55 protein-coding genes (2 of these 55 running past the window's edge) are annotated in these 56104 nt (G+C 65.8%); 30 read left to right on the top strand and 25 right to left on the bottom strand.

Annotated elements, in window-relative coordinates; genetic code table 11:
* Together IEV64_RS15140 and IEV64_RS15135 are read left to right on the top strand one after the other, a co-directional pair.
* Positions 1-274: the 3' end of a DUF8034 domain-containing protein gene (locus tag IEV64_RS15140; RefSeq protein ID WP_188424290.1), read on the top strand. Its footprint begins 1676 nt before the window's first position; the window shows 274 of its 1950 coding nt (coding positions 1677-1950); the start codon falls outside the window, past its left edge; it ends in the stop codon at positions 272-274.
* A 496-nt stretch (positions 275-770) separates the two neighbouring features.
* Positions 771-1493 (top strand): ThuA domain-containing protein, encoded by a 723-nt coding sequence (locus tag IEV64_RS15135; RefSeq protein ID WP_188424289.1) that lies wholly within the window; start codon positions 771-773, stop codon positions 1491-1493.
* A gap of 202 nt (positions 1494-1695) precedes the next feature.
* On the opposite strand, the gene IEV64_RS15130 is transcribed toward IEV64_RS15135, so the two are convergent.
* Positions 1696-2121: a DUF5518 domain-containing protein gene (locus tag IEV64_RS15130; protein WP_188424288.1), complete on the bottom strand. Its 426-nt coding sequence runs from the start codon at positions 2119-2121 to the stop codon at positions 1696-1698.
* 250 nt (positions 2122-2371) lie between these two features.
* On the opposite strand from IEV64_RS15130, the gene IEV64_RS15125 reads away from it, so the two are divergent.
* Together IEV64_RS15125 and IEV64_RS15120 are read left to right on the top strand one after the other, a co-directional pair.
* Positions 2372-2731, top strand: a complete 360-nt coding sequence (locus IEV64_RS15125) for a cupin domain-containing protein (RefSeq protein WP_188424287.1) — start codon at positions 2372-2374, stop codon at positions 2729-2731.
* Between the two features lie 36 nt (positions 2732-2767).
* On the top strand, positions 2768-3598 hold the full coding sequence (locus IEV64_RS15120) for a carbon-nitrogen hydrolase family protein (RefSeq protein ID WP_188424286.1): 831 nt from the start codon (positions 2768-2770) through the stop codon (positions 3596-3598).
* A gap of 267 nt (positions 3599-3865) precedes the next feature.
* Here the strand turns inward: IEV64_RS15120 and IEV64_RS15115 are convergent, their stop codons facing one another.
* The 8 genes from IEV64_RS15115 to IEV64_RS15080 form a co-directional block, all read right to left on the bottom strand.
* Entirely contained in the window at positions 3866-4258 is a 393-nt protein-coding gene (locus IEV64_RS15115; protein WP_007274130.1) for a putative toxin-antitoxin system toxin component, PIN family, read from the bottom strand.
* A gap of 325 nt (positions 4259-4583) precedes the next feature.
* Positions 4584-6887 carry a pentapeptide repeat-containing protein gene (locus tag IEV64_RS15110; RefSeq protein ID WP_188424285.1) on the bottom strand — a complete coding sequence of 768 codons (2304 nt, stop codon included), beginning with the start codon at positions 6885-6887 and terminating at the stop codon, positions 4584-4586.
* A 216-nt stretch (positions 6888-7103) separates the two neighbouring features.
* On the bottom strand, positions 7104-8060 hold the full coding sequence (locus tag IEV64_RS15105; RefSeq protein ID WP_188424284.1) for a hypothetical protein: 957 nt from the start codon (positions 8058-8060) through the stop codon (positions 7104-7106).
* A 22-nt stretch (positions 8061-8082) separates the two neighbouring features.
* On the bottom strand, positions 8083-8631 hold the full coding sequence (locus IEV64_RS15100; RefSeq protein WP_188424283.1) for a hypothetical protein: 549 nt from the start codon (positions 8629-8631) through the stop codon (positions 8083-8085).
* Positions 8632-8637: 6 nt separating this feature from the next.
* Positions 8638-10455 carry a spermidine synthase gene (locus IEV64_RS15095; RefSeq protein WP_188424282.1) on the bottom strand — a complete coding sequence of 606 codons (1818 nt, stop codon included), beginning with the start codon at positions 10453-10455 and terminating at the stop codon, positions 8638-8640.
* A gap of 57 nt (positions 10456-10512) precedes the next feature.
* Positions 10513-11238, bottom strand: a complete 726-nt coding sequence (locus tag IEV64_RS15090) for a hypothetical protein (protein ID WP_188424281.1) — start codon at positions 11236-11238, stop codon at positions 10513-10515.
* Positions 11239-11405: 167 nt separating this feature from the next.
* Complete coding sequence (locus IEV64_RS15085; protein WP_188424280.1) at positions 11406-12569, bottom strand: aspartate-alanine antiporter-like transporter; 1164 nt, start codon at positions 12567-12569, stop codon at positions 11406-11408.
* 250 nt (positions 12570-12819) lie between these two features.
* Positions 12820-14082: a glycosyltransferase family 2 protein gene (locus IEV64_RS15080; protein WP_188424279.1), complete on the bottom strand. Its 1263-nt coding sequence runs from the start codon at positions 14080-14082 to the stop codon at positions 12820-12822.
* A 160-nt stretch (positions 14083-14242) separates the two neighbouring features.
* Here IEV64_RS15080 and dmsR point away from each other — a divergent pair, with 160 nt between their 5' ends.
* The 11 genes from dmsR to IEV64_RS15025 all read left to right on the top strand — a co-directional run bounded on the left by dmsR (position 14243) and on the right by IEV64_RS15025 (position 24108).
* Positions 14243-14884 carry a dimethyl sulfoxide reductase transcriptional activator DmsR gene (dmsR, locus tag IEV64_RS15075; protein ID WP_188424278.1) on the top strand — a complete coding sequence of 214 codons (642 nt, stop codon included), beginning with the start codon at positions 14243-14245 and terminating at the stop codon, positions 14882-14884.
* Between the two features lie 133 nt (positions 14885-15017).
* Entirely contained in the window at positions 15018-15257 is a 240-nt protein-coding gene (locus IEV64_RS15070; protein ID WP_007274140.1) for a 4Fe-4S ferredoxin N-terminal domain-containing protein, read from the top strand.
* Positions 15250-17769: a molybdopterin-containing oxidoreductase family protein gene (locus tag IEV64_RS15065; protein WP_188424277.1), complete on the top strand. Its 2520-nt coding sequence runs from the start codon at positions 15250-15252 to the stop codon at positions 17767-17769. The genes IEV64_RS15070 and IEV64_RS15065 overlap by 8 nt, the downstream gene beginning before the upstream one ends.
* 2 nt (positions 17770-17771) lie before the next feature.
* On the top strand, positions 17772-18593 hold the full coding sequence (gene dsrO, locus IEV64_RS15060) for a sulfate reduction electron transfer complex DsrMKJOP subunit DsrO (protein ID WP_007274142.1): 822 nt from the start codon (positions 17772-17774) through the stop codon (positions 18591-18593).
* Entirely contained in the window at positions 18593-19906 is a 1314-nt protein-coding gene (nrfD, locus tag IEV64_RS15055; protein ID WP_007274143.1) for an NrfD/PsrC family molybdoenzyme membrane anchor subunit, read from the top strand. The genes dsrO and nrfD overlap by 1 nt, the downstream gene beginning before the upstream one ends.
* The gene (locus tag IEV64_RS15050) at positions 19903-20478 is read left to right on the top strand and encodes a TorD/DmsD family molecular chaperone (protein ID WP_188424276.1); all 576 of its coding nucleotides are present in this window, start codon (positions 19903-19905) and stop codon (positions 20476-20478) included. The genes nrfD and IEV64_RS15050 overlap by 4 nt, the downstream gene beginning before the upstream one ends.
* A gap of 152 nt (positions 20479-20630) precedes the next feature.
* Positions 20631-21104, top strand: a complete 474-nt coding sequence (locus IEV64_RS15045) for a molybdopterin-dependent oxidoreductase (protein ID WP_007274145.1) — start codon at positions 20631-20633, stop codon at positions 21102-21104.
* 4 nt (positions 21105-21108) lie between these two features.
* Entirely contained in the window at positions 21109-21906 is a 798-nt protein-coding gene (mobA, locus tag IEV64_RS15040) for a molybdenum cofactor guanylyltransferase (protein ID WP_188424275.1), read from the top strand.
* Positions 21903-22817, top strand: coding sequence for an extracellular solute-binding protein (locus IEV64_RS15035; protein ID WP_188424274.1), 915 nt, complete (start codon positions 21903-21905; stop codon positions 22815-22817). The genes mobA and IEV64_RS15035 overlap by 4 nt, the downstream gene beginning before the upstream one ends.
* The gene (locus IEV64_RS15030) at positions 22798-23607 is read left to right on the top strand and encodes a molybdate ABC transporter permease subunit (RefSeq protein ID WP_188424273.1); all 810 of its coding nucleotides are present in this window, start codon (positions 22798-22800) and stop codon (positions 23605-23607) included. The genes IEV64_RS15035 and IEV64_RS15030 overlap by 20 nt, the downstream gene beginning before the upstream one ends.
* Before the next feature lie 75 nt (positions 23608-23682).
* The gene (locus IEV64_RS15025; protein ID WP_007274149.1) at positions 23683-24108 is read left to right on the top strand and encodes a MaoC family dehydratase; all 426 of its coding nucleotides are present in this window, start codon (positions 23683-23685) and stop codon (positions 24106-24108) included.
* On the opposite strand, the gene IEV64_RS15020 is transcribed toward IEV64_RS15025, so the two are convergent.
* From IEV64_RS15020 to IEV64_RS15010, 3 genes are all read right to left on the bottom strand, one after another.
* Positions 24109-24681, bottom strand: coding sequence for a hypothetical protein (locus IEV64_RS15020; RefSeq protein ID WP_007274150.1), 573 nt, complete (start codon positions 24679-24681; stop codon positions 24109-24111). It lies immediately after the preceding gene.
* Complete coding sequence (locus tag IEV64_RS15015; protein ID WP_007274151.1) at positions 24681-25046, bottom strand: hypothetical protein; 366 nt, start codon at positions 25044-25046, stop codon at positions 24681-24683. The genes IEV64_RS15020 and IEV64_RS15015 overlap by 1 nt, the downstream gene beginning before the upstream one ends.
* Positions 25047-25235: 189 nt before the next feature.
* The gene (locus IEV64_RS15010; RefSeq protein ID WP_188424272.1) at positions 25236-26726 is read right to left on the bottom strand and encodes an aldehyde dehydrogenase family protein; all 1491 of its coding nucleotides are present in this window, start codon (positions 26724-26726) and stop codon (positions 25236-25238) included.
* Between the two features lie 260 nt (positions 26727-26986).
* On the opposite strand from IEV64_RS15010, the gene IEV64_RS15005 reads away from it, so the two are divergent.
* Both IEV64_RS15005 and IEV64_RS15000 read left to right on the top strand, forming a co-directional pair.
* Entirely contained in the window at positions 26987-27202 is a 216-nt protein-coding gene (locus IEV64_RS15005) for a hypothetical protein (protein WP_049917787.1), read from the top strand.
* A gap of 368 nt (positions 27203-27570) precedes the next feature.
* Positions 27571-28581, top strand: coding sequence for an aldo/keto reductase (locus IEV64_RS15000; RefSeq protein ID WP_188424271.1), 1011 nt, complete (start codon positions 27571-27573; stop codon positions 28579-28581).
* 18 nt (positions 28582-28599) lie between these two features.
* On the opposite strand, the gene IEV64_RS14995 is transcribed toward IEV64_RS15000, so the two are convergent.
* Positions 28600-29619: a lipid II:glycine glycyltransferase FemX gene (locus IEV64_RS14995; RefSeq protein ID WP_007274156.1), complete on the bottom strand. Its 1020-nt coding sequence runs from the start codon at positions 29617-29619 to the stop codon at positions 28600-28602.
* Between the two features lie 260 nt (positions 29620-29879).
* On the opposite strand from IEV64_RS14995, the gene IEV64_RS14990 reads away from it, so the two are divergent.
* A complete protein-coding gene (locus IEV64_RS14990) occupies positions 29880-30272 on the top strand; it encodes a pyridoxamine 5'-phosphate oxidase family protein (RefSeq protein ID WP_188424270.1) in 393 nt (130 codons plus the stop codon).
* A 43-nt stretch (positions 30273-30315) separates the two neighbouring features.
* Here the strand turns inward: IEV64_RS14990 and IEV64_RS14985 are convergent, their stop codons facing one another.
* From IEV64_RS14985 to tenA, 3 genes are read right to left on the bottom strand one after another with little or no spacing between them, the layout of a single operon-like run.
* The gene (locus tag IEV64_RS14985; RefSeq protein ID WP_007274158.1) at positions 30316-31845 is read right to left on the bottom strand and encodes a sodium:solute symporter family transporter; all 1530 of its coding nucleotides are present in this window, start codon (positions 31843-31845) and stop codon (positions 30316-30318) included.
* On the bottom strand, positions 31839-32663 hold the full coding sequence (locus tag IEV64_RS14980) for a TenA family protein (RefSeq protein ID WP_007274159.1): 825 nt from the start codon (positions 32661-32663) through the stop codon (positions 31839-31841). Before IEV64_RS14980 ends, IEV64_RS14985 begins: the two co-directional genes overlap by 7 nt.
* Complete coding sequence (gene tenA, locus IEV64_RS14975) at positions 32660-33325, bottom strand: thiaminase II (RefSeq protein WP_188424269.1); 666 nt, start codon at positions 33323-33325, stop codon at positions 32660-32662. Before tenA ends, IEV64_RS14980 begins: the two co-directional genes overlap by 4 nt.
* Positions 33326-33537: 212 nt before the next feature.
* On the opposite strand from tenA, the gene IEV64_RS14970 reads away from it, so the two are divergent.
* The 3 genes from IEV64_RS14970 (at position 33538) to IEV64_RS14960 (ending at position 37473) form a co-directional block, all read left to right on the top strand.
* Positions 33538-34104, top strand: a complete 567-nt coding sequence (locus IEV64_RS14970) for a TATA-box-binding protein (protein WP_007274161.1) — start codon at positions 33538-33540, stop codon at positions 34102-34104.
* 856 nt (positions 34105-34960) lie between these two features.
* Positions 34961-36193: a Cdc6/Cdc18 family protein gene (locus tag IEV64_RS14965; RefSeq protein WP_007274162.1), complete on the top strand. Its 1233-nt coding sequence runs from the start codon at positions 34961-34963 to the stop codon at positions 36191-36193.
* Positions 36194-36315: 122 nt separating this feature from the next.
* Positions 36316-37473 carry a M20 family metallopeptidase gene (locus IEV64_RS14960; RefSeq protein ID WP_188424268.1) on the top strand — a complete coding sequence of 386 codons (1158 nt, stop codon included), beginning with the start codon at positions 36316-36318 and terminating at the stop codon, positions 37471-37473.
* A 60-nt stretch (positions 37474-37533) separates the two neighbouring features.
* Here IEV64_RS14960 and IEV64_RS14955 read toward each other — a convergent pair whose 3' ends face one another.
* Together IEV64_RS14955 and glyA are read right to left on the bottom strand one after the other, a co-directional pair.
* The gene (locus IEV64_RS14955; protein ID WP_007274164.1) at positions 37534-37953 is read right to left on the bottom strand and encodes a GlcG/HbpS family heme-binding protein; all 420 of its coding nucleotides are present in this window, start codon (positions 37951-37953) and stop codon (positions 37534-37536) included.
* Positions 37954-38174: 221 nt separating this feature from the next.
* Positions 38175-39422 carry a serine hydroxymethyltransferase gene (glyA, locus tag IEV64_RS14950; RefSeq protein ID WP_007274165.1) on the bottom strand — a complete coding sequence of 416 codons (1248 nt, stop codon included), beginning with the start codon at positions 39420-39422 and terminating at the stop codon, positions 38175-38177.
* Positions 39423-39791: 369 nt separating this feature from the next.
* Between glyA and ilvA the strand changes: the two genes are divergently transcribed.
* Positions 39792-41033: a threonine ammonia-lyase gene (gene ilvA, locus IEV64_RS14945; protein ID WP_188424267.1), complete on the top strand. Its 1242-nt coding sequence runs from the start codon at positions 39792-39794 to the stop codon at positions 41031-41033.
* Between the two features lie 166 nt (positions 41034-41199).
* Here ilvA and IEV64_RS14940 read toward each other — a convergent pair whose 3' ends face one another.
* Positions 41200-42069 carry a DUF8073 domain-containing protein gene (locus tag IEV64_RS14940; protein WP_188424266.1) on the bottom strand — a complete coding sequence of 290 codons (870 nt, stop codon included), beginning with the start codon at positions 42067-42069 and terminating at the stop codon, positions 41200-41202.
* Between the two features lie 242 nt (positions 42070-42311).
* Here IEV64_RS14940 and IEV64_RS14935 point away from each other — a divergent pair, with 242 nt between their 5' ends.
* Positions 42312-42962: a helix-turn-helix domain-containing protein gene (locus tag IEV64_RS14935; RefSeq protein ID WP_007274168.1), complete on the top strand. Its 651-nt coding sequence runs from the start codon at positions 42312-42314 to the stop codon at positions 42960-42962.
* Between the two features lie 22 nt (positions 42963-42984).
* Here the strand turns inward: IEV64_RS14935 and IEV64_RS14930 are convergent, their stop codons facing one another.
* The gene (locus IEV64_RS14930; RefSeq protein ID WP_188424265.1) at positions 42985-43359 is read right to left on the bottom strand and encodes a hypothetical protein; all 375 of its coding nucleotides are present in this window, start codon (positions 43357-43359) and stop codon (positions 42985-42987) included.
* On the bottom strand, positions 43352-44494 hold the full coding sequence (locus IEV64_RS14925) for an aromatic ring-hydroxylating oxygenase subunit alpha (RefSeq protein ID WP_188424264.1): 1143 nt from the start codon (positions 44492-44494) through the stop codon (positions 43352-43354). Before IEV64_RS14925 ends, IEV64_RS14930 begins: the two co-directional genes overlap by 8 nt.
* Before the next feature lie 199 nt (positions 44495-44693).
* Between IEV64_RS14925 and solA the strand changes: the two genes are divergently transcribed.
* The 4 genes from solA to IEV64_RS14905 all read left to right on the top strand — a co-directional run bounded on the left by solA (position 44694) and on the right by IEV64_RS14905 (position 50796).
* Positions 44694-45836, top strand: a complete 1143-nt coding sequence (gene solA / locus IEV64_RS14920; protein WP_007274171.1) for an N-methyl-L-tryptophan oxidase — start codon at positions 44694-44696, stop codon at positions 45834-45836.
* Between the two features lie 289 nt (positions 45837-46125).
* Positions 46126-47880: a BCCT family transporter gene (locus IEV64_RS14915; protein ID WP_188424263.1), complete on the top strand. Its 1755-nt coding sequence runs from the start codon at positions 46126-46128 to the stop codon at positions 47878-47880.
* Between the two features lie 35 nt (positions 47881-47915).
* Positions 47916-48074, top strand: coding sequence for a hypothetical protein (locus IEV64_RS14910; protein WP_004968455.1), 159 nt, complete (start codon positions 47916-47918; stop codon positions 48072-48074).
* Positions 48075-48282: 208 nt separating this feature from the next.
* The gene (locus tag IEV64_RS14905) at positions 48283-50796 is read left to right on the top strand and encodes a GcvT family protein (protein ID WP_188424262.1); all 2514 of its coding nucleotides are present in this window, start codon (positions 48283-48285) and stop codon (positions 50794-50796) included.
* Positions 50797-50961: 165 nt separating this feature from the next.
* Here the strand turns inward: IEV64_RS14905 and IEV64_RS14900 are convergent, their stop codons facing one another.
* The 4 genes from IEV64_RS14900 to IEV64_RS14885 form a co-directional block, all read right to left on the bottom strand.
* Positions 50962-51336, bottom strand: a complete 375-nt coding sequence (locus IEV64_RS14900) for a type II toxin-antitoxin system VapC family toxin (RefSeq protein ID WP_188424261.1) — start codon at positions 51334-51336, stop codon at positions 50962-50964.
* On the bottom strand, positions 51337-51567 hold the full coding sequence (locus IEV64_RS14895; RefSeq protein ID WP_004968458.1) for an AbrB/MazE/SpoVT family DNA-binding domain-containing protein: 231 nt from the start codon (positions 51565-51567) through the stop codon (positions 51337-51339).
* 145 nt (positions 51568-51712) lie between these two features.
* Complete coding sequence (locus IEV64_RS14890; protein WP_004968459.1) at positions 51713-52135, bottom strand: DUF7970 domain-containing protein; 423 nt, start codon at positions 52133-52135, stop codon at positions 51713-51715.
* A complete protein-coding gene (locus IEV64_RS14885; protein WP_004968460.1) occupies positions 52132-52995 on the bottom strand; it encodes a ParA family protein in 864 nt (287 codons plus the stop codon). Before IEV64_RS14885 ends, IEV64_RS14890 begins: the two co-directional genes overlap by 4 nt.
* Before the next feature lie 262 nt (positions 52996-53257).
* Here IEV64_RS14885 and IEV64_RS14880 point away from each other — a divergent pair, with 262 nt between their 5' ends.
* From IEV64_RS14880 to IEV64_RS14870, 3 genes are all read left to right on the top strand, one after another.
* Positions 53258-54628 (top strand): SLC13 family permease, encoded by a 1371-nt coding sequence (locus IEV64_RS14880; RefSeq protein ID WP_188424336.1) that lies wholly within the window; start codon positions 53258-53260, stop codon positions 54626-54628.
* Positions 54629-54773: 145 nt separating this feature from the next.
* The gene (locus IEV64_RS14875; protein ID WP_004972231.1) at positions 54774-55427 is read left to right on the top strand and encodes a helix-turn-helix domain-containing protein; all 654 of its coding nucleotides are present in this window, start codon (positions 54774-54776) and stop codon (positions 55425-55427) included.
* 183 nt (positions 55428-55610) lie between these two features.
* A protein-coding gene (locus IEV64_RS14870; protein ID WP_188424260.1) for an ABC transporter substrate-binding protein crosses the window boundary here: on the top strand, positions 55611-56104 show its 5' portion. 1375 nt of this gene lie beyond the right edge of the window; 494 of the gene's 1869 nt are visible here — the first part of the coding sequence; its start codon is at positions 55611-55613; its stop codon lies beyond the right edge, outside the window.

The raw sequence follows: 56104 nt of genomic DNA, 5'->3' as shown, positions 1-56104 counted from the left end.
GCTCGTCAACGCCGGCGCGAGACGGGAGGAGGCCGTCGTCCAAGCCGGCGCGTACGGCGAACACCGATTCACCGCGGTCGAGACCGACGGGGCGGAGCGGGGCGTCGACGACGGCGAGGGTGACGCGGACGAGACAAGCGACGGGAGAGACAACGGCGCGGACGCGCTCCGGGTGCGACTCCCCGCCGGAAGCCGAATGTCGATTCGCGCCGGCCTCGACCGCTTCGTCGATGACCCGAGTTACGACCACCCGTGGTCGGAGACGGGGTCGTAAGCGGGGCTCCGGCCGCGTCGCGCGGAGTTCGGAAGACGCGTACGAGGATTCGAAAACCGCAGATTCGTTCCCATCAGGGGAACGTCAGTATTCGACGTGTGGAATCTCACTATTCGGGAGAGCGACTGAGAAGTCTCGAAACCGGCGATTAGCTATCAAGCCGTCTCGGACCGGAAACTCCGAGCCGAACGCTGTTCCCGTATCGGGAATTATTAATCAGGGAGTATCATGTGAATGCGGGACAAGGGCCGTGAGAGAAGCCCACCAGACCGACATTACATGCATACGTCTGTAACGCAAACGGGTCGAAATATCGGGGGCGACAGCTCGTAGTTCGTCAGCTATGATAGCTGAAATCCAATATTCGTCGCCGATAGCCGTTCTTCTCTCTTATTACACGTTGTTCCCGATTGGGGAACGTATTTTGCGAGTGAACGAGGACCGCCGTCACGCTCGGGGTGAGAGAATTTATCAACGGGGGCGAACAGTATGGCGCATGCCGACACGAGTCACCGTCTGGAACGAGAACGTCCACGAGCGAGAGGAACCGGAAGTCGCGGAGCGGTATCCGAAGGGAATCCACGGGACCATCGCGGAGCATCTGGAGGGACCGGACCGCGAGGTGCGAACGGCGACGCTACAGGAGCCCGAACACGGGTTAGACGAGGAGACGCTGGACGCGACGGACGTGTTGGTCTGGTGGTCTCACTGCGCCAACGACGAGGTGACAGACGCCGCCGCGGAGCGCGTCGTCGACCGCGTCCACGAGGGGATGGGCTTCGTCCCGCTCCACTCGGGGAAGAACTCGAAGCCGTTCACGCGGCTGATGGGCACGACCTGCAACATCAAGTACCGCCACGGTGGCGAGCGCGAACGCGTGTGGGTCGCGGACCCCGGCCATCCCATCGCCGACGGCCTCGACGAGCAGTTCGTCATCCCGGCGACGGAGACCTACGGCGAGCCCTACGACATCCCGGAACCCGACAGGACCGTCTTCATCTCGTGGTTCGAAGGCGGCGACGTGTTCCGCTCCGGCGTCTGCTATCGCCGCGGCCGCGGGCGAATCTTCGCGTTCCGACCGGGCCACGAGGAGTACCCCATCTTCCACCAAGACGAGGTCAAACGGGTCATCGACAACGCCGTCGAGTGGGCGGCACCGACCGAGGGCGCGTCGGCGCGGTGGGGGAAGACCGACCCGCTCGAACCCGTCGACGAGTGAGCGGAGCGTCGCGCGTCGCCGCGGAGACTGTTCCCCGCTGAGGAACGAATATCACCATCGTTGCTGAACGAATTCGTATTCTCGTCGCTGGGAGAACCGAGGTGATGTCCGAGCTCGGAATCGAGCATCAACACCGACCAATATATCAGTTTCAAATATATATCTAGATTTTGGTAATTCGGTATGAGCTATCGCGAGGAGGCTACGACGTACTCACGGGAGAGTTCCACCGTGAGGCAACGGCTCGGACCACCCACCCGCCGATTCGACCGCATCCCAGACCGAACACGGAGGCGAGACACAGGACTGCTCCGCCGGCGAACGCGAAGAACGCGACTCTGGACAGCGGCCACGCGGCCGTCGTTCCCTTCGTCACCGCGAATATGACCAGTTCTAGAACACCACCAAGAAAACCGGCGTAGAGTCCGGAAGCGTCCGAATCCGCCGAACGGGCCGCGGCGACGACTCCCGCGATGACCGACCCGAATATCATCATACCGGCACCGACGGTCGTCTCCGAGTTCGGGAGCCAGTTCACCACGGCACTGACGGGAAGCGAGGCTATCACCCCGACGAGCGCGGCGTTCCATTCCGGAGAGAGGGCCCTGAAGCGGGGAATCGAGACCATACGCACGTATGTAAGACTGGTAAGATTTTATACTCTTGGTGGGGTTCGACGGCGGGGTGCGAACTGTACTCCGCGTCTGAGCAGTTCGTGGTATGTTCGCAGACTGTGGAGCTGTCAGGTCGGCGGACTTCCGGTAGTCGATAGCTATCTGAATTAATATATTAACTCGGTTCACAAAATTCTCTTACATTTTATGAGCAGATTTCGATACCGACGAAAGTGATACTACCACGGCCGGGGTACGTGTTCTATGACAGACAGTACCGAAGTCGACGAGCTAGTCGTCACGGAGCTTTCCGACGCGGAATCCACAGCGCTCGAAGCCGGCCGCACGGAGTCGGTCGACCTAAGCGACGTGGCGGTCACGCGGGCGACGTTGGAACCGGGATGGGGAACAGAGGACGGCCACGGTGAGACAGAGCTCGACTACTGTCAGAACGCACACGACATCTACGTCGTCTCCGGGACGCTCGGTCTCGAACTGGACGACGGGACGCGGACGGAGATTGCCGCCGGCTGTGCCGCGACCATCCCGCCGGGGCACCACGGCTGGACGGTCGGAGACGAGCGACTCGTCTATCTGGAGTTCGACCCGAGCGAGCAACCGTGAGTACCATACCGTCGGTCCGCGTAGCGTTCCGACGAGATGTCCCGATTCGTCGCGGCCGCGTGCCAGTTAGACTCGCGAGACGACAAGGCGGCGAACGTCGAGCGGGCGCTCGAACTCCTCGACGAGGCCGCGGCCGACGGCGCTGACTTCGTGGTGTTCCCGGAGATGACGACCTTTATCGGCCCGGAAGAGCGGTTCGCCGAGGTCGCGGAGTCGCCCGACGGACCCACCGTACAGCGATTCTCCGAAAAGGCCCGCGAGCACGGCGTCTTCGTCCACACGGGCAGTTTCTTCGAGCGGATTCCCGACGACGACCGGGTGTACAACACGTCGGCGCTCATCGGCCCGAGCGGCGAGGTGCTCGACACCTACCGGAAGGTCCACCTGTTCGACATCGAACTCGAGGGGAGCGTCGAACACCGCGAGTCCGACCACGTCGCGCCCGGCGACCGGGCGGTGACGGTCGACACCGACCTCGCGACGTTCGGCCTCTCTATCTGTTACGACCTCCGGTTTCCGGGACTCTACCGGACGATGGCGCAGTCCGGCGCGAACGTGCTTCTCGTCCCCGCGGCGTTCACGATGCACACCGGCAAAGACCACTGGGAACCGCTCCTTCGCGCCCGCGCCATCGAGAATCAGGCGTACGTCATCGCGCCCGGCCAAATCGGCGACAAGCCGTCGTGGGTCGAGACCTACGGCCGCACGCTCGTCGTCGACCCCTGGGGGAACGTGATTTCGAAGGCGCAGGACCGCGAGGGGGTCGTCACGGCGACTATCGACCTGTCGCATCTGAACGAGGTTCGCCGCGACATGCAGACGCTCCAGCACGCGCGTCCGGACGTGTACGAGCGGTCGGACGAATGAGTAGGGTGAGCGAATGAGCGACGGTGACGAGAGTCTGAAACGTCTTGTTCAGCGAGTTCTTCCGAGTCCACAACAGCCAAGATGACGAACCAGTAAGCGCGACCCCGGCGAGTCTGGTGGACGGAGGGACCATGTGATAATGAGTGATCGAATTATTATCGATTTTTTGGGAAATTTTAACAGCGGTTGAGGTGGCACCTCTACGCTCAGATCGTGTTTTGTGACACCAGTCGAGATAGCTCCATCGAGAACACCGTTCCTGTGAGGTCAGTCAATCAAATCTTCCGGTGCAACAGCGCCGTGATCGAGCAATTCCCCGTCGAAGGTGACCATGGTCGCATCAACGTCGTTCGCTAATGCGAGAAGCACACAATCTATTGTATAGAGCAGATTGTCTCGCTGTAATTCATACGCCGCAATCTGGTCGCTGATTTCGGGCGCGTAGATGTCCACGCGACCGTAGATATCCGACAACACCGACTCGACGCGGGATTGCTCAACGCGCTTCTTCTTCGTCATTACTGACCGAATTTCCATGAGATTCAGAATGGAGGTACAGAACTCGTGGCTTTCGTTGAGCAACTGTGTCGCAATCTCACCACGACCCGGTTCATCAGTCAAACTAGCAATAAAGACATTTGTATCGACGAAGACCTTCATTCTCGGCTTCGTTCGTCACGTACCGCTTCAACGGAATCAACTTCAACATCTGCAAGTCGACCTGAAAGTAGATCACCGAGTCGAGCCTGAGGCTCGTCATCTTCGGACGATTCGTCGGTCCAATTCGGCGGTGTTGCGTAGCTACCCATTGACGGTGATTGCAGACGTGCCTGTAAATCGCTTTCTCTATTCAGAATTTCACTCCGCTAAATGCACTAAGACGGGTGTCGGTTTGCTGAACACCCTCTGCCCGGGTCGCACAATTCTATCAGGTCCTAATGAGTTCAACAGCGCCGCCGGTCCGAATACGGGCCGCCCGGCGCGATTAGCTCCCGCCGAGCACGCGCTTGAACAGCGTGAACGTGAGCAGGGTAAAGAACAGGCCATTCAACATCCCCTGACTCGCCGCGAGCACGCGCGCCGCCGGGCCGAGCGGGTTGACGTCGCCGTAGCCGACCGTGCTGAAGCTGATGTAGCTGTAGTAGACGTTGTCGAAGAGCACTTCCATCGTCGTCTTGTCGACCGCGGCGGGGTCGAAGACGCTCCCCGCCTGCGTCAGAAACGGACCGCCGAGAGCATAACACAGTCCGAACAGCGCCGGGAGGAGGAACGTGAACGCCGCGATTCGCGGGAGTCGGTTGCCGTAGCCGCAGGTGACCTGCATGAGCGTGTTCAGCCCCACGCTGGCGACCTTCTTGCCGCGGGACCACGTGTTCAGCGAGTACTCGTTGAGGATGATGTCGAAGTTCTTCTGGCGGTTGTAGTAGTAGCGCTTGAACTCGAACTCGCGGCTCGCGGGGGTGTCGCCGACGGCGTTGGCGCTGTCCTGCGCCTTCCGGTAGGTCTCCTCGGCGATTTCGGGCGTCAGTTCGACGGCGAACTGGCCGGTCGCGCCGTTGCCGACGAAGTCGTGGATAGTCCAGTCGTTGCGTTCGAGGTAGCCGTGGTGGTCGCTGAAGTCGAAGCGGTCGAACTCGGTGAGACAGAAGCGGAAGTGGTCCAGAAGCTCGTGTTCGTTGCCGTCGCCCTCGAGCGTCAGGTCGCCGATGGTCGCGCGGGTGAGGTCGTACGGCGTCGGCTCGCCGGAGCCCTGCGAAATCGTGCCGCCGTCGAGCGTCGCGTCGGTGAAGTCGAGGTAGGTGTCGCGGTCGCCGACGAGCACGCGGAAGCGCGCCGTCTCGAAGTCCGACTGCCGGAAGTCCGCCCGGTCGCGGAACGTCGTCTCCCAGAACGACGCGCTCGTGAAGTTCGCCGCCTCGAACTCCGCGCCGGCCTCGAAGGTCGCCTCGTTGAACGAGGCGTTGGCGTCGAGGTGCTGTAGTTCGCCCTCGAAGAACGTTCCGCGGAAGGAGGCGAGGCCGTGGAACGTGGCGGTCTTGAACGTCACGTCCTCTTCGAACCGCGCCTCGCCGAACCGGGCGTTAGATTGGAACTCGACCGCCTCGAAGGAGGCGTCACAGCCGAACGTCGCTTCCTCGGCGACGACGGCGTCGCGGAACTCGCTCTCGTCGAAGTTCGCTTGCCCGCCGAACGACGCCAGAGAGAGGTCGAACGCCCCGTCGACGCGGAGACGGTAGCAGTCGGTGCGGGCGGTGAACGTCGCGCGGTCGAAGTTGAGTTCGCCCTTGAACACGGCGTCCTTGAAGTCCGAATAGCGGAACCGCGCGAGTTTGTAGTCGGCTTCGCCCTCGAACGTCGCGCCCTCGAACGTCACGTCGTCGTGAGTCGTCCGGCTCCCGCCGTTGAACTCGACGCCGCGAAACTCGGCCAACTGCATGAAGCGGGCGTCCGCGAAGCTCGCGTCGTCGCCGAACCGCGCCTCGTCGAAGTCGGCCATCTCGTCGAAGCGGACGCCGTCGAACCGCGCGTCGCCCTCGAATTCGACGTGTTCGAAGTCCGAGCCGGCGGTGAACCGCGCGCCCTCGAACGTCACGTAGTTAAAGATGGCCTGTCTGAAGCTCGCGTCGTCGCGGAACGTCGCGTCCGCGAACGTGATGTTGTCGTCGAGGACGTGACTGCTCCCGCTGGTCTCGGCGTCGCGGAAGCGCGCCGTGCCGTGGAACGTCGCGTCCGCGAAACTCGTGTCGCCCTGGAACGCCGTCTCGTCGCATCGGACCTCGCCGCGGAACGTCGCCGCCGAAAAGCGAACGTCCTGTTCGAACGTCGCCTCGTCGGCCGTCACCGCGCCGGTGACCGTCACGTCGCGGGCGTCCACGTCGCCGGTGACGACCGCCTCGTCGAGTTTGAGGCGACCGACCGTCGCCTCGCGGAGAATCAGCCCCTGGTCGAGGTGGCCGTGAGTGAGGTCCAGCCCCTCGATGTCGGCGTGCTGGAAGTTGAGGACGTGGTTCGTCGCGCCGTTGACGTCCTGGTAGGTGAGCGAGAGGTGCGGGAGGTCCGCGCCGACGTACTCGTTGACGCGGGTGTCGGGCGACTGGAGGTTCGCCCGGAGTTCGTCGACGATGTCTTCGCCCGTCACGTCGAGCGAGGCGCGCTCGTCGCGGCTCATGTGGAACACACAGAACTCGCTTTCGGGGTGGGACTCGTGCGGACACTCCCACGTCGTCTGGAGGTGGGCGTCGGTCTGCACCGACGGGTCGAACGTGTACCGGCACGACGAAGAGGACATCAGCGCCGGCGTGGACTCATTTCTCGACATGGCTGGGGAGGGGCGGTCGGGTACGCTGTGGACAGCGGGTGTGGCGGGAACTGCGATCGAGGCGGGCGGGTCGGGGTCGGAGTCGGCGAGCGCGCTCGGGCGCCGGGGCGACGCTCGACCGCGCGGACAGTCGTGTATGCAACAGTGTCTGGTGAGTTGATATATATCTTCGGACGACCGCCGGCGTCAGTCGAATATCTCGCGGCGCTCGGACGCCGAGAGCTCGGCGTGAATCGCGTTGGGCGAGCAGTGTTCGCACTCGCGGGCGGGATTAGTGCTCCGCTCGAAGGCCCAAAGCGGCCGCCCGAAGAGGAAAAACGCCTCCATCTGGTGGCGCTCGATGATGGCCTCGGCGGGCTTGCCGCAGTTCGGGCACCACTCGTCGCCGTCGGCCGGCTCTTGGAACGTCACCTTCCGACGACCGAACCCGGCGTTCGAGTAGGCCTCGCTTCGGGACATCTCGACGAGGTCTTCGGCCGGGTAGGGGTCGGCGTCGACGGCGTTGTCGAAGCCGGTGTCGGTCTCGACGCTCGACGCGAGGTACGGCCCGACGCTGACGGTGTTGTCGTAGCCGACGAAGTGAACCGAGACCGCCGCGCCCCGGCCCTCGACCCGCACCTCGTGGCCGTGGCCGACGAGGTAGAGCTCCACGTCGGAGGTGACCTTCGTGAGGTCGATGTCGTGAGCCATACCGACCGCGTAGACGCCCGTGTCGGGGTCGGTCGCGCTCCCCGACTGCTTCCAGCCGAAGGTGGACACGTCGTAGTCGTCGGGGGCGGTAACGGGCGTCCCCTCGCCCGCGTAGACGTTCTCCGCGCCCGGCGCAGAGACCGCGCCGTCGGCGGCGTCGGCCGCGATGAACACGTCTTCGGCGTCGTCGAGGCGCACGTCGCCGTCGACAGACTGGACGTAGCCGTCTTCGAGACTGCCGCGAATCTCGGTCTCGACGGCCGCGTCGCCGACGGCCGCGTCGTCGCTCACCGGGGCGTGGGTGAAGACGTACTCGGCGTTCTGCACGGTGAGGTCGCCGGCGACGCTCGCGCCGCCGACGAACACGTCCGCGGGGTCGCGGAGTTCGACCGGGGGTCGTTCGGAGCCGTTGAGCGTCACGTCGCCGTCGTAGGTGGAAGCGTTTCGGGTCATCGGTGGGTCTGTCGTTCGGGAGTTATCGCTGAGTCGCTCGTCTGGGCGTCATCGTCGTCTCGGTGTACAGCGCGAGGTCGTGCTCCGGATAGGTGTGGTACGTCTCGTAGCCGCCGTCTGCGACGCGGATAGTGGTCCACGCCTCCGGGTCGAACCGATAGGCGACCGTCGCCGCCTCCGGACCGGGGAAGGCGTCGAGCGGTCGACCCTCCACGACCGTTCGGGCGTCGAGCCGGTCGCTCTCGAAGCTGAACTCGCGTTCCGCGCCGGCGGACAGCGGCGTCCGGTGCGTCCGCTCGTGCGGCAACGGCTTGCACGAACACAGCTCGTGGAAGCCGAGCGCCGGCAGGCCGACGTAGTGGGACTCGCCGATAACGGTGAGGACCGCGGGTTCGCCCGCGAGCGTCGCCGGGGCGACCGTCTTCACGTCCACGGCCGTCAGGTCCGGCGCGTCGGCGCTGTAGCCGAAGTACAGTTCCGTCGGTGTCTCGGCCGGCTGAGACGAGTCGGTGCCGGCGGGCGGTTCGGTTCCGGCGGGCGGTTCAGTGGGAGAGGTCGGGTGGGAGGGCATGGGTGGTCAGGTATCGACGAGGATGTCGTAGTTCGGGTGGAAGATGGAGTTCTCGCGGACGCCGCGGTAGTGCGGGACCGCGTGCCACTCGACTGCGCCGTAGTGCTCCTCACGGGCGCGGACGTACCGGGTCGCGCCGTCGCCGGTGAGTCGGGGGCGGTCGCCGGCGGCGAGCACGTAGAACTGCTCGACGCGCTCGGTCTCGCCGTCGTCGTCGAGGTCCTCGCGCACCCAGTACGAAAGCTCTCGGGTGAAGCCCGCGGCCCCGACGGTGTTGACGAACGCCTTGTGGTGTTCGGGGTAGGAGTCGGGCGAGTAGCCCCACGTCACCGCAACGCCGTCCTCGGAGAGGTGCGTCCGGACGGAGCGGTAGAACTCCGTCGAGTAGAGCGTGAGCAGGTCGTCGTCGGTCGCGCCGGGGATGTCGAGCAACACGAGGTCGTACGTCTCGTTCGTCTCTTGGAGGTAACGGTAGCCGTCGGCGACCGTCGTGTTCAGTCGGTCGTACTCGTAGGCGTCGTCGTGCCAGCGGCGGAAGAACGGGTCCGTCTTCGCGTCGCGCATGAACTCGCCGTCGAGGTCGACGTGGTCGACGGTGACGCCGTACTCCCGCAGGTGGTCGATGGCGATCCAGTCGCCGCCGCCGACGACGAGCACCTTCGTCTCGGGACCGGGGTCGACGAGCGACATCGGCACGTCGACCAGCCCCCGATGGTAGCTGTCGGCCCAACTCTCGCAGAGTTGGACAGCCGCGCCGAGGCGGAGACACTGCTCGGTTCGCCCGTCGAAGTACGGGTTCGGCCCGGTGCCGGTCCACGTGCGGTCGTACCGGATGACGTGCTGGTAGGCGGTCGTCTCCTGCGAGGTGACCGTCGCGCGCATCGCGCCCGGCGAGTACTCGTTTTCTATCTGCTGTTCGAGGTAGAGTTGCGACAGGCGCTCGTCGGCGACGTCGTGTTTGGCGACGACGCCCGCGTAGGTCGCCGTCAGGAGCAGACAGACGACGAGGAGCGACTTCGAGACGCGAGCGGCCGAGAGCGAGCGGTCGCCTCGCGCGCTGGCGGCCGCGTTCCCGGCGGTGGCAACGCTGTCACTCGCTCCGGCGTCGCTGAAGGGCCACCACGACCACTCGCCGAAGTGGGCGACGAAGACGAGCGCGGCGACTCCGTTGAGGAGCGCCAACACGAATATCGTCGGGATGAGGCCGAGGCCGGGATAGAGGACGCGGGCGTAGACGACGGCACCGGCGAGGCCGCCGACGTAGTCCATCGCGAGGATGACCGAAAGCCCGCTTCTTCGGCCCTCGGTCCGCTCGACGGTCCAGAGAGTGCCGACGGCGGCCACGACGGAGTCGTGAACCCGCGCGCCGGCGTCCCGGAGCCACGAGGGCGTCGTCGACCCGTCGTCGTCGAGGTCGTCGAACATGCGGGTCAAAAGCGGGAGTTCGAACCCGGAGAGGAACCCGACGGCGACGACCGGCAGGCGGGCGACGGTCCAGACGAGTTCCGCGGGCACCGCCTGCGGGATGCGGACGCTGTTGAGGCCGACGATGAGCAGGAAGCCCGCGGGTGCGGCGGCCGCGAGCAACACCTCGGTGCGGAAGAAGTTCCCGCCGAGGGTCGCGCCGTCGAGGTCGTCGGAGAGCGCCGCGCCGATGCCGAGGCTGAAGAAGTACAGGCCGACCGTGATGACGTACTGGGTGACCGTCCCGCCGTACATCACCGTCAGAAGCTCCGAGTAGACGAACTCGTAGGCGAAGCTACAAAAGGACACCACGAAGGTGAGCGTCAGGAGCGTCGCCGTGTCAGTTCGTTCGTGAGACATCGATTGCGGGCGAGTGGGTGCGTGATGGAGGGCGAAGGGGACGCGCGTCAGCCGCGCTCAGATGCGCGGGGAGACTTTCCACTCTTCTTCGATGGAGTACCCCGCGTCGCCGATGCCGTCGGTGACTTCGAGGTCGTAACACTCCCAGCGGAAGTCGTGGTTCACGTCGTCGCCGACGACGTGCGCGCCGACGCGGTACCAGCCGTCCTGTCCGAGCTGGCTGTCGTCGTCGATGTCGTACTCGACGGTGTCGTTCGGATCCTGAATCTCGCGGTCCCACGGCACCGGGCCGGCGTCGGGCGCGTCGTCCCGCATCGCCGCGGTCGACCCGAGGTAGGCGACGCCGAGCGCGGCGACGCCGACGGGGAACCGACTCACCTGGTTGGCGTTGTTCTCGTACCAGTCGTCGGCGTAGTCGCCGCCGTGGTACCACGCGTGGCCGTGGACCGTCCGCGGGGCGGAGGCGTAGCCGCCCGTGCCGCGGCCGGTCGCGCCGCGGCCGCCGCCGCCGCCGCTCTTGCCTTTCGCGCTCGCGACCCCGACGGGGCTGAGCGCGGCGAGCGACTGCGGGTCGAACCCTGACAGCGACGACTGGTCGGCGGCTTCGTAGCGGGACATCACCCACGTCTGGTCGGCGAGGTCGACGACGAGCGAGCCGTCGGACGCCTCGAAGTCGGAGACGACGCTCGACTTTCGCGGGGGAGGTGAGTTCGAGCCGAGACAGCCGGCGAGTCCGCCGACGGCCCCGAGACCGGTCAGTTGGAGGAACGTACGACGCTTCATGGGGACTCTCGTCTCTGTCAATCAGAAAACTAGGATAACAGTCTTGTGGTTCGATACGTCTTTCGGGAAAGAAAATATCGCCAGCAGACCGGAGCGACGCGATACGTTTGCGGGAGAGCCACCGCGAGGGCGGTGGTGCCGCGGCCGCGTCGAACTCACGCGAGTGGCTACGCGGCCAGCGGGATGATGATGACGAGGAGCTTCGCGTAGACGACCATGAACAGGAGCGCGAAGGGGTAGGTGTTGCCGTAGCCCGCCGCGACTTCGTCGGCCCCGGTGGCGTCGACGGCGGCCGCGAGTCCCTTCGTGTCGGTGTGACCGCCGGTGATGCCGCCGGCGGCGCTAATCCAGTCCATACCCCAGACGTACCGCGTGAGCGCGAGCCCGGCGATGATGGCGATAAAGCTCGTCAGCGCCGAGGCCGCCACGATTTGGAGGCCGTACTCCGCGATGGTCGCGAGGAAGCCGCCGCCGGCACCGATGCCGACGACCGCGAGGAACATCGCCAGCGTGAACGCCCGAATCTCCGAGAGGATGCCGGTGTCCATGCGCGTCGGCACGGGGCCGACCCGGCCGAAGTAGCCGAAGACGAGCGCCGCGACGAGGACGCCGCCGGTCGTGCCGAGCGAGGGCGTGCCGAACGGTCCCATCGGAATCGGAATCGACCCGACGACCGCGCCGGCGACGATGACGAGCGCGTAGCCCATCACGCTGAACGTCACCTCGGTGACCGACGAACCCGATTCGTCGTCGGTGCCGCCGATAGCCTCGTCGAAGCGGCGTTTTTCCTCATCGAGGTCCAGCCGGGCGACGACGGGGTACAACTGCTGGAACACGACGATGACGAGCACGCCGACGACGTAGCCGACGGAGTGGCCGATTTGGTAGTCCTGCCGGGCGGCCGCGGGGAGCGCTTCGATGGCCGACCCCAGCCCTGGACTGCTCGTCAGCGCGCCCGAGAACGACCCCATGATGAGGGGGGTCGACGCGTTGGGGAAGACGAACTGCGTCCAGACGTAGGTGAGCGCCAGCGCGACGGTCGGCATCAGCACCGCGACGGCGACGAAGTTGAGCCCGTACGCCTTGACGGTCCCCTCGATTTCGTGGGCCGCGATGAGGCCGACGGCGGCGACGAACAGCGCCAGCGTGAGCCCGCTGTACGCGTCGGGGACGGTGAAGCCGAAGTGGCCGAGCACCAGTCCCGCAAAGAGCGGCCCGGCGACGCCGAACTTGACGCCGCGGACGCTGATTTTGCCGAGCCCCATCCCGATGAGCACCGCGAGGAACAGGACGAACAACCCGTTGCCGACGAGCGACTCGACTACCGCCACGGGCGTTCACCCCCGGTACCGAGACGGTGCACGCGAGGGGTCGGACCGCCCCCGGCCGAGCGGCGTGAACGATGATGACAAACTTGTTTTCTCGGTGACATTCGAGTTGGGATTCGCGGATGGGACGGATAAGGCTTGATTCGATTCCCGCGGGATGGCGACGCCGGAAAATCGATGTACGGCAACGTTCACGCTGTATTCTACGGGATATTATCAGCCGCCACTTCGAGACGGGTCGAGCGGCCCACAATCAATCATAATCGGTGTGAAATGATTCGCGGAGTTCGGTCGTAAATCGATTCACGTCCAACTGTTCCGGCAGGTCGTTCCGGCCGTCGTGGTCCGTGAGCGAACCGGGTTCGAACGCGGGGTTGCGCTCTTCGACCGTCTCCAGGGGGACCTTGGTCGTGACGGTGAAGTGTTCGACCGGCGAGACGAACCCCCAGAGCGCGCCCGCAGTGTTGAGGACGACGAGAACCGGCGTCCACGGAACCGCGAGGAGCGTGAGCTTCGACTCGGACCAGTAGCTCGCGACGCCGACGCCCGTCACGACGAACAGCGTGGCGAACTCGACGAGCGAGCCGACGCGGTAGAGCATCAAGTCGGGGAGCGCGCCGGGGACGAGAAACGTGACGACCGTTATCAGCGGGATGAGCGGCGAAAATCCCCACGCGACGAGGCGGAACTGCAGGAATAGCTGATAGTGAAGTGGCAACAGGTCAGAATCCTGCCGCGTCCCCGAGAACCACCGGCGGCGCTGTTTGAGCATCGTCGTCACCGACGGCGGAGCCTGATTGCGGAACTTGCAGTTCAGCACGGTGAAATCGAGGTCCGACGCGCTGGCGGCGCGCCACGCGAAGTCCGTGTCCTCAGTGATGGTCTTCGAGTCCCACGTGATTTCGTTTTCGAGGCGCGTCCGAATCGCGATGCCGCCGCCCCACGCGTACAGCGGGAAGCTGAATCGGCCGAACGCCCGCTGTTCGCGCTGGTAGCCGATGCGGAACACCTCCGAGAGGTACGTCACCCACGACCCGGTGTACAGCGGAAGCTCCGTAATCTGGACGATGTCGCCCTCCGGCAACCCCTCGAAGTTCGCCATCAGCGTGTCCTCGTCGAGGTAGAGGACGAACTCCTTGTCACAGGGAATCTCGCGGCGCGCCCATTCGAGCGCCCGGCCCTTGTGGGTAGCCGTGCAGGAGAACTCCTCCGGGACGACGTGGACCGACGCGCCGTCCACCGAAATCGGCTTCTCGGCGACGACCCGCACGTCCGCGAGGTCGTCGGGGACCGCGTTGACCGTCGATTGGACGATGTTCGCCGCGTCGATGGTGATGACGCGCACTTGGATGTCGTCGTAGCCGTAGACGACGTCGCCGGCGGCGATAGCCCGTCGCCACGCGAGGACGAGCACCTCGACGAACCACGTGAACACCGACGCCGAGTAGAGGACGAAGACGGTCCAGACGAGCATCAGGAGGACGAACACCGCCAGTTCGGGCTGGACCTCGAACATGTAGATGAAGCGTACATTTTGAGAGTAATGAATGTGCGGACTGCGGAATCGGCCGCCTCGATGCGAGCGGACGACCGTCGGGTGCCCGACGAGGCGACGCAGTGCCGAAATGTGAGAACCAGCACAACCCACTTCCCCGGTGTTGACCGACTGACTACCGATGGCTGATTCCACGAGCGGCGTCGCGGAGGCGGGAGCCGACACACCGCGGGAACAACACCTCCAGCTCCGACTGGAAATCGAGCCCGCGAAGCGCTGTTCGTGCCCGTTAGCCAGCCCCAACTCGGCGGTCGAGGACGTCCACACGCACCTCGACGGCGACACCTGCCACGCCGAGGTGACCGTCGACGACGGGACCGACTCGAAGGTGGTTCACACGACGACGAGCGTCGGCGACGACTGTCTCTGTCGGGCGTTCGGGGAGTTCGGATGCGTGCCGCGTATCCGCCGCGCCGACGGGCGGCACATCGTCGTCGAGACGTATCTCTCGGACCGCGAGACGATTTCGACCCTCGTGGGGCGGCTCGACGAGGTGGCCGAGCGCGTCTGTCTCAGGCGGCTCACCTCCGACGGGCGCGGCGATTCGGCCGAGTCGAAGACGGCGACCATCGACCTCTCGTCGCTCACGGCGAAACAGCGCGAGGCGGCGCTCATCGCCGTCCACCACGGCTACTACGAGACGCCGCGGCGGACGGAGTTGGCGGCGCTCGCGGAGGCGCTCGGCATCTCGAAGTCGGCGCTGTCCCAGCGGCTGAACGCGGTGGAAGCGAAGCTCGCAACGGCGGTATTCGACGCCGAGTGACCGCCGAGTCGGCCGAGCGAAAATCGGTAGACAGCTGACGTTCGAGCCGGTCCGCGCGTCGGCGAGTACATAAACTGCTTCATTATCCAGCGGGCGGCCTACCGGGGGAGACCTCCACAGTACGTGTGTACTTATGACCGACCCACAACAGCCGCGACTGACTCCGCTCGACGAGTGGGAGTCGGAAGCGGCGACCATCCTCGACGGGGGCGACTACGACGCCGAGTTGGGACTGCGGATGGCCCGCGACGCGATTCGCGTCTCGAACGGCGAGCTCTCCGACGCGGCGTTCCACGAGAAATATCACGAGGCGGTCGTCGCGGAGTTCGGCGAGGACGCCCGCCCGACCGAACCGGAGGGGTTCGATGAGTGACGACGGACGCGGCTCGAAAGGAGGTGACGACGACGGCGTGTTCAGACGCGACGTGCTGAAAGCCAGCGGGGCCGCGGCCGTCGCGCTCGGACTCGGGGGCGGCGGCTACGCCTCCTCGCTGGCCGAGACCGACACCGAGCCGGCGTCGAGGCAGAACCCCGGTATCGAGAGCTACGTCGGACAGGACGAGGTTATCAGGACGGCGTGCGCGCCGAACTGCCGCGGGAAATGCCCGCTCGAAGCGCACGTCCGCGACGGGCGCGTCAGGAAAATCGAGCCGCAGATTCCCGAAGACGAGCGGTACAAGCGCGCCTGCACCCTCGGGCTGTCGCACACCCAGCGCATCTACAACGCCACGCGGCTCAAGTACCCGATGAAGCGCGTCGGCTGGGAGCCGGGGAGTCCGAACCCCGAGGGCCGCGGCGACGACGCCGAGTTCGAGCGCGTCACGTGGGACGAGGCGCTCGACTACATCGCCGCCGAGATGGAGCGCGTCCGCGACGACTACGGCCCCGAGAGCGTCTACTTCGAGACGGGGTCGGGGAACAACGGCGTCAGCGGCACCATCCAGAGCCGGCTGTCGTCGCTGTTCGGCGGGACCCAGAAGTCGTGGTCCATCGACATCAACGTCGGGCTCGGCTTCAGTCGGCTCGCCGGGGTCGGCTTCTTCAACGTGCCGACCAACGAGGTCGTCGACTGGCGGAACGCGAACACGGTCATCGTCTGGGGGTCGGACATCTTCGCCAGCAACCTCCAACAGGACGCCTCGAAGCTCCTCGACGCGGTCGAAAACGGCGCGAAGCTCGTCTGCGTGGACCCGGTGTACACGAACACCGCCGCGAAGGCCGACCTCTGGCTCCCCATCAAGCCGGGCAAGGACACGCTCCTGACCCTGTCGATGATTAAGACGGTCCTCGACGACGAGACCTACGACACCGAGTTCCTCAGAAGGCGGACGCTCGGGCCGGCGCTCGTCCGCGACGACACGGGCGAACTGCTCGACGCGAGCGACGTGTTCGACGACGTGACCGAGGACCTGCCCGTCGCGGTCAACGAGTCGACGGGCGAGCCGGTCGCGCTCGAACCCGAGACGTACGGCGAGTACGCGCTGTTCGGCGAGTACACCGTCGCCGGCGTCGCCTGCCACACGGCGCTTTCGCTCCTCGAAGAACACGTCGCCGAGTACGACGCCGACGCCGTCGCGGCCGAGGTCGGCATCAACGCCGACAACATCCGAACCGCGGTGCGCTGGCTCGCGACGCGCGGCCCCGGCGGCATCGCCTCCGGTTACGGCGTCGACCGCTACAAGTACGGTCACACCTTCGGGCAGGCGTACGCCATCCTCCTCGGGCTGACCGGCGACTTCGGTCGCCACGGGAGCATTCAGGGGAGCCACCCGCTCGGCGGGTCGTACGACAACGGCGGCTACGACTCCCCCGAGGACGGACCCGGAACGACGTCGCTCCCGCAGACGGACATCCTCACGGCGATGGAGTCCGGCGACCCCTACCAGCTGAAGGTGATGTACTCCCAGGAGTCGAACTTCATCGCCAACCAGATGCCGGACAGACAGCGGTGGCTGGAGGCGTCGAAGAGCCTCGACCTCATCGCCGTCGCCGACATGCACCACACGCCGTCGGTCCAGCACGCGGACATCATCCTGCCCGCGTCCCACTGGTTCGAACGCGAGGACGTCGTGGACACGTGGGGCGGCCACCCGCACATCATGTACCGCCAGCCGGCCCACGACCCGCTGTGGGAGTCGAAGTCCGACCACTGGATGTTGGTCAGGCTGGCCGAACGCCTCGGCTTCGGCGACTACTTCGACCGCGACAAGTCGGCGACGCTTCGAGAACTGCTCGCCCACGACGACGAGGTGGACTACGAGACGCTGAAAGAACAGGGGACGGTGAAGGTGAGCACGCCGGTCGTCAAGTTCACGGGGCCGTTCAACACCCCGTCGGGCCGGCTGGAACTGTACGACGAGGACGCGCCGACCGAAGGCGGCGTCACGCTGGAACTGCCGAAGCACATGGAGAGCCGGACGGCCGACGACTGGGACACGGCGGAGGACTATCCGCTGATGTTCATCCAGAAGCACTCGAAGTGGCGCATCCACTCGCAGTACGAGTACCAAAACTGGCTCCGGGAGATAAACAACGAGCCGCAGTTGGACATCAACCCGAAGGACGCGGCCGCCCGCGGCATTGAAGACGGCGACTACGTCCGCGTCCACAACGACCGCGGCGAGATGGTCGTGAAGGCCAAGGTGAACGACGGCATGCAACCCGGGCTGGTGAACACCGACCAGGGCTGGTGGGGAAGCGACTACGTCCGCGGCCACCACAACGACCTGACGCACACCGACGTGTGTGAGGTGACCGGGAACTTCGCGTTCTACGACACCAGAGTCGAGGTCGAACCGGCCCCGAGCGACGTTGACACGAGCAAGTACACGAGCAATCAGCCGACCGGTTCGGGTGCCACCAGCGCCGGGGCGGGAGGTGACTGAACATGACTAACTACGGCTTAGTAATCGACCAAGAGCGGTGTATCGGCTGTCACGCCTGCGCCGTGACGTGTAAACAGGAGAACAACGTCGGCCTCGGCCAGTACTGGAACCGCGTGCTCACCGAGGGCGGCGACAAGATGGACACGCCGGCCGGGACGTACCCGGAGAACGGCGAGGACGGCACGCTGGAGATGTCCTACCAGCCGACGGCCTGCCAGCACTGCGAGAACGCGCCGTGCGTGAAGGTGTGTCCGGTCAACGCGACCTACACCCGCGAGGACGGCATCGTCGAAATCGACTACGACAAGTGTATCGGCTGTCGCTACTGCATGGCCGCCTGCCCGTACAACGCCCGCGTGTTCAACTGGGACGAACCGCAGACGGTCCCCGAAGACGGGACCGGCGACGTGCCGGCCCGCCCGCAGGGCGTCGTCGAGAAGTGTACGTTCTGTTCCCACCGCGTCGAGGAGGGGCTCGACCCCGCCTGCGTCGTGAACTGCCCGGCGGACGCCCGCATCTTCGGCGACCTCGACAACGAGGAAAGCACCGTCTCGAAGTACATCAGGAAGTACCAGACGACGCGACTGCTCGAAGACCGCGGCACCGACCCGAAGACGTACTACATCCGCGGCGAGATGAGTCCGGGTCGCCCGCAGACCTCCGACAAGATGGAGAGCGAACTCGACGACGTGTCGGTCTGGTCGGAGCCGAAGGACAACGGTCCCGTCGAGGAAAGCGGCGGAAGCGGCGGCGGCGGGTCGCACGGCTCGCTGTCGAACGACGCGCTTCCGCACGTCCCCGCGTTCGAGGGGGGTGACGACTGATGTCGAGAGAGACCGCCTCCTCGCGGTTCGTCGTCCCCGAGTTCGGGAGCGCCGGGAAGCTCTGGGTGGGCTTTCTCGCCGCGCTCGTCGTAGTCGGCGTCGCCGCGTGGGCCTATCAGCTCACCACCGGCCTCGTCGTCACGGGGATGCGCAACGTGTTCTCGTGGGGGCTGTACATCATGATGTTCGTCCTGTTCGTCGGGCTGTCGGCCGGCGGGCTCATCATCTCCAGCGCGCCGAAGTTCTTCCACTCGCACCGCTACGAGGGGTTCGCCCGCCTCGGGGTGCTGGTGAGCCTCGCGTGCATCACCGTCGCCGGGCTCCTCATCCTGCCCGACATCGGTCGCCCCGAGCGCCTCTACCAGTTTTTCACCTCGCCCGACTTCCGGTCGCCGATGGTGTGGGACTTCGGTATCGTCGTCCTCTACGGCGCGCTGAACCTCTGGTACCTCTGGCTCCTGACCCGCCGCGACCTCGCGGCTCGCGGGTCGCGGCTGGCGCTCGGCGTCGAGGACACGGAGGCCGGCCGCGAGCGCGACCGGACGCTCATGTTCTGGACCGCCGCCGTCGCACTGCCGACCGCGGTCGCGCTCCACTCGGTCACCGGGTGGATTTTCGCCACGCAAATCGGCCGCGGCGACTGGTTCAGCCCGCTCGTCGCGCCGGTGTTCATCGCCAAGGCGCTCGTGTCCGGGCTCGGCCTGCTGTTGGTCGTCTCCGTCCTCGCCTCGCGGTTCACCCGCTTTACCGTCGACCGCGAGGAACTGACGAGCCTCGGGAAGGTGCTCGGCATCTTCCTCGCGTTCCACGTCGTCTACCTGCTCGCCGCCGAGCGCCTCCCGCACGCGTGGGCCGACCACTTCGGGTTCTGGGCCATCACGGGGAGCTTCCTCATCGGCGAGTCGGCGTACTTCTGGCTCTGGACGGTCGTCGGCGGGGCGGTCCCGCTGGCGATGCTCGCGCTCCCGTCGTTCCGCGAGCGCGTGTCGGTTATCTTCACCGCCAGCGCCCTCGCGGTGTTCGGGACGACGTTCGAGGGGGTTCGACTGGTGTTCACGGGCTACGAGGCGGCCAACATCGACGCCGCCCCCGGCATCTCCGTCGGCGGCGAGTACGCCGGGGTGACGACCGACATCTGGGCGAGCGCGGGGTCGTACACGCCCACGCTCGTCGAGATTGCGGTCACCGCGGGCGTCATCGCCATCGGCGCGCTCATCGTCACCTTCGGACTCCGGTACGTCCCGATTCAAGCCGAGAACGAATCGACCGCGGTGGCGACCGACGGCGGCGAAACGCGGGGGGAAGGCCGATGAGCGAACCCGCCGCTCGAACCCCGACCGAGGGGAACGACGCGACCGGCGACGCCTTCGAGTCGGCCCGGACGGCGACGTATGCGGTCCTCGCGGCCTGCTGGCGCGAGCCGACAGAGCGACTGGTCGAGGTCGCAAACGACGGCGAGCTATCGGCGCTGTTCGGCCCGCTGGAGTCGATCGAACTCCACGCGCTTCGGAGCGAGTACGCCCGGCTGTTCATCGGCCCGGCCGGCCCGCCGTGTCCGCCCTACGAGAGCGTCTACCGCGACAAGAAGAGCGACGACGAGTTCGGCGAGGTACTGGGGCCGGCGACGGCGGCCGTCGAGCGATGGTATCAGGCGTTCGGCGTCGAGCACCGACCCGAACAGCGCGACCTGCCGGACCACGTGGCGACGGAACTGGAGTTCTGCGCGTACCTCGCCGAACACGGCCGCGACGACCGCCTCGACCAGTTCCGCGACGAACACCTCACGCGGTGGGTCGGCGACCTCTGTGACCGGGTCGAAGCCGAGACGCGGTCGCCGTTCTACGCGGCGCTCGCCCGGACGACGCGGGAGGTGGTCGCCGACTGACTCACAGCCGAGTTGAAACCGTCGAACCGAACACAACCGCCAGTTCGCTCCCGAACCGAGTCGCCCCGACTTTCCCGGCCTGTTTAAAGGCCTTAATTATCAGAGGTTACATACACCGTCAGAGTCAACCAATATCGAACTAGTGAGTACGCATGCACGCACAACGCCACCGGTCGCGGCCGGCGACCCCCCTCTCCGAGTCGATTCTCGTCTGCGGCGACAGCGGGGTCTCGTTGTCCGGGCCGGAGCTACGCGGGTTGCCCGCCGAGGACCGGACGGTGACGGTCGCGTGCGCGTCGGGGACCCGGCACACCGCGACGTGGACCGGGATTCCGGTCTTCGACCTCTTTGCCGACGCCGGCCTCGACGACGAGACGACGCACCTCGTGGTCGAGAGCGCCGACGGCTATCGGGTCTGCATCGACGTGTACGCCGCGTTCGACGCCGTCGTCGCCTACGCCCGCGACGGGACACCCATCCGCGAGGAACACGACTACGAGACGCGGTTTATCGCGCCGGACGTCGACGGGTCGCGGACGGTGAAAGGCGTCCGCGCCGTCGAGGCGCGCGCGCTCGACCCCGCGACCGACCCCGAATCGCTCGAAGACATCTTCAAGAAGCCCTGACCAGATGACGCGAGAGAGACAGAATCGACCGAGCCGGACGGACGTGCCGACCGCGGTGAATGTGTCGACCGTGTCGGACACAACGGCCGCGCCGACAGCGCCGACAACGCCGGACGCGACGGCCGTCGTCCTCGCCGGCGGCGAGAGCACCCGCTTCGGACACGGACACAAGGCCCTCGCGACGCTCGACGGGGAGTCGCTGATTCGGCGCGTCGTCGGGACGCTCCGAACCGTGACGGGTCGCCCACCGATAGTCGCGGTTCGGACCGCCGACCAGCGCGAGCGCCTCGCCGCGGCGCTCCCGGCGGCGTGGGACGTTCGGTTCGTCCGCGACGCCGAGAGGCTGTCCGGCCCGCTCGCCGGCGTCAGCGCGGCCGCCTCGGCGGCCGAGACCCCGTGGCTGTTCGTCGCCGGCTGTGACATGCCGCTTCTCGAACCGCACGCGGTCGCGGCGCTGTTCGAGCGCGCCGCCAGTCGAAACGGCGACGGCGACCGCCTCATCTCCGCGGACGGTGACCGCCCCGCCTCTACCGGCGGCGACCGTTCCGTCCCGCCGGCCATCGTCCCCGTCTCCGAGCGGGGTCACGAACCGCTCCACGCCCTGTACCGTCGGTCTGCGGTCCGAGACAACGTCTCCGAACTCGCCCCCGACGACGGCCTCGGGGCGCTTTTGGACCGACTCGACGGCGTCGAGTACGTCGGGTTCGACGCGCTTCCCGCGAGCGTCGGCCGGTCGGTGACGAACGTGAACACGCGCACGGAGTTGGCGCGGGTCGCCGCCGGATGTGAGGTGCGGCGATGAGTCGTGACGCGCGGGGTGCGTCGAGCAGACGGGCGTTCCTCGCGTCCGTCGGGGGGACCGCGGCGGCCAGTCTCGCCGCGACGGCGGGCTGTCTCGGCCGGGGCGGGTCGACGCCGACCGTGTCGGTTCTCGCCGCCGGAAGCCTCCAGCGGGCGCTCACCACCGAGTTCGAAGCGCCGGAGGGGACCCGATTCGAGGTCGAGGCCCACGGCTCAGCGCGCGTGGCTCGGATGGTCGCCGACGGCCAACGCAACCCAGATATCGTCGCGCTCGCGGACCCGACGCTGTTCGACGCGCCGCTTTCGGTCCCGTGGTACGCCACGTTCGCCAACAACGCCCTCGTCGTCGCGTACAACCCGCAGACCGACGGCGGAACGCGGGTCGCCGAAGCCGCGTCGTGGCCCGACGCCCTCCTCGACGACGCGGTCAGCCTCGGCCGAACCGACCCCGACCTCGACCCGCTGGGCTACCGGACGCGGTTCGCGCTCGCGCTCGCGGCCGACTACTACGACCGGCCGGCGCTCGCCGACGACCTGCTCCGCCGCGACCAGATTTACCCCGAGACGCAACTGCTCGCGCAGTTCGACGCCGGCGGCGTCGACGCGGCGTTCGTCTACCGGAGCATGGCCGTCGAGCGCGGCTACCCGTCTCTCGAACTCCCGGCCGCAATCAACCTGAGCGACCCCGAACACGCGTCCGCATACGAGACGGCTTCCTACACGCTTCCGGACGGCGTCACCGTCCGCGGCGGCCCGATTCGGTACGCCGCGACGCGCCGCACCGACACGGCGGCGGCGAAGTCGGTGTTCGAGGCGCTCGTCGGAACCGCCGGCGACTTCCTCGAACCCTCCGGGTTCACCGTTCGCGAGAGCCACCCACACTACTTCGGAGATGTCCCACCGACAGCCTAACCGCCGCGAGCGCGGCGTCACGCGACTCCTGCCCGAGACGTGGCGAGGCCTGACGCTGGTTCTCGCCGGGATGCTCCTCGTCTACTACCTGCTTCCCATCGGCGCGCTCGTCCTCGCGCAGTCGCCGGCGTCGCTGGCCGCCGACGTGACGAGCGAGGTCGTCCTGACCGCCGCGACCAACTCCGTCGTCGCGGCGGCGCTCAGCACGCTTGTCGCCGTCGCCTTCGGCGTCCCGCTGGCCTACTGGCTCTCGCGCACGTCGTTCCGCGGCCGGGACGTGATTCTGGCGCTGGTGATGCTCCCGCTCGTGCTTCCGCCGGTCGTCAGCGGGATGTTACTCCTCAGACTCGTCGGCCCCGCGGGGCTCGGCCAACTGACGAGCGTCCCCCTCACGCGCTCGCTGGTCGGGGTCGTCCTCGCGCAGACCTACGTCGCCTCGCCGTTTCTGGTCGTGACCGCGAAGACGGCCTTCGACGGCGTGGACAGGCAACTCGAAGCGGCGGCCCGCTCGCTCGGCGAGAACCGAATCGGGAGCGTCCGGCGCGTGACGCTCCCGCTGGCGAAACAGGGCATCCTCGCCGGCGTGACCCTGACGTTCGCGCGGGCGATGGGCGAGTTCGGCGCGACGCTCATGCTGGCGTACTACCCGCGGACGCTCCCGGTGCAAATCTGGGTGTCGTACCTCTCGACCGGCCTCGACGCCGCGTTCCCCGTCGCGCTCGTCCTCGTCTCCATCGCCGTCGGCGCGATTCTCTTGGTCCACGCGCTGGGGACGAACCCGTGGGAGTGAGGGCGAGCGAAACCGCGGCATTACAAAACCGCGTCGCACCCGAGGATTGAGTTCGGCGGCCGTCGAAGCGACCGTATGCCAGTCGCGACCGTCGGCGACCGCGCGGTATCGGAGCGCGCCGTGACCGAGGAGACTATCGACCGGTTCGCCGAGGTGTCGGGCGACGAGAACCCGATTCACCTCGACGCGGAGTACGCCGCCGAGACGACGTTCGGCGGGCGCATCGCCCACGGGATGCTCGCCGCGTCGGTCGTCAGCGCCGCGCTCGCGCGGCTTCCGGGCGACATCGTCTACCTCTCGCAGGACCTCTCCTTCGAGCGGCCGGTCCGCCCCGGTGACACGGCGGTCGCCGAGGTGGCCGTGGTCGAGTCGCTCGGCGGCGACCGACTCGCCGTCGAGACGACCGCGAGCGTCGGCGACGAGACGGTCGTCTCCGGCGAGGCCGTCGTGTTATCGCTGGCGCACGACGGGACGGGAGAAACGGAGGACGGCGGTCGGTAGTTACGACTCCGAGGTCCGCAACAACTGCGCGACGTAGGGACTGTTCCCCCAGCTTCGGTGCGGGGAAATCGTCGTGAGAAGCGTTCTCGCCTCGGCGCGCGTCATGTGACCGTTGCGGGCGTAGTCGCAGACGAGCCGCGGCGTCGGGACGATTCGCGGGCCGCGCAGGACGGCGTGAACGAGCGCGAAGTTCGTTCCCCCGAACTCATCGGTGAGAAAGCCGTCGACGGCGAGCGCGTTCGCGAGCACGATACCGTCGGTCTCTCCGTCGTCGAGGCCGAACGTCGGGCGCTCGCCGGGCGTGTCCGCCCGTCCGTACGGGTCTTCGACCGCGTAGTAGTCTCTCGCGGCCAGCACGTTCGTCGCCGCCGCACCGTGGATGTCCGAGTACTGTGCGATGTCGCGCAGTTCCGCGACCACTTCGGGCGGCGCGGACACGTCACACGACGTGAGCACGTACTGAAGCGGGTCCGGAGCCGCGGAACTGTCGTAGTCGGGGTCCGCACGGGGAACCGCGAGGCTCACGAGCGCGCTCGTGTCGGCGACCGCCGTCCGGAGACGTGGACCGCTCATCACTCGTCGGCGTCACGAGCATCGGCCGTCGTCGCCTCCCCGCCGTAGATGTCGACGTTCTCGGGTGCGGCCAAGTCCAGTGGCTCGCCTTCGAGGTCCGCTTTGAGCAGGCGGAGCCGCTGGGCCGTCTCGGCTCCGACGAGCTGTTTGACCGTCTCGAAGTCGAGCTGGTCGTCGTAGTACTTCGTCGCGACCAGTTCTTGGACGGTCTCGCTGTGGGCGGTGTCCTCGATGTAGTCGCGGATGGCCTCTACGAGGAGGTCGGTCCGGTCCTTGTCGAAGAGGTCCGCGAGCGCGTCGAGACGCTCGACGAGGTACTCGGGCGACTGAAAGTGGACTCGACGGGGGTCGTCGCTCGCGCTCATCTCGTGTGCAAGTTCTGCACACAGACGAATAACGGTTTCGTCGCGTTGCACACAGCTTGCACACGAGATTCGGCGCGGAGGGAACTCAGGGAACCCAGTCCTGTTCAAACAGAGAGACGCAAGAGAAGGTCCACGACTTCAGTCGTGGGTTACTAACCGCAGTTCTCACTCAGTTCGGCGTCACCCGGCTTACAGCGGGTAGTCGCGCGGTTCGCGCTGGAGCGAAATCCACTTGTCCTCGGTGATTTCGTCGAGGAAGGCGTCGCTGTTGTAGGTGCCGACGCCGGAGGCTCCGATGCCGCTGAACGGGACGTGCGCCTCGTCGTTGATGGGCTGGTCGTTGACGTGGACGTTGCCGGTCTCCATGCGGAGGGCGATTTCCTTGCCCGCGGCGAGGTCGCCGGCGTGGACCGACCCGGAGAGGCCGTACTCGGTCGCGTTGGCGAGTTCGACCGCCTCGTCGACGTCCGAGAACGGAATGACGGGCGCGATGGGACCGAAGTGCTCGTTGCAGGCCGCCGCCATGTCGTTCGTCACGCCCGAGAGGACGGTCGGTTCGACGACCAGCGAGTCGTCGACGCCGTCGAGGTCGGCCGTCGAGCCGCCGGTTTCCAGCGTCGCGCCGGCGTCGACCGTCTCCTCGACGTAGCCCAGCATCTCGTCGCGCTGGGACTCGTCGATGATGGGACCGACGACCGTGTCGTCCTCGTGGGCGGAGCCGACGGGTAGCTCCGCGGCCCGCTCGGTCAGCTTCTCGACGTACTCGTCGTAGACCGACTCGTGGACGATGTGGCGGTTGATGGAGATACAGACCTGCCCCTGATGGACGAAGCTCCCGAAGACCGCGGCGTCGACCGCGCGGTCGACGTCCGCGCCCTCGGTCACGATGTGGGCGTTGTTGCCGCCGAGCTCCATCGCGGGCACGGCGAGGTTCTCGCCGGCGATGCCGGAGACGCGCTTGCCGACCTCGGTCGAGCCGGTGAACGCCACCACGTCGCTCTCGGGGTGGCCGGCGACGCGGTCGCCGATTTCGGAGCCGCGGCCGGTGACGACGTTGACGACGCCCTCGGGGAGGTCGGTCTCCTCGAACAGCTTGGCGAACAGCAACCCGCCCGTGATGGGCGAGTTGGTCGACGGCTTCAGCACGACCGCGTTCCCCGCGGCGACCGCGGGCGCGACCGCCCGCATCGACAGGTTCAGCGGGAAGTTCCACGGCGAGATGACCGTCACCACGCCTTTCGGATTCTTCTGGACGATGTTCTCCTTGCCGGGGATGTTAGAATCGACGTGCTCGCCCCGCATCCGGCGCGGAAGCGTCGCCGCCTCGCTCGCGTGGTCGGTGGCGATTTGGACGGACGTCTCGCCCATGATGCGCGAGCCGCCGACCTCGTGTGCGAGGAGGTCGATAATCTCCTCTTCGTACTCCCGCAGTTTCTGGAGGAACTGCTCGACGACCTCCTGACGTCGCGCGGGCGGCGCCTCGGCCCACGACTCCTGTGCTTCGGCGGCCGCTTCGTAGGCGGCGTCGACGTCGGCCTCCGTCCCGCGAGGGACGTGCGCAATCGTCTCGCGGGTCGACGGGTCCTCGACCGCGATGCTCTCACCGCTCTCACTGTCGGTCCACTCGCCGTCGATGTACAGCGCGTTCCAGTCGGCGTCGGTGGCGATGTCGTCGACCATGTGCAGTCGTGCGTTGGTGACTGCGGGATAAATGGGGCCGTAATGGGGAGAAGGGCTTGGGTTGCAACAACCTCAAAAGCGTCTGTCCCTATGACGCCCGACCGACGGTGCGGGGTTCCACAGTAACAGCGTACGAAAAAGGCGGGTGACAGCGTACGAAAAAGGAGGATAACAGCGTACGAAAAAGGTGGGTAAACGAAACACCCGAACCGACACCACCTTCTTTACCGAGCGTTCCGTGGTCGCGAACAGAGGACTCGATGACATCGAAACAGGGTGGACACACACCGCTTTCTCCTCGCGCGACGCGAGCGTTCGAGCACCTTCGGCCCCTCGTCGCCGACCGCGACGCCGGGATGCCCGTGACCGACGCGCGCCGCCGGGTGCGCTCGGCGGGCGAAGACCCCGAGGCCGTCGACGAACTCCTGAACAAGGGGTATCTCTACGAAGTCGAAGGCGACGTGTACGTGACGTGACGGCCAGCGCACCGGCCTGACCGGAACCCGACGGCGGGCCACCGTACCGGCCCGGACGCGAAGGAGTGCGAGGCCGACCGCCCCGCGACTCGCTCGCAGAGGGCGGATACCCTGCGACACGCGAGCATTTTCGACTATATAGCTCCCGTTCGACTCGTGAGACCCACGTATTCGGCATGAGAACCGCGGGGTGCCACGAGAGACGCGCACCGAGAGCGAGACCCGCGGCGTGTATCGTGAAGAGCGACGAACTGGTCGCGCCAACCGCTGATTCGCACCAACGCTGACGGCGGAACGCGGGGCGAATCACCCCGGCTCACTTCCGGCTACCCAACGTTTTTGCGTCGATTCGGCGTATCTGTGCGGGCATGACGACACTCGAAGACATCGACCTAGACTTCGTCCCGTTCGGGGAGACGGGCCTCCAGACGAGCGAACTCCAGTTCGGGACGTGGCGGTTCGGCAAGGAGACCGAACAGGGGAACGTCGAAATCGACGAGGAGCGCGCGCACGAACTCCTCGACGCCTACGAGGCGGCCGGCGGGCGCTTCATCGACACCGCCGACGTGTACGGCGGCGGCGCGAGCGAGCGCTGGATCGGCGACTGGCTCGAAGACCGAGACCGAGAGCGGTTCACCATCGCCTCTAAGATCTACTGGCAGATTCGAAGCGGCGACCCGAACAGCCTCGGGACGAACCGGAAGAACATCCGCCATCGCATCGACGCCCTGCTCGACCGCCTCGACACCGACTACGTGGACGTGCTCTACATCCACCGCTGGGACGACGAGACGCCCACGCGCGAGATGATGAAGACGCTCAACGGCCTCGTCGAAGACGGGAAGGTCCACTACCTCGGCGCGTCGACGCTCCGACCGAACGCGTGGAAGGTGGCGAAGGCGAACGAAATCGCCCGCGCCGAGGGCTGGGAACCGTTCACCGTCGCACAGCCGCGGTACAACCTCGTCGACCGCGAAATCGAGGGAGACTACTTGGAGATGACCCGCTCGTACGGCATCGCGGTGTGCCCGTGGAGCCCGCTCGGACAGGGCTTCCTCACCGGGAAGTACACCCGCGAGGAGGGCCTCACCGGCGAGTCCCGCGCCGCGGAGTCCAGTCGGTTCGAGGACTCCTACCTGACCGAGGAGAACTTCGACGCGCACGACGAACTCGACGCGGTCGCCGAGGAAGTCGACGCGACGCCCGCACAGACGGCGCTCGCGTGGCTCATGCACCGCGACGGCGTGACCGCCCCCATCGTCGGCGCGCGCACGGTCGAACAGCTGACCGAGAACCTCGAAGCCGCCGCCATCGACCTCAGCGACGAGCAGGTCGACCGCCTGACCGAGGCGAAGCCCGACCCCTACGCGGGGCTCTAAGGGTCTTTCCGGGGAGTGTTACACTCCCTCGCGAATCGTCTTGTAGAGGTGCGCGAGCGTCTTCATCCCCGCCGCGTTCCGTTCGAGGCTGTAGAAGGGGTGGAGCTCGGGGTTGAATTTCGCCTTGTATCGGTTGATGCGGCGGTTGTTCGCGCCGACGAGGTCGTAGGTCGTCCGCCCGCGGTCCATCGCGTCGCGCATGATGCGCCAGTCCAGCAGGTCGTTGATGGCGAGGTCGGAATCGACGTCCGTCCGGACGCCGCCTTGCCACCGCGAGACCGTCTCCTTGTAGTCGATGACGAGGATTCCGCCGGCGAACTCGCCGTCGATACGGAGGACGTAGGGGCGAACCTGCCCCTCCGGGAGAGTGGTGTAAAGGTCCCTGACGAACTCCGATGTCGACCGATAGGAGATACCTTGAGACTCGTAGCGCGAGGCGACCTGTTCGACGATTTGCTCGATTTCTTCGAGTCCGCCCTCCTCGATGGTGTACGCGTCGTCGGGCGCGTTCCGGATGTTCGACCGGGCGTCACTGCTGAAGCTCATGAACACGTCGTCGACGCCGGGCGAGAGGTCGACGTGGTAGGTGTACTGCGGCGTTATCGCGTAGTCGTTCCAGGAGAACGCTCTGAGGTCGTCGTACCGGCCGTCGAGGCGAATGTGAGTGTAGCGCGGTCGAATCTCCTCGCGGACCCAGTCGAGGCAGTCGTCGATGAACTCGTGGTGTCGGCCCTCGCGCTTTCGCTGTTTCATGTGGTCCATGTTCAGGAGGACCGGGCCGAGGTACGCGACTCGGAGCTCCGGCGGCGGTGAGAACACCGTCGCTATCGGTCCCTTGTTGATGCGAAACAGCGGGAACAGCCCGACGACTTCCTCGCCTTTTCGTCCGACGAGCGGAACCAACTCCGCGCCGGCGTGTGCCGCCTGAATCTCCAGCGCGTCGTACTGATGGAACGCGTTGCCATGCGGGGACTGTTCGACGAACGCGTCCCAGCCGTGGACGTCGTCTCCAGTCGCCCGCCGAACCTCGATACTCATGAGTAAGGTGCCTGAACTGTCGCGTCTGACCGCTTTGTTATGCACCCGTTATACGGGTGATTGCACCCGATTTGAACGCGTCACAACCGCGTCACGGCGGGCGTTAATAGAATATTTCTGATAAGAATTCGAAGAGGGCGCGAGCGTTCACGAGTCGAGAGTCGGCGGGACGGGAGGAAACCGTCGGATCGGGGACTACCCTCGCGTTTGTAAATATAGGTCGGAGCCACCGTTTTACTCCGAGAGAGCCATTTCTAACCATGACCGGCCTCTCCGAACGCGCCGCGGCGCTCGTCACGAGCGAACCGCTCATGGCGCACCTCGCGACCAGCGTCGACGACCGCCCTCACGTCGCCCCCGTCTGGTTCGACTACGCGGCCGACCGCGGGGTCTTCGAGGTGCTCACGTCGGGTCGAAAGCTCGAAAACGTCCGCGAGAACCCGCGCGTCGCGCTCTCCATCCAGAAAGACGAGCGGGGACAGGCGCAATGGAAGGTGACGGTTCTCGGGACGGCCACCGTCGTCACCGACGAGGACGCCCTGCGAGACGCCACGCGGCGAATCAACCGGAAGTACGGGGCCGAGGAGTCGGCGTGGCCCGAAAACGAGTTGGTCCGAATCTCGGTGGGGACCGCGACCGTCAGCGAGTACTGAGGCGGGCGGTCGGAAGGCCCCGCGTCAGTCGGACGACGGTGTCTCAGTCGGACGACGGCGCGTCGCTTCGGCCGTCGTCGAACCGCCGAATCTCCCGCGAGAGTCGATTGAGGTCGAATCCGGCGTCCGCGAGTCGGGCGGCGACGAGCGACGCCGCCGTCGACACCACGAACGCCCCGCCGAAGGAGGTGAGATACAGCGGGTCGGCGGCGGGGAGCAGGCCGCCGACGACCGGAATCGACGTGATGACGCCGCGGAGGTCGGGGAAGAACGCGAGGCCGACGGCGAGCCCGGTGAGACTGCTCGCGAGCGCGCCGAGACCGGTGATTCGCGTCGAGTACAGCCCGTAGACGAGCGGGAAGGCGACGGCCGCGCCGAGCAGGTCGGCGAAGAAGAACAGCCGGAGGACGCTCTGAGCCCGGAGGCTGACGTAAATCGCGGCGATTGCGACGGCGATTGTGAGCGCCCGCGACCCGAGCGCGAGACGGCGGTCGCTCGGTTCCGCGAGCAGGCGGGCGAGGTCCGCGGTCACGAGGCTCGAAAGCGCGTTGAACAGCGTGTCGATGGAGCTCATCACGAGCAGGAGCGCGAGGAGGACCGCCGCGAGGACGAGCCACTCGGGGAACGCCTCGCCGAGGAGGACGAAGAAGGCGGCGTCGGCGTTGTAGCCCGCGCTCGCGGGGTCGGTGACGACGGCGGCGTTGCCGACCGCGACGACGCCGAAGAAGGCGGTGATGAACACGATGGCACCGTTGGCGAGCGCCGCGGTCCGGAAGCTCCGCTCGACCGTCTCCGACGAGTCGGCCGCGTAGATGCGTTGCCACCACGTCTGGTTGATGAGTTCCGCGCCGAGGATGGCGAACGCGAGCGCGAGACCGAACTGGAGGCCGGCGACCGCGCCGAGGTCGAGGAGCGCGGGATTCGTCGCCGTGATGCCGTCGATGGCCGCGGCGGGACCGCCGAGCGCGACGAGCGCGCCGGCGAACGCGAGGAGTAAGAGCGGGATGACGACGACCGCTTGGACCGCGTCGGTCGCGATGCTGGCCCGGAGGCCGCCGTAACTCGTGTACAGCAGGACGAAGCCGCCGACGAGGAGCGCGGTCTGCCACTGCGGGACGCCGGCGACGAGCGAGAGCGCGCCCGCGATGCCGGTCAGTTCGGCGGCGAGGAAGATGAACATGTAGAGCGCGCTCACGAGGAGGACGAAGGCGTACATCGCGGTGCCGTAGCGGGCGTGCGCGTACTCGGTCAGCGAGTGGCCCTCGGGGATGAGGTCCCGGATTCGCGGGCCGAGGCGGGCGTAGACGAGCATCGGGACGGCCTCGCCGACCGCGTAGCCGACGACGGCGGCGATACCGAAACTCGCGCCCGCTTCGGGAGCCGAAAACAGCACCCAGACGCCCATGACGGACGCGACGAGCGTCGCCGTCGTTCGCCGACTCCCGGTGGAGTCGCGGGCGCTGATGAGGTCCTCGACGGAACCGACGCGGCCGCGGGAGAACCACACGCCGACGCCCGTAAAGGCGACGAGCGTGGCGACGGTCAGCCCGAGCGCGACGGTCGAACTCACCATCGGCCGTCACCCGGTCGCGAGGAACCGCGACTCAGTTCGTACGCCTCGTCGAAGAACGCGACCTCCAGTTCGACCGTGCGACGGAACAGCTGTTCGAGCCGCCGTTGTCGGCGCGGCGAGGCGGCCGCCCCCTCGCGGTCGAGTTCGGTCCGGAGCCACTCGACGAACGCCGCGAAGTCGTCGACTGCGTGGAGGTCGACCCACTCGGAGAGGTAGAACCGCGAGGGCGATTCGTCGGGGTGACTGCCGGCGTCGGCCGCGGCGGTCGCCCACGACAGGTAGACCCACTCGGCGGGGACGAGCACCGCCAGCGTCTCGGCGTACCCGCCCTGCCCCCCGGCGCGTTCGAGGAGGTCGATGAAGGCGCGCGTCGTCGGCGTGGTTTTCGGGTCCGCGTAGACCGACTCGGGCACGTCGAGCGCGTCGAACGCCCGGAGGAAGTAGTCGTCTTCGTCGTCGGTGAGGACGCCGAGGAACGAGACGAGTTCCGACTTCGACTCCATGGTCGGCGCGGTGCCGACGGCGTGGCCGAAGACGCCGACGAGCGTCTCCACGAAGGCGTAGTCCTGCACGAGGTACTGCCTGAACACGTCGTCTGCGAGTTCGTCGGCGGCGAGTTCGCGCGTCAGTCGGTGTGCGGTCGCGTCGTCCCACGAGTCGCCCGCGCGCTCGCGGAGCCAGTCGGTAAAGCGCGGGTCCGACCGCGACGCGGCGAACTCGTCGTACGTCTCGGGGGCCGACGAGTCCGTGTCGGGTGAATTGGACGAGCCAGCCGAGTCGGGCGAACCAGTCGATTCGGGCGAATCCGCGCCGGTCATAGCGGCCACTCCTCTTGCCGCCACGCGGCGTCCCAAAACAGGTACTCGTACTGCGCCGACGTGCGGAACAGGTCGCGGAAGCGCTCGCGGTCCGATTCGGTGGCGCTCGCGGCCACGTCGTCCATGAGCGACTTACACCAGTCGGTGAGCTCGGTGAACTCGTCGCCGGCGTACATCTCGACCCACGCGGCGTACTGATCGTGGTCCGGAACGCCCGCGTCGGCGAGTCGGCGACCCGTCTCGTTGAACCCCCACATACAGGGGAGCAGGGCGGCGACGATATCGCCGAACGAGCCGAGCGTCGCGGTGCGAACGAGGAAGTCCGTGTAGGCGCGGGTCGTCGGCGACGGCGTCGTCGCTTCGAGGTCTGCGGTGTCGATGCCGAACTCGGCGGCGTAGCTCCGGTGGAGGTCCATCTCCTCGTTGACGGTCGATTCGAGGAGGCTCGCGAACGTCCCCATCGAGTCGAACGTCGGGGCCTTCGCGGCACCGAGCGCGAAGAGGCGACTGTACTCGACGAGGTAGACGTAGTCCTGCCGCACCCAGTAGCGGAACGGCCCCTCGTCGAGGATCCCCTCCCCGAGTCGGGCGACCATCGGGTGGTCGAGGATGGCCGACCAGAACTCGTCGGCCTCGTCGCGAATCGTGTCTGTGAACGCCATAGCGAGTAATCGGAGAAGACGCTGAAAAGAATTATGATGAGGTGGTATTCATTGGTTGTTCAGTGCGCAAGAAACCCGAATTCCCGGTTTTCGTATCGCGGGCCAGCCATCGACTTCGTCGTGTGTTTCGATTGTTTCGCAGTTGTCCGGTGAGTAACGCGGGTGAACGACCCTGGTAGTTTAACACGACCGAGTGTCAACGAGTTCACAATATGTCGCACGTGAACGCCGTCGGGTCAATCGAGATTCAGAACGTCGTCGCTTCGACGGAAGTCCCGCTCGAACTCGACCTCGAACGCCTCTCACTCGATATGGACGGAACCGACTACGACCCGGAGAACTTCCCCGGACTCGTGTACCGAACCCGTGACCCGAAGTCGGCGTGTCTCGTCTTCCGGTCGGGGAAAATCGTCTGTACCGGCGCGAACAGCGTGGGCGACGTGAGCACGGCCATCGAAACGCTGTTCGGCGAGTTCGCCGACCTCGGTGTTCCGATTCCCGACGAGCCGGATATCACGGTTCAAAACATCGTGTCGAGCGCCGACCTCGGGGCGGCGCTCAACCTGAACGCGTTAGCTATCGGTCTCGGTCTCGAAGCCGTCGAGTACGAACCCGAGCAGTTCCCCGGACTCGTCTACCGCCTCGACGAACCGAGCGTCGTCGTCCTGATGTTCGGAAGCGGGAAAATCGTGATTACGGGGGCGAAGCGGGTCGCCGACGCTGAAGCCGCCCTCGAAACCGTCGACGAGGACGTCCGCGAACTCGGACTACTCGGGTGAGCGCTCGGCAGGTACTCGGCAGGTACTCGGGAGATGTTGCGGGACGGGGTGCCGTACTGACGTGGTGGCGTGGCTGGGAGGGTGTGGACTGGGAGTCGGTTGACTAGTCCCTGATTCGTTGTTTGTTGTGTTATTATGTTGTCTAGTACCATATTATTCAATTATTGTGTTACTGTGTTGTTGTGTTGAGTAGTAGAACTAGTAGTCTAGCTACTAGTGATAGTTTGGTGTGCTAGTTAGGAGAACAGCATTAGGAGAACATTTGCAGAACGTTAGGAGAGCAGTATCGCGCCGTTCGATATGTGTCGAGAAGCCGTGGCCGGTCTTCGAGATGTGGGTGTCGTTCACGATTTGCCCGTCTGCGCTTGGGAGCACACACACACACCACCCTCGCGTTTGTAACGGCTACGCCAGTCCCTAGGGGAATTCGACACACCCCCCTCGCGTTTGTAAATCTAGGGGCAAAAAACACCGATAATCCTCCGCTCTCCGACGCACACCCACACCGATTCGCGTTACATTCGCGAGGGTGGTGTGTCTGCACGGCCGCTTCCGTCGCTCGACGTTACAAACGCGACGGTACTCCCCCGTTCGATTACAAACGCGAGGGTGGTCTCTCGGAGACCGAGTTACAAACGCGAGTGTACCCCCACCCACCGTGTGTTCCTCGTGGCTGTCTCGCCCGTTACAAACGCGAGGGTGGTGTCTGACGGTCTTACTTGCGCGATACTACTCGTTGATCGTCGAGTACAAAATCAGGACCGAAATACCGCTCAAACGCCCGTATTTGTCGCTGTTACAAACGCGAGTCCACCCCTTCACCTTTATTAGGGGTGAGTATGAATACCGAACTCACATGACATCGGACGAGAGCGAGGGTGGGACTCGCGACCCGCTGTTCCGTTACGACCAACCCATCTTCGCGAACGAGGATATCCTCAAAATCTCTCATCTCCCCGGTCCCGACAAGATCGTCGGCCGCGACGAGCACATGTCGAAAGTCGCACAGGCGCTCAACCCCGCCATCTTCGGACGCGAACCGACCCACCTGTTCATCTTCGGGAAGACGGGGTCGGGCAAGACGCTCACCGCCCGCCTCGTGAGCGAGCGGCTCCAACACGAGGCGGTCCGCGAGGACGTCGACGTCCGCATCGCCGTCATCGACTGCGGCGAACAGCACACCGAGGCGTCGGTCATCAAGACGCTCGCCTCGCAGGTCAACGACCCGTCGAAAAGCGGAATGACGATTCCCGAACGCGGGCTGTCGACCGGCGACTACTACAACCGGCTGTGGCAGGTGCTCGACACCTGTTCGGACGTGACCATCGTCATCCTCGACGAAATCGACATGCTCCGCGACGACGAGGTGCTCCGGAAACTCTCGCGCGCGGGCGAGAATCAAAAGATTGTGGACTCGCGCATCGGCATCATCGGCATCTCGAACAAAATCGACTACCCCGAGGAACTCACGGAGCGCGTCAAGTCGAGTTTCGCCCACGACGAACTCGTCTTCCCGTCGTACGACGCGAACCAGCTCCGCGAAATCCTCGAAAACCGGAAGGACGCGTTCAAACCCAGCGTGCTCACCGACGACGTGATTCCCCTCGCCAGCGCGCTCGCCGCCCAGGAACACGGCGACGCCCGGAAGGCGATTGACATCCTCCGGAACGCCGGCCGCATCGCGCGAAACGAGAGCGCCGAGACCGTCACCGACGACCACGTGCGGGCGGCCAAGGAGAAAAGCGAGGCCGACCGCTTCAGCGAACTCCTCGAAGGGACCGCCACGCAGTCGAAAGCCGTCCTCTACTCGCTGGTCCTCCAGACCGGCGGCCGAAAGACCGCCGAGATAACGACGAACAAGATTTACCGACAGTATCTCACCGTCGCCGACGACCTCGACATGGACCAGCTCTCCGAGCGTCGCGTACAGGAACTCCTACAGGAACTCGACTTCCTCAACGTCATCCAGTCGGAGGTCCGCGGCCGCGGCCGCGGGCAGGGCGTCCACGGGACCCACCGCCTCCTCGAAGACCCGGACATCGTCAAGCGGGTGCTCCTCCGGGACAGCCGTATCTCCACGCTCGAATAGCGACGCGCGACGCGCGATCCGCAGGTCCGCGCAGGCTCTCGAACGCTGTCGGCCGCGTCGGAAAAAAGCTACCGCACGAACCATTATCCCGCGTCCGTCTCTGTCGATAGACGACCGAAATCATGGACGAGGAGTTACTTTCGTTGCTCACGAGTCTCGTCGAAATCGAGACCGAGAACCCGCCGGGAGACGAGGCGGCGGCGGCGAACTTCGTGTACGACTGGCTCGAATCTCGGGGCGTCTCGGCGACGCTCGTCGAGGAACCGTTCCCCGACCGCCCGCAGGTCGCCGCCCGCGTCGGCGAGGGAGAACCCTCGGTCGTCCTCAACGGCCACCTCGACGTGGTCCCGGCCGGCAACCGAGACCAGTGGGACCATCCGCCGTACGAGCCGACCGTTCGAGACGGCAGACTGTACGGTCGCGGGAGCGCGGACATGAAATGCGGCGTCGCCCTCGCGATGCTCGCGACGGTCGAGTTCGCCGACGCGCTCGACGCAGGTGACCTCGACGGCTCGCTCGTGTTCCACGCCGCGGTCGGCGAGGAGACGGCCGAACCGGGGACGAAGACGCTCCTCGAACGCGGCTACGACGGCACCTACGGGGTCGTGCTCGAACCCACGTCGTTGCGGACCGCGACGAGCGCGAAGGGTCTCGGTTGGTACGAAATCTCGGTCGGCGGCGACCCGTCGCACGCGAGCCGCCCCGACGAGGGGAACAACGCGATACAGAACGCCCGACTCGTTCTCGACGCACTCGAAGCGTACGACGAGGAGATTCGAGCGCGCTCCGACTCGCTCGTCGGTCACCCGACCGCGACGGTCACGCGGTTCGAGGCGGGGACGAAGGAGAACGTCGTCCCGGAGAGTGCGACGATAACGGTCGACAGACGGTTCGTCCCTTCGGAGTCCGTCGAGGAGGTCGACGCCGAAATCGACGCCCTACTCTCCGACGTCGCGGTCGAACACGACCTGCGCGTCGAGTGGACGCGAACGCGGGTCTACGAATCCGCGGCGGTTCCGACCGACGGCGACATCGCGGCGCGCTTTCGGGACGCGGCCGCCGAGCGGGCGGACATCGACCCCGAGCCGTGGGGTATTCGGGCGGCGACCGACGTCCGGAACCTCGTCAACGACGCCGGGATGGACGCGATTACGTGGGGGCCGGGGTCGATGGCGCAGGCCCACGCCTACGACGAGTACATCGAACTGTCGGAGGTCGAGGCAGGCTACGACATCCTCCGCGCGGCGCTCCGCGGGCTGTTCGAAGACGGCGGGAACTGACGGTCCGAACGTCGGCCCTCGGCCGAACGACTCGAAAAAAGCGGCTGACGACGACTTCGATTATTCGACGAGTTCTTCGAACCGCTCGACCGCGGCGCTCGCGACCGCCATGTCTTCGGACACCTCGCCGCCGCTGACGCCGACGGTTCCGACGATTTCGCCGTCGACTTCGAGGGGATAGCCGCCGCCGAAGACGACGAGTCGGTTCTCGTCGGTCGTCTGGAGGCCCCAGAGCGACTCGCCGGGGGTGGTCGGCTCGGCGAGTTCGTGGGTTGGCGTCTGGAGCGCGGCCGCCGTGTACGCCTTGTTCCGAGAGATGTCGACGCTCGCGAGCCACGCGTCGTCCATTCGGTGCTGTGCGATGAGGTTACCCTCCGGGTTCGCGACCGTAATCACCATTCGCAGTCCCATCGACTCGGCCTCCGCTTCCGCCGCCTCGATGAGTACCTTCGCAGTCTCGAGATTGATTGCATCGGACATATCGCTTCGTCGAAACGGGTCTCGACGACCCTACTTATACGTGTGCCGCCGCCCGGCCTCGGCGATTGAATTCGCTTCTGTCCGACGATTTCGGGCGTCTGAGACTTCCCGAACGAATCTCTCCGGCAAAACAATAGTGTTCTGAATCCTGACATTTCGTGTCGGCGACGACGGGAGCGACCCGGAGACCTGTCGCGTCGAGGTGAGTCGCTTGGACCGACTCAGTCGTACAGCGGGTACTCCTCGGTCAGTTCGTCGACCTTCTGGTCGACGAATCCCTTGACTGACTCGTCGTGCGGCGCCTCGACGACCTCGTAGATGAGGTCCGCGACGGTCCGGCAGGCCTCCTCGTCGAAGCCGCGGGTCGTCAGCGCGGGCGTGCCGGCGCGAATCCCGCTGGGGTTGAACGCCGAGCGACTCTCGCCGGGGACCGTGTTGGCGTTGAGGACGATGCCGACCTCTTCGAGCGCCGCTTCCACGTCCTTGCCGGTCGTGTCCGGGTGCGACGGGCGGAGGTCGACAAGGACTAAGTGCGTGTCAGTTCCGCCGGAGACGAGTTCGAGGCCGCGCTCCTGTAGCCGCTCGCCGAGGGCGGCGGCGTTATCGACGACCTGCGAGGCGTACTCCTCGAACTCGGGTGAAAGCGCCTCGCCGAAGCCGACGGCCTTCCCGGCGACGTTGTGCAGTATCGGCCCACCTTGGAGGCCGGGGAACACCGCCGAATCGACGTCGTCGGCGTGTTCCTCGTCGCACATGATGATGCCGCCGCGACCCGACCGAATCGTCTTGTGGGTCGAACCGGTGACGAAGTCCGCGATGCCGACGGGAGACGAGTGTTCGCCCGCGGCGACGAGACCCGTGATGTGGGCGATATCGGCGAGGTGGTACGCGTCGACCGCCTCGGCCGCGGCCTGCACGCGCTCCCACTCGACCTCCCGCGGGTACGCGGAGTACCCCGAGATGATGATGTCCGGGTCGAACGCCTCGGCTTTCTCGGCGAGTTGGTCGTAGTCGACGTAGCCGGTCTCGGCGTCGACCTCGTACTGCTCGACCTCGTAGGTCTTCCCCGCGACGTTCACCGGGTGGCCGTGGCTCAGGTGGCCGCCGTGGGTCAAATCGAGCGAGAGAATCTTGTCGCCGGGGTCGAGCACGGCGAGGAACACGCCCATGTTCGCCTGCGACCCGGAGTGCGGTTGGACGTTGACGTGGTCGGCTCCCCAGAGTTCCTTCGCGCGGTCGATGGCGAGCTGTTCGACCTCGTCGGCGTACTCACAGCCGCCGTAGTACCGGCTCCCCGGGTAGCCCTCGGCGTAGTTGTTCGTCAGCTCCGAGCTCTGGGCCTCCATGACCGCCTCGCTGACGTGGTTCTCGCTCGCGATCATCGCGAGGGTGTCGTTCTGTCGCCCGCGTTCGCCTTCCAGCGCGTCGGCGACGGCCGGGTCGGTCTCTCGAACGGTGTCGTAAGGCATCGTGGGTGCATCTCGACTCTGCGGTATAACGCTTCGCCGACCTTCGGGTCGAGAGAGAAACGACGGAACGAAATCACAACGTACCAGATTTATTATATTATGTGTTCGGGTCGATGAGCGCGGTACGTGGCTGGGGGTTCTCAGATAGAACGTTCGAGATGGAGTCGTTAACGGCCAAAATCGGCGTATAGCGTGTTCGGTCACCGTCCAGACGAGCGCCGACCGGCGATAGCTCTATATTGGAACTTCGTCACGTTTCCCATACACCGTGCGAAGAACTATCACAGTCTACGGAACGTCCCGGAACCGAGGGGACACGCGCGTGCCGTCCCGTCGCGTCGTTCGGCCGCCTGCCGAGGTGAGCCGCCGATGAGCGAGGCGGAGTCCCTCTCGGTACAGTACAGTGACATCGAGCGCGCGCGCGAGCGACTCGAAAACGAGCGCGTCGTCAAGCGGACGCCGATAGAGCGGAGCACCTCCCTCGGCGAGCTGGTCGGCGCGGACGTCTACCTGAAGATGGAACACCTCCAGTGGACGGGGTCGTTCAAGACGCGGGGGGCGTACAACAAGATTCGACAGGACACCGACCGCGGAATCGACGAGTTCGTGGCCGCGAGCGCCGGCAATCACGCGCAGGGCGTCGCGCTCGCCGCGACCGAGTGCGGGGCCGACTCCACGGTTGCGATGCCGGAGAACGCCCCGCAGACGAAAATCGACGCCACGCGCGACTACGGCGCGGCGGTCGAGCTCGTCGGCGAGGACTTCCAGGAGACGATGGCGTACGCGCAGTCGCTCGCCGAGGAGTCGGACGCCGAGTTCGTCCACGCCTACGACGACCGCGACATCGTCGCCGGACAGGGAACGCTCGGCGTCGAGATGTACCGCGACCTCCCCGAGATGGACACCGTGGTCGTCCCCATCGGCGGCGGCGGGCTCATCTCGGGCATCGCCACCGCCATCAAGCACCACGACCCCGACATTCGCGTCGTCGGCGTGCAGGCCGAGGGCGCGGAGACGGTCCACGAGAGCCTCGACAAAGGCGTTCCCGTGACGCTCGACGACACGAACACCATCGCCGACGGCATCGCGACCGGCGGCATCTCCGAGCTGACGCTCCGAACCATCGAGGAACACGTCGACGAGGTCGTCACGGTCTCGGACGGGGAAATCGCGGAGGCGATTCTCCTGTTGCTCGAACGCGCCAAGCAGGTCGTCGAAGGGGCCGGTGCCGCCTCGGTCGCCGCCGTGCTGAGCGACGACCTCGACGTCGAGGGCGAGACCGTCATGCCGCTTCTCTGCGGGGGGAACCTCGACATGACGATGCTCCAGACGGTGCTCGTCCACGCGCTCACGGGCCGTCGCCAGACGCTCCGACTGCGCGTCCGAATCCGGGACGAACCTGGCGAGATGGCGCGGCTCTCCCGGCTCATCGCCGACCGCGACGCGAACATCCACGACGTTCGCCACGTCCGCGCCGTCGACGCCCTCGACGTCGGCGAGGCGCACCTCCTGTTCCGCATCGAGACCAAGGGGGCCGAACACGCGGCGGCAATCGTGGACACCATCGAAGACGCGGGCTACGCGGTCGACGACGTCTCCGCGGAGCGCTGATTCCGGCCGCTTTCGCGTCTCGGGTCGTCGTCGGTCGTCGTCGCCGAACCACGAACTATCTCACTTCTAATGCTTCTAATAGGAGTCGTGTGCCGCGCCCATCGAAGAGGACCGACGTGCGCCGGGCTCATCGAAGTCGTCGCCGCGGCGGAGGAAACCAGCGCCGCTAGCTCTCGCTGGCCGACTGTCTGATTCGCGCGACGACGTCGTCACGACTCACATCGGGGTCGTCGTCGGTCGTGAGGCGTCCCATCACGAACTCCAGCAAGTCGAGGGTCTGGAGCAGTTCGAGCGCCTCGGTTCGGTCGAGGTCGATGGCTTTCCCGAACTCGCGAATCGTCTTCGCGTCGTTGGCGGCGTCGGCGAGGCGGTCTATCGTCACGGACTCGGGCAGGCCGATTCCGTCGGCGAGCGCCTCGGGCGACCCGCCTGTGTCGCCCGCGGCCGCCGGTCCCGGAGTTTCCACCGGCGACTCGTCGGCGAGCGACGTCTCGTATGAGTCCGGTTCGTGGACGCCCTGTGCGATCATGTACCTGCGGACCGTCTCGTCCGACACGTCCATCTCGAACGCCGCGGCCATCCGTTCGAACGTCTCGTACTTGGCGTACACCGCTTCGAGGTACGGCGTGTCCTCGAACGCCGGCACGTTCGGACTCCGCACGCTTTCGAGCGACTCGGCGTCGTCGTTCTCGGCGGAACTACCCGCCGGGGACGCGTCGGCCGCGACGGTCACGACGACCGTCGGCTCGGCGTCGAGCGAGACTTCGGCCGCGTCGACGTCGACGTGTTCGTGGTCGCTCGGAACGACGTCGTCGACTTCGACCGTGAGCCCGATGGTCCCGTCGGACTCGATTGCGGTCTCCTGGGCCCGCACGGGCGACCCGGCTTCGTCGCTCGGCGAGAGTGCGAACTCGACGTCCGCCGACGCCCTCGTCTCCGCGACCGCCACTGACGAGTCCCGGACGGTCGCGGCTCCCGTCCGTTCGCACTCTTCGAGGAATTCCCCCAGTCGCCGAAGCGATGTGCCCACGCTCATTGTACGGTTCTGCGGACGCGCCGAGACTCCCTGAAGAGTGGTGTGGAATACTGAGTCGGTTTATATAGCCCCACAGAATATGCGGCGAAAACTATAAACGAGAATCTGCTGTTCAAACTACTATAACGTGCCCATGAGTCACGTTTCTGCCGCGAACGTCGATACGACTTCGCGTACTTCAACCGATTCGACACTCTGGTTTGGCCGGTGTCGAATCCACCGGACCACGAGGTGAAGTCACAATGAGTTTGATAACTGTCGCCGACATCGCGCACGACGACCTCGCGCTGACGCCGACGATTCAGTCGGAAGCCGCGAGCGAGATAGACGTCGTCTCTCAGTCCGGAACTGACCCCGAGACGGGCCAGTTCTTCTTCGCCGTGAAGAACGCGGACGTCGCCGCGTTCGAAGAGGCGTTGGAAGCCGACCACACGGTCCGCGACTGGTGGCTCGTCTCCGAGCGGGAGGACTCCGTGGTTTATCGCATCGGCCACACGAACGACGCGATACTGCTGTCGCCGATGGTCACGGAACTCGGCGGACTCATGCTCGACGCGTGCAGTAACGAGATGTCCGGGTGGCGGGTCCGTCTCCAGCTGTCGGACCGCGAGGCGCTCTCGGAGCTCTGGGAGTACTGCGAGGCGAACGACATCTCCTTCGACCTGAATCGGATGTTCCAGCAGGACGGCTGGATGAACGGCGAGCCGAGTAAGCTGACCGACGCACAGCGCGACGCGCTCGTGGCCGCCTACGAGCACGGCTACTTCGAGGAGCCGCGAGAGGCGGCGCTAGACGACCTCTCGGACGTGCTGGGCATCTCGCCGACGGCGGTCAGCGGGCGTATCAGGAGAGGGACCTCGGAGCTGGTCGAATCGATTCTCGTCGAGGAGTGACCGCCAAAAGGGGGTACGGGAGTCAGACCGCGAGCACGTGGTCGTCCCGCGGTTCGTAGATTTCGCCGCTCATCCGCAGGTCGCGGACGGCGTCGAGCGTTTCGCCGATGGCGACGCCGTTGTCTGTGAGCGCCGCGGCGAGTCGCCCGAGCGCGACGCCGTCGGGGTGGTCCTCGCCGAGTTCGATGAGCGCCTCTTTCACGTCGTCGCTCTCGGCCTCGGCGTCGAACGCGACGCGCTCCCACTCGACGTCGTGGCCGGTGACGTTCGCGTGTCGCCGGTACAGTTCGACTGCCTCGTTCGGCTCCGAGACGGAGACGTGGAGGTCGCACGCCGGGCAGGTGACGACGCCGGCGCGTGGCTTTTCGGCTAGTTTGGAATCCTCGTCGTCAGGCATTGTAAGCGTCCTGTGCGAGTCGATGGAGTTTGTGGACGGTGTGTTCGTTCGGACCGAGCTGTGCCTGTCCGAGCGCGCCGGACGTGAGTCCCTCGTACTGCCGTTCGACGAGTTCGAAGTCCTCCTCTTGGAGCTGTCGGCTCGTCTGGACGAACTTCTCTTCTTCCTCGGAGAGGTCGGCATCGCGGAAGTAGTAGTCCGCGATGAGCTGGAAGCGCCCCTCGTCGATGGGGTCGATGATGTACGTGCCGTAGCCGTCGGCGGTGCCGTACATGTTGACCGTGAAGTTCGGCCAGAAGTAGTAGAACTTGGCCTCGTGCTCGGGATGGATGCGCATCTCGTCGTCGACGTCCTCTTTGTGCTTGTAGTGGAGCACCCAGTGGTAGTCGTTGACTTCGAGTTCGGAGTCCATGAGTTCGAGTCCCCGGACCCAGTCTTGGTGGTTCGCCTGACAGTGGTCGCACTCCGAGTAGTTCCCGCTGAACGTCTTCCAGTTGCACTCGACTTCGGAGACGTAGCGGCGGGCGTGTTCGTACTCGCCGAGCGGTAGGTCCTCGAGTTCGGTCTTCATCGACCCGGCCTGTTCGGCCAGCGAGAGGCTCGGTTCGTCCTCGAAGTTGACGAACACGAGCGGCCCGATAGCGTCCGTGTGGACCTCCATGAGGCCGTTCTCTTTGGGGTCGAGTTCGCTGACGGCGTCGTCGTCGAGGTCGGGGTTCAGACTCGCCTCCTCGAAGCTCTTCGGAGTGCTCTGGAGCGACCCGTCGAGCTCGTACGCCCAGAGGTGGTACGGGCAGGTGATTCGACTGAGGCTTCCGGGGTCGGTCATCGGCGTCTCGTCGAGCATCTTCGACCCGCGGTGGGCACAGACGTTGTAGAACGCCCGAACGTCGCCGTCGCCGTCGCGGGTGACGATAATCTGCTTGTCGCCGATGGTCCGCGTGAAGTAGTCGCCCGCGTCCGGGATGTGGGTCTCGTGACCCGCGTAGACCCAGTACTGACCGAACACTTTCTCCTTTTCCATCTCGTGGACTTCGGGGTCCGTGAAGTACTTCGCCGGTAACGCGTTCGTTTCCGCGGTGATGTCGGCACTTACCGCACCGATTTCGTCACGACCGTTGTTCCACCGTGTCATGGGAGAAAGAAACACACATCCGAGGAAAAGGATTCGTCGGAAATAGTGGACCCGTATAAGTGGCAGTGGATAGTCGGCCGCGAGGACGACGGCCGCCCGTGACCGCCGCCGTCGGCCGAACGGGAGCCGTCTCCCTGAAAAAGGGGCTCCGTGATACAGGTCAAGAGTGAAGGGGGGACGTTCCGAACCGCCGGACACCATGAGTGTCCGTGACAACCGATACGACGTCGCCGTCGTCGGGGTCGGCGGGATGGGAAGCGCGACCGCGTACCACCTCGCCGACCGCGGCCTCGACGTCGTCGGTCTCGAACGATACGACATCCCCCACTCGCAGGGGTCGTCTCACGGTATCACGCGCATTATCCGGCGCGCGTACTACGAACACCCCTCGTACGTCCCGCTCATCGAACGGGCGTACGACCTCTGGGACGACCTCGCCGACGAGACCGGCCGCGGGGTCATCCACCGAACCGGCTCTATCGACGCCGGCCCGGAGGATAACGACGTGTTCGCCGGCTCGAAACGCTCCTGTGAGGAACACGACATCCCCCACGAGGTGCTGACCGGTGCGGAGGTCAACGAGCGGTTCCCCGGCTACGAACTCCCCGAGGATTACCGCGCGGTCTACCAGGAAGACGGCGGCTTCGTCGTCCCCGAGCAGGCGATTATCGCCCACACCGAGGCCGCACAGGCTCGGGGTGCCGAGATTCGCGCCCGCGAGCGAGTCGAAGACTGGGCGGAGACGAACGACGGCGGCGTGCGCGTCCGCACCGACCGGGGCGTGTACGTCGCGGACGCGCTCGTGCTCGCCGCGGGCGCGTGGAACTACAAACTCGCCGACGCGCTGGACGGCCTCGCGGTCCCCGAGCGACAGGCGCTCGCGTGGTTCCAGCCCGAGTCGCCGGCGACGTTCGCGCCCGAGGAGTTCCCAGTCTGGAACCTCAGCGTCCCCGAGGGGCGGTTCTACGGGTTCCCGGTCCACGACGTGCCGGGATTCAAACTCGGCAAGTACCACCACCGCGACGAGGAGGTCGACCCCGACGACTTCGACCGCGAGCCGAACCGCGCCGACGAGGCGATACTCCGGGACGTCACGGAGAAGTACTTCCCGGAGGCCGCGGGGCCGACGATGTCGCTCGCGACGTGCATGTTCACGAACTCGCCGGACGAACACTTCATCCTCGACACGCTCCCCGACCACCCGCAGGTCGCCGTGGGGGCCGGCTTTTCGGGACACGGCTTCAAGTTCGCCAGCGTCATCGGCGAAATCCTCGCCGACCTCGTCGTCGACGGCGAAAGCGACCTGCCGCTCGACATGTTCTCGCTCGACAGGTTCGAGTGACGACCGCGGCTTTCGGTTTCACCTCGTCAACCGATTTGAGGGTATAATTTTCGCAACGTTCCTCTATTTGCGTATAAATGCCACTATTATCGAAGACTATCGGTTAAGATGTGTAATACCGATGGGTTGGTTGAATCGTGAGGGGTGTGGGCTCGTGTCACGGGACGGATGGCCGCGTCGAAGTCGATATCGGCCGTCCTCGGCGGTGACGACGGGTGGCCCCGAAGCGGGGACAACGACATGAACGTACACGAATTCCAGTGGCGGTCATCCACGGAGGGTGTATCGTATGGCGAATAGCAACGACTCGGCCGACCAATCGACGAGCGACCTACAGGCGGACGTGTTCTACCCCGAGACGGAGCGCGAACCCGGTGACGGGAACATCCAGCGGTGGGGGTTCGACATCCATCCCGTCGTCTTCCCGGTCGCGCTCTTGATAATCGGCGTCTTCGTCGCGGCGACGCTCGTTCTCGGCGAGCAGGCGGCGAGCGTCTACTCGGCCGTCAGGGGCTTTTTCGAGGGCAACTTCGGGTGGTTCTATCTCCTGTCGGTGAATCTCTTTATCGTCGTCTTGGCGTACTTCGCACTGAGTAAGTACGGCGAGATAACCCTCGGCGGCGTCGAGGCCGAAACGGAGTTCAGCGACTTCTCGTGGATGGCGATGCTGTTCAGCGCGGGCATGGGCATCGGCCTCATGTTCTACAGCGTCTCGGAGCCGCTGTACTACTTCACTAACGTCCCCGGCTTCTTCGACGCCGAAGCCGGGACCGGTGGCGCGGGCATCGCCGCGATGACGCAGACGTTCTTCCACTGGGGGTTCCACCCGTGGGCCATCTACGGCCTCGTCGGACTGGGGCTCGCGTTCTTCTCGTTCAACAGGGGGCTCCCGCTCACGTTCCGGTCGATTTTCTGGCCGCTCCTCGGCGAGCGAATCTACGGCTGGCCGGGCCACCTCATCGACCTCGTGTCGGTGTTCGCGACGCTGTTCGGCCTCGCCACGTCGCTCGGCCTCGGCGTCGCACAGATAAACACGGGCCTGTCGTACATCCTCGGCGAGAGCATGCTCGGTCTCGTGAGCGTTCCGAACAACACCGGGATGCAAATCGCGCTCATCGCCGCGATTACCCTCATCGCCACCGCCTCCGTCGCGGCCGGCCTCGAAGACGGTATCCGGCGTCTGAGCACGGTGAACGTCAGTTTGATGTTCCTCCTGTTGGCGTTCGTGCTCGTCGCCGGCTCGACGATGAGCATCTTCGGCGCGTGGGTGCAGGGCCTCGGGAACTACTTCAGTGACTTCCTCTCGCTCGCGTTCTTCACCGGAACGCTCGGCGACGGCGCGTCCACGGTCAACGGCTGGACGGTGTTCTACTGGGCGTGGTGGATCGCCTGGTCGCCGTTCGTCGGTATGTTCGTCGCGCGCATCTCGAAGGGGCGGACGGTCCGCGAGTTCGTCCTCGGCGTGTTCGTCCTTCCGTCGCTGTTCTCGACGCTCTGGCTCTCGGCGTTCGGCGGGAGCGCGCTGTTCAACTCGCTTCAGGGTAACGGCGCGGTCCTCGCCACCTACGGCGAGGCCGGACAGACGGTGGCGATGTTCGCGCTTCTCCAACAGTTCCCGTTCAGCGCCGTCTCGGGACTGCTCGCCGTGACGCTCGTGGTGACGTTCTTCGTGACCTCCTCCGATTCGGGGTCGCTCGTCGTCGACCACCTCACGTCCGGCGGCAAGCACAACGTGCCGCGGACCCAACGCATCTTCTGGGCGGTCACCGAGGGCCTCGTCGCGTCGCTTCTCCTCTACGGCGGCGGCCTCGGCGCGCTCCAGACGGCGGCCATCGCCACGGGGTTCCCGTTCGCCGTCGTCCTCGTCGTCATGTGCTACACGGTGTATCTCGGTCTCGACAAGGAGTACGAACTCCTGCAGTCCGAGGAGTTCGCCGAGCGAATCGAGGACTTGGCGGACGAGGACATCGACATCGACGTCGGTCGCTCTCGAACGTCGGTCGTGACAAACGTCCGGGAAAATCCCGGTACGACGGACGATTGACGACCGAATCACCGAACGATGACTCGACGCTCTCGATGAACGCGCTCGCTGTCGGTTCGGCGGCGTTCGCGGTCTCTCTTTTCGTCGTTGCGCTGTTTGCGATGACCGTCGGTGAGCTACGGGGCGCGGGGCTCGCGTTCCTGAGCGCCAGCCTCGTCATCTACCTCAGAGAGAAGTACCTCGTCGGCGACTGACGCGCGCCGGCGAACGCGACTCGCCGTCACGCGATTCTCATCGGCGCACGATTCTCATCGGCGCGCAATTCTCGCTGGCGCACAACTCTTGCCGAGACCGACGTTCGTCCCCGACGAGACCCGGCTCTCGTCACCCCCCAGTACGTATACACCTCAGATAATGGACCCGGAGAGATATCCGGGGGCCGCAGTCACTACTGTTTGGTACATGAACACATGGTCTACGTTTCCCGAACGCGCCGGAACGGTCGTCGTCGGGGCCGGCTGTGTCGGCTGTAGCGCGGCGTATCACCTCGCCGAGTCGGGCCGCGAAGACGTCGTCGTCCTCGACCGCGGACCGCTGTTCGAGACGGGTGGTTCGACGTCTCACGCTCCCGGACTCGTGTTCCAGACGGCCGGGAACAAGCTGATGACGGAGATGGCGTCGTACACGCGCGACCTCTACGACGGGTTCGGCGACTTCCGGACGTGCGGCGGCATCGAAGTCGCCTACTCCGAAGCGCGCTGGGACTTCCTCAAGCGCAAGCGCGAGTGGGGACAGTCCTACGGCATCGACGAGGGCGAACTCCTCACGCCCGAGGAGGTCGAAGCGCGCGTCCCGCAGATAAACTCTGACGTCATCTACGGCGGGTACTACGTCCCGTCGGACGGGAAGGCTGACGCCGTCAGCGCCGCCGAGTCGATGGCGGAGGAGGCGCGCGAGGCCGGCGTCGAGTTCTACGGCCACACCGAGGTCACGGACATCGACATCTCTGGCGGCAGTATCGACGCCGTCGACACCGAACACGGCCGCATCGAGGCCGACGAGGTGCTCGTCGCCACGAACATCTGGGGGCCGCTGTTCGGCGAGATGGTCGGCACGGACATCCCGCTCGTTCCCTGCGCGCACCAGTATCTCGTCTCCGACGAACTGGACGAACTCGACGGCGCAGAGCGCGAAATCGAACAGCCGCTCCTCCGGCATCAGGACCACTCGCTGTACTACCGCCAGCACGGCGAGCGCTACGGTATCGGCTCGTACAACCACGAGTCGCTTCTCGTCGACCCGGCGGATATCTACGGTCCCGACAAGCTCGACGACCTCGGACTCGAATACCCGTCGCTCCGCGAGTTCACGGAAGAGCACTTCTACGAGAACACCCACCCGGACCACGACCGGTCGGCGTTCGACGCCGCGAACGAACTCGTCCCCGGCTTCGAGGACTGCGAGTGGACTTCCGCCATCAACGGCATGTTCTCGTTCACGCCCGACGGCATGCCCATCCTCGGGCCGGACGAGGACACCGAGGGACTCTGGTGGGCGCTCGCCATTTGGGTCACGCAGTCCGGCGGCGCGGGCGACATCGTCGCCAGTTGGATGGAAGACGGGACGCCGCGGCTCGACGGCTCCCGCGTCAACGCTTCCGGCGCGCACGTCTCTCGGTTCCAGTCGCACACGGGCAGTCGGGAGTACACCTACGGGCGCGGCGCACAGCAGTACCGCGAGGTGTACCAGCTCATCCACCCGCGCGAGCAACCGAGCGGACAGCGCGCGCTCCGCCGGAGCCCGTTTTACGACCGGCAGGACGACCTCGGCGCGGAGTTCTACGACAGCGACGGCTGGGAGGTCCCGCAGTGGTACGAGTCCAACGAGACGCTCCTCGAAACGTACGACGTGCCGGACCGCCCCGACTGGCTCTCGCAGAACTGGTCGAAGGTCCACGGCGCGGAACACCAGCACCTCCGCGAGAAGGTCGGCATGGTCGATATGACGACGTTCACGCCCATCGAAGTGACGGGACCGGGTGCGTTGGAGTTCCTGCAGGGTCTCCTGACGAACGATATGGACGTCACGCCGGGCCGGATGCGCTACTCCGCGATGCTCAACGAAGACGGCGGCGTGCTCGCCGACCTGACGGTCGCCCGCCTCGGCGACGACCGCTTCGTGCTGTTCACCGGCGGCGGAAGTTCGGCGACGCTCCACTCGCGGTGGGTCAAAGAACACGCACCCGACGACGGCTCCGTCGACGTGACCGCGCACGTCTCCAGTCGGACCGGCATCGGCGTCTTCGGACCCGACTCCCGGAAGGTGCTTTCCGACCTCGTCGAGGCCGACCTCTCGAACGACGAGTTCCCGTTCTACTCCGCACGGGAGACCTACCTCGGAAGCATCCCCGTGACGATGCTTCGACTCTCGTACGCCGGCGAACTCGGCTGGGAAATCTACGCCCCGACCGAGTACGGAAGCCAGCTCTGGGACGCGATTCGAGAGGCCGGCGAGGAGTACGACATCGCGCCGGTCGGCTGGGCCGCGCTCGACTCGACGAGCATGGAGAAGGGGTTCCGCCTCTGGGGGACGGACCTCACGCCCGAACACAACCCGTACGAGGCCGGCATCGGCTTCGCGGTCGACCTCGACACCGACTTCGTCGGGAAGGCGGCGCTGGTGGAGGACAAGGAGGGCGACGGTCCGAGCGACCGAATCGTCCCGATAACGCTCGACGAGGAGGAAGCCGTCGTCGACGCGGGTCACCCGGTGGTCGCCGACGGCGACGTCGTCGGCTACTGCTGTCGGGCGGACTACGGCTACACCATCGACGCCGGCATCGCGTACGCGTACCTCCCCGAGCAGTACGCCAGTTCGGGGCAGGACATCGAAATCCGGTACGAGGGTGACGCCCACCCCGCGACGGTCCGGTCTGGGCCGCTTTTCGACCCCGACCGAGACAAGATGATTCGGTGACTGCCGGATTTCGACGCGTCACCGCCTCCGTCTCCGCCTCTGCCTCCGCCTCAGTTTATCGGCGGTGTCGAACCGCAGTCGCTGATAGTCTGCCGAGACCGTGCTGAACTCGGAGCGGTCTTGTTGGGAATCAGGACTGTCTGGAGAATAACTGCCCTACAGCTGTCACTCGTCTTCGACGGCCTTCAGGTCGAGCCGCGGGGCAAACGACTCGTACGTCTCGTCGCTCGACACGATAGTGTCGCCATCGGACTCGACGAGATGGAGCGCGTCGAAGGGCGTGAACCCGTGGTCTTCCACGTAGGTCGCGGCCGTGAGAACCGTATCCACGTCCCCGCGCACTTCCAACAGCGCGGCGACGTTCGCGACGACCCGCTCCGTGTCCCGCTCTTCTCGATACGCGACCATGAGGAGTTCGATGAGCGTGAACTGCGACGTCCACAGCTCGTCTCGGTGGTCTCGGTAGACCGCCTCTGCGGCGTCGCCGAGCCAGTCCTCGTCCTTGATGAGCGCCAGCAGGAAGTCCGTCTCGGCGTACATTCAGCGCCCGGCCTCGTCTATCGCCGCGTTCCGGGCTCCGTGGCGGAGTTCTTCGGCCGTCTTCTCGACGTCCGCGAACTCGGTGCGGAGCGCATCGAGCGGGTCGTCCTCGATTGGTATCAGCTTGATACCGTCGTGCAGTTGGACGATGCGGTAGTGTTCGCCGTACCGCTCTCTGACCTCTTTGGGGAGCGTGAGGCGTCCGCGACCGTCCAGCGTCGCTTCGGACATACGTCCTACTATGATGGGTAGAAACAAGAGTTTTCCCCATATCTCGATTCACGACCCACTCGGATAGAACCCTCCCGCTCCCGCTGTCGGTGTCACTCGGCTTCTGTCCGGCGCTCCGAGTTTTGACGGAGGCAGATTATCCGAATTATTCGGTGTCCTCGTCGTCGACGCCGCGCTGTTCGAGGACGCGTTCGACGATTTCTTCGGGGTGTTCGGTCGCCACGGCGAGCGCGGCGTTGTGGAGTTCGCTCTTCGTGACGCCCTTGAGTCCGTGGTCGCGGGTCAGTTCGCGCTCCACGTCGTAGGTGATGATGTCGTCGAACTCGTCGGCGACCGCTTCGAGCACGTACAGCGCTTTGTGGACGGTCTCGTCGAACTCGAAGGCGGGGCGCTCGCGGGGGTCGAGCGGCTCTGTGGACGCCGATTCCGACGCTGACTCGGCTTCCGATTCGACCGCGTCGTCGGGCTCGGCGTCTTCGGGTTCCGGTTCGGGTTCCGGCGCTGGCTCGGAGGCGGCCTCCCCGCTTCCCATCGCGGCGTCGAGGTCACCGAAGGGGTCTTCGCTCATCGGGCCACCTCGCCTGCTTCGACGATTTGGGCGAGTTCGTCGTAGCACGCCAACTGGTCGCAGGTGCTGTCGTAGTCCCGCAGGGGCATGTGCTCGCGAATCGACGCGTCGATGGCCGACCGGTGCCGAATCCCCGGCTTCGGCAGGTCGCCGTCCCACTCGCCGTCGTCGATGGCCTCGAACACGTCCGGGTCGGTGTACGCGAAGTTCGGGAGCTTCGAGGCGATGTTCGGCTTCGAGACGAGCGCCTCCACGAGGCGTCTCGTCGGGCGGTCGTGGTCGATTCGGTCCCGGAGGTCGGTCGGCACGACCGCGAGGATTTCGAGGTCGAAGTGTTCGCGCGCGGGCGTGATGAGTCGCTTGACGGTCTTTTCGAGTCCCGAGAGTGCCCCCGACTCGGGGCGCATCGGCAAGACGAGGTTCTGCGTGGCGTACAGCGCGTTGTCGTTGAGCTTCCCGCGCGCCGCGGGGCAGTCCACGACGACGTAGTCGTAGTCGTCGCCGAGGAGCGGGTCGATGACGCGCTGTTTGAGGCGCGCCGACCCCATCATCACGCCGCCGAGGTCGGACTCGACCTGTTCGATGCGGTCGTTCGACGGGAGGAGGTCGATTTCGAAGTCGGTCTCCAAGATGAGCTCACGCGGCTCCAACTCGGCGTCGTCGAGGAGCACGTCACCGAGGTGCGCTTCCGAGTAGAACTCCTCGCCGAACCCGAGGCCCGTCGTGGTGTGGCCGTTCGGGTCGAGGTCCACGAGCAGGACGTCGCTTCCCCGGTGTGCGAGTTCGCGGGCGAGGTTGATGGAGGTCGTCGACTTGCCGATACCGCCTTTGAGGAGACAGACGCTGACTGCACGTGACATGATGGGGATATCCGTGCTAGCGAGATTCTCGGCACAGTTGAAATAATTATGGTTACTCCGACTCTTTGAGAAGCTCAAATAATCCAAGTAATTCTAATAGTTTCTATTCGGGTCGTGTCAACTCGATTCGCGCTCTCTCCTTCGACTGGCGGCCCGAATTGTCGCCGGCAGTAGCTATTTGGGGCCGTTGTGTGCAGGTAAATTCGTGACAGATTGGTTGCCCGACCGAGGTCTGCGCACCCCCGAACTCTCGCCGCAGACGGTGACGCTCGCGGTCGCCGCCGCCTTGCTCCTCGCGGTCGTCGGCCTCCACCCCGTCTCCGTTCTTCCGGTCCGGTCGCAGTACGCGCTTTCGGTTTTCGTCGTCGCGCTCCTGCTCTGGCTGACGAAGCCGGTTCCGTACGCGATTTCGAGTCTGGCCTGCGTCTCGCTGTTGTACGCCCTCGGCGTCGTGGACTCCTTCGAGGCCGCGGTCAGTGGCTTCACCTCCTCGCTCGTGTACTTCCTCCTCGTGTTGTTACTCCTCGGCAACGCGGTCCGGTCGGTGGGGTTGGACACCCGGTTAGCGAACCGACTGCTGTCCCCGGACAGCACGCCTCGCGGGACGTTTCGCTCCATCGCGCGGAACGTCCTCGTGCTGGCGCTGTTCATGCCGTCGGCGATGGCCCGTGCGGTCGCGTTCATCCCCATCGTCGAGGAGGTGACAGCGGAGTTCGACCTCCCGGCGGGAAGCGGGTTCGAGCGCGCGACGTACCTCCTCTTGGGCCACGTCAACCCCATCGCGTCGATGGCGCTCATGACCGGCGGCGGGATGGCGCTCGTCACCTCGGGCATCCTCGCGACGAGCGTTCGACCGCTCTCGTGGGTCGAGTGGGCGGTCTTGATGGTCCCGCCGACGGTGGCGCTCTACGCGCTGGCCGCCGCGGCCGCCGGTCTCCTCAACGCCGTCGACGCCGACTCGACTGTCGACCACGGCGCGTCGGGGCTCGCGGGCGCGCCCGCCGACGGCGAGTTGACTCGCGAACAGGGACTCGTCGCGGCGGTGATGGCCGGTACCGTCCTCGCGTGGGTCGTCGGGTCGTTCGTCGGACTCCCCGAGATTCTCCCGGCGGTCGTCGCGGTCACCGTCCTCGCGCTTCCGGGAGTCGACGTTATCGACGCCGACGACGTCAAGCAACTCAGTTGGGGTGTCCTCTTTCTCATCGGCGCGACGCTGTCGATTCTGGACGCCCTGGAAGCGACCCAAACCATCGCGCTCGTCGTCGACCTCCTCGCGCGGTTCGTCCCGTTCGAGGCGTTCAGCCACTGGCAACTCGTCGGGCTGCTCCTCGGGTTCGCGGTCGTCGTTCGCGTGCTCTTTTCGACCGGGTCGGCCGCCATCGTGGTGATTCTCCCCATCGTGCTCCGGTTCGCGGAGACGTTCGGCGTGACGCAACTCTATCTCGGACTCGCGGTCCTCCTCGTGGTGGGGTCGACCACGATTCTCCCGTTCAACACGACCGCCGTCCTCGTCTCGCTAGACCGCGGACCGCTGACGAACCGGGACGTGACGCTGTTCGGGTTCGTGACGATGGGCCTGTCGCTCGTCGTCGTGACCCTCTCGTGGCTCTTCTACTGGCCGCTCGTCGCCTGAAACGTTGACGAGGGCGTCGCGAACTCGGGCCGATGTCATCGCCCGTTGCGGTAACCACCGGTCTATTTGTAGGTGAACGGTATCTGCCCGGTACGGGTGAGTTCGCATCTTACGTGTTGAGTTTACGACGGCTCCGACCGGCGTCATGTCGAAGATAGATCGCCGCCTGCGAGACGCCCGGAGCATCGAGTTGGACAACGCGTTTTACGTCGAGGACGGGACGTGGATCGAGTCGCTCACCATCGCCTCGAACGGCCCCTTCGACGTGGAGTCCCTCCTCGCCGACATCTCGGGCGTGACCGTCTTCTACGACGAGGAGATTCCGACCGCCTCGACCGACGTGCAGATACGTCGAGTGACGATTCTCGCCAACGAGTCGTACCCGTTCATCCTCGGACTGGTTCTCAGACAGGAGACGATTCCGAACCGCATCGTCCTCCAAGACGGCGTCTTCGAGGTCGTTGCCACCGCCCAGGACTGGGACCACTTCAGGGAACTCGCCGACGAGATTCAGGAGACGCTCGGGGAGTTCGAACTCCGCTCCGTCACGCAGGACGAAGCCCCGGGTGAACCGCTCGACAGCGGCCGATTAAAGGAGGTGTTAATCTCCAAGCTGACCGACGACCAACTCGCGGTTCTGGAGACGGCATTCAACCACGGCTACTTCCACATTCCGCGGGAGACCTCTGAGACCGAACTCGCCGAGGAACTGGGTATCGCGCAGTCCACGCTGAGCGAACGACTCCGGACCGCGGAGCGAAATCTGCTCGAACTCATCTACGGTCCGCGACAGGAGTAGCTCACTGCTTGTTGGAGAATATTGCCGCATCCCGCCGATCGAGTATATAAAGAACGATAGATATCGGGCCGTATCGGGAACAGCACCATGGAAGATACTCCATAACAGGCTGTCGCAATGTCGGAGAAAAATCGTGATAGTTCGGGTGTCGAACGTGGAACTGGCCTTACGCGACGCGACTACGTGGCGGCGACGGCGACCGCCCTCGGCGTGACCGGACTCGCGGGGTGTTCCGGTGGCGGCGGCAACGGGAGCGGCGGGAGCGACGGCGGGTCGAGTCTCACCCCCGAGGTCCCGTCCGGAACCCCGGAGACGGTCGAGACGAAGTACTGGCGCGAGTGGGAGACCATCGACGCCGACGAACCGCCGCTCGACTACAGCGCGACCGCCGGCGCGGTGTTGGACCCCGTCCCGGTCGAATTTTCGAGCGAGGACGACCCGTGGATGCGGGAACACGCGCTCATGGTCCAGCGCGGGCTGGACGCGCTCGGTATCCAGACGCAACTCAACGACCGACCGCTGAACCAACTGTACGCCCAGAGCTGGGACACGAAGGGGCTCGAAGCCATCCTCTCGATGAGCACCCACGGTCCGGACCCGCAACGCGGGCTGGACCCGAACCCGCTTTTGATGCGGCGGAGCGAGACGAGCCTCTCGAACTACGACAACTACTACCA

Origin of the sequence: Haloferax sulfurifontis, from assembly GCF_014635105.1 — an archaeon.
Classification (GTDB): domain Archaea; phylum Halobacteriota; class Halobacteria; order Halobacteriales; family Haloferacaceae; genus Haloferax; species Haloferax denitrificans.
The sequence above is the reverse complement of the archived record's forward strand: the minus strand, read 5'-3'. Positions and strand labels throughout refer to the sequence as shown.

Coding starts and splice junctions, on each gene's coding strand:
- IEV64_RS15135 (WP_188424289.1), top strand. CDS start 771: ATGCCGACACGAGTCACCGTCTGGAACGAGAACGTCCACGAGCGAGAG.
- IEV64_RS15130 (WP_188424288.1), bottom strand. CDS start 2,121: ATGGTCTCGATTCCCCGCTTCAGGGCCCTCTCTCCGGAATGGAACGCC.
- IEV64_RS15125 (WP_188424287.1), top strand. CDS start 2,372: ATGACAGACAGTACCGAAGTCGACGAGCTAGTCGTCACGGAGCTTTCC.
- IEV64_RS15120 (WP_188424286.1), top strand. CDS start 2,768: ATGTCCCGATTCGTCGCGGCCGCGTGCCAGTTAGACTCGCGAGACGAC.
- IEV64_RS15115 (WP_007274130.1), bottom strand. CDS start 4,258: ATGAAGGTCTTCGTCGATACAAATGTCTTTATTGCTAGTTTGACTGAT.
- IEV64_RS15110 (WP_188424285.1), bottom strand. CDS start 6,887: ATGTCCTCTTCGTCGTGCCGGTACACGTTCGACCCGTCGGTGCAGACC.
- IEV64_RS15105 (WP_188424284.1), bottom strand. CDS start 8,060: ATGACCCGAAACGCTTCCACCTACGACGGCGACGTGACGCTCAACGGC.
- IEV64_RS15100 (WP_188424283.1), bottom strand. CDS start 8,631: ATGCCCTCCCACCCGACCTCTCCCACTGAACCGCCCGCCGGAACCGAA.
- IEV64_RS15095 (WP_188424282.1), bottom strand. CDS start 10,455: ATGTCTCACGAACGAACTGACACGGCGACGCTCCTGACGCTCACCTTC.
- IEV64_RS15090 (WP_188424281.1), bottom strand. CDS start 11,238: ATGAAGCGTCGTACGTTCCTCCAACTGACCGGTCTCGGGGCCGTCGGC.
- IEV64_RS15080 (WP_188424279.1), bottom strand. CDS start 14,082: ATGTTCGAGGTCCAGCCCGAACTGGCGGTGTTCGTCCTCCTGATGCTC.
- dmsR (WP_188424278.1), top strand. CDS start 14,243: ATGGCTGATTCCACGAGCGGCGTCGCGGAGGCGGGAGCCGACACACCG.
- IEV64_RS15070 (WP_007274140.1), top strand. CDS start 15,018: ATGACCGACCCACAACAGCCGCGACTGACTCCGCTCGACGAGTGGGAG.
- IEV64_RS15065 (WP_188424277.1), top strand. CDS start 15,250: ATGAGTGACGACGGACGCGGCTCGAAAGGAGGTGACGACGACGGCGTG.
- dsrO (WP_007274142.1), top strand. CDS start 17,772: ATGACTAACTACGGCTTAGTAATCGACCAAGAGCGGTGTATCGGCTGT.
- nrfD (WP_007274143.1), top strand. CDS start 18,593: ATGTCGAGAGAGACCGCCTCCTCGCGGTTCGTCGTCCCCGAGTTCGGG.
- IEV64_RS15050 (WP_188424276.1), top strand. CDS start 19,903: ATGAGCGAACCCGCCGCTCGAACCCCGACCGAGGGGAACGACGCGACC.
- IEV64_RS15045 (WP_007274145.1), top strand. CDS start 20,631: ATGCACGCACAACGCCACCGGTCGCGGCCGGCGACCCCCCTCTCCGAG.
- mobA (WP_188424275.1), top strand. CDS start 21,109: ATGACGCGAGAGAGACAGAATCGACCGAGCCGGACGGACGTGCCGACC.
- IEV64_RS15035 (WP_188424274.1), top strand. CDS start 21,903: ATGAGTCGTGACGCGCGGGGTGCGTCGAGCAGACGGGCGTTCCTCGCG.
- IEV64_RS15030 (WP_188424273.1), top strand. CDS start 22,798: ATGTCCCACCGACAGCCTAACCGCCGCGAGCGCGGCGTCACGCGACTC.
- IEV64_RS15025 (WP_007274149.1), top strand. CDS start 23,683: ATGCCAGTCGCGACCGTCGGCGACCGCGCGGTATCGGAGCGCGCCGTG.
- IEV64_RS15020 (WP_007274150.1), bottom strand. CDS start 24,681: ATGAGCGGTCCACGTCTCCGGACGGCGGTCGCCGACACGAGCGCGCTC.
- IEV64_RS15015 (WP_007274151.1), bottom strand. CDS start 25,046: ATGAGCGCGAGCGACGACCCCCGTCGAGTCCACTTTCAGTCGCCCGAG.
- IEV64_RS15010 (WP_188424272.1), bottom strand. CDS start 26,726: ATGGTCGACGACATCGCCACCGACGCCGACTGGAACGCGCTGTACATC.
- IEV64_RS15005 (WP_049917787.1), top strand. CDS start 26,987: ATGACATCGAAACAGGGTGGACACACACCGCTTTCTCCTCGCGCGACG.
- IEV64_RS15000 (WP_188424271.1), top strand. CDS start 27,571: ATGACGACACTCGAAGACATCGACCTAGACTTCGTCCCGTTCGGGGAG.
- IEV64_RS14995 (WP_007274156.1), bottom strand. CDS start 29,619: ATGAGTATCGAGGTTCGGCGGGCGACTGGAGACGACGTCCACGGCTGG.
- IEV64_RS14990 (WP_188424270.1), top strand. CDS start 29,880: ATGACCGGCCTCTCCGAACGCGCCGCGGCGCTCGTCACGAGCGAACCG.
- IEV64_RS14985 (WP_007274158.1), bottom strand. CDS start 31,845: ATGGTGAGTTCGACCGTCGCGCTCGGGCTGACCGTCGCCACGCTCGTC.
- IEV64_RS14980 (WP_007274159.1), bottom strand. CDS start 32,663: ATGACCGGCGCGGATTCGCCCGAATCGACTGGTTCGCCCGACTCGGCT.
- tenA (WP_188424269.1), bottom strand. CDS start 33,325: ATGGCGTTCACAGACACGATTCGCGACGAGGCCGACGAGTTCTGGTCG.
- IEV64_RS14970 (WP_007274161.1), top strand. CDS start 33,538: ATGTCGCACGTGAACGCCGTCGGGTCAATCGAGATTCAGAACGTCGTC.
- IEV64_RS14965 (WP_007274162.1), top strand. CDS start 34,961: ATGACATCGGACGAGAGCGAGGGTGGGACTCGCGACCCGCTGTTCCGT.
- IEV64_RS14960 (WP_188424268.1), top strand. CDS start 36,316: ATGGACGAGGAGTTACTTTCGTTGCTCACGAGTCTCGTCGAAATCGAG.
- IEV64_RS14955 (WP_007274164.1), bottom strand. CDS start 37,953: ATGTCCGATGCAATCAATCTCGAGACTGCGAAGGTACTCATCGAGGCG.
- glyA (WP_007274165.1), bottom strand. CDS start 39,422: ATGCCTTACGACACCGTTCGAGAGACCGACCCGGCCGTCGCCGACGCG.
- ilvA (WP_188424267.1), top strand. CDS start 39,792: ATGAGCGAGGCGGAGTCCCTCTCGGTACAGTACAGTGACATCGAGCGC.
- IEV64_RS14940 (WP_188424266.1), bottom strand. CDS start 42,069: ATGAGCGTGGGCACATCGCTTCGGCGACTGGGGGAATTCCTCGAAGAG.
- IEV64_RS14935 (WP_007274168.1), top strand. CDS start 42,312: ATGAGTTTGATAACTGTCGCCGACATCGCGCACGACGACCTCGCGCTG.
- IEV64_RS14930 (WP_188424265.1), bottom strand. CDS start 43,359: ATGCCTGACGACGAGGATTCCAAACTAGCCGAAAAGCCACGCGCCGGC.
- IEV64_RS14925 (WP_188424264.1), bottom strand. CDS start 44,494: ATGACACGGTGGAACAACGGTCGTGACGAAATCGGTGCGGTAAGTGCC.
- solA (WP_007274171.1), top strand. CDS start 44,694: ATGAGTGTCCGTGACAACCGATACGACGTCGCCGTCGTCGGGGTCGGC.
- IEV64_RS14915 (WP_188424263.1), top strand. CDS start 46,126: ATGGCGAATAGCAACGACTCGGCCGACCAATCGACGAGCGACCTACAG.
- IEV64_RS14910 (WP_004968455.1), top strand. CDS start 47,916: ATGAACGCGCTCGCTGTCGGTTCGGCGGCGTTCGCGGTCTCTCTTTTC.
- IEV64_RS14905 (WP_188424262.1), top strand. CDS start 48,283: ATGAACACATGGTCTACGTTTCCCGAACGCGCCGGAACGGTCGTCGTC.
- IEV64_RS14900 (WP_188424261.1), bottom strand. CDS start 51,336: ATGTACGCCGAGACGGACTTCCTGCTGGCGCTCATCAAGGACGAGGAC.
- IEV64_RS14895 (WP_004968458.1), bottom strand. CDS start 51,567: ATGTCCGAAGCGACGCTGGACGGTCGCGGACGCCTCACGCTCCCCAAA.
- IEV64_RS14890 (WP_004968459.1), bottom strand. CDS start 52,135: ATGAGCGAAGACCCCTTCGGTGACCTCGACGCCGCGATGGGAAGCGGG.
- IEV64_RS14885 (WP_004968460.1), bottom strand. CDS start 52,995: ATGTCACGTGCAGTCAGCGTCTGTCTCCTCAAAGGCGGTATCGGCAAG.
- IEV64_RS14875 (WP_004972231.1), top strand. CDS start 54,774: ATGTCGAAGATAGATCGCCGCCTGCGAGACGCCCGGAGCATCGAGTTG.